This is a genomic window from Asticcacaulis sp. YBE204 (genome assembly GCF_000495855.1).
GTDB lineage: Bacteria > Pseudomonadota > Alphaproteobacteria > Caulobacterales > Caulobacteraceae > Asticcacaulis.
Window position 1 is genome coordinate 168,835 of the sequence record NZ_AWGF01000010.1, and the last position, 56,119, is coordinate 224,953.

The 56,119-nt window shown below is 60.4% G+C and carries 53 protein-coding genes (2 of these 53 running past the window's edge); 26 read left to right on the forward strand and 27 right to left on the reverse strand.

The genetic code is table 11. From position 1 onward, the window contains the following. The 4 genes from queA to AEYBE204_RS32790 form a co-directional block, all read right to left on the reverse strand. A protein-coding gene (gene queA / locus AEYBE204_RS32780; RefSeq protein ID WP_023462808.1) for a tRNA preQ1(34) S-adenosylmethionine ribosyltransferase-isomerase QueA crosses the window boundary here: on the reverse strand, positions 1-436 show its beginning. Its footprint begins 608 nt before the window's first position; only the first 436 of its 1,044 coding nucleotides appear in the window; it begins with the start codon at positions 434-436; its stop codon lies off the left edge, out of view. 31 nt (positions 437-467) lie between these two features. Beyond that, on the reverse strand, positions 468-875 hold the full coding sequence (locus tag AEYBE204_RS0120465) for an STAS/SEC14 domain-containing protein (RefSeq protein WP_023462809.1): 408 nt from the start codon (positions 873-875) through the stop codon (positions 468-470). 131 nt (positions 876-1,006) lie between these two features. Further along, positions 1,007-1,471, reverse strand: a complete 465-nt coding sequence (locus AEYBE204_RS32785; protein WP_023462810.1) for a peptidylprolyl isomerase — start codon at positions 1,469-1,471, stop codon at positions 1,007-1,009. 72 nt (positions 1,472-1,543) lie between these two features. Further along, positions 1,544-1,909: a hypothetical protein gene (locus AEYBE204_RS32790; protein WP_155908404.1), complete on the reverse strand. Its 366-nt coding sequence runs from the start codon at positions 1,907-1,909 to the stop codon at positions 1,544-1,546. A gap of 153 nt (positions 1,910-2,062) precedes the next feature. On the opposite strand from AEYBE204_RS32790, the gene AEYBE204_RS32795 reads away from it, so the two are divergent. Then, complete coding sequence (locus AEYBE204_RS32795) at positions 2,063-2,776, forward strand: RlmE family RNA methyltransferase (protein ID WP_023462812.1); 714 nt, start codon at positions 2,063-2,065, stop codon at positions 2,774-2,776. A gap of 3 nt (positions 2,777-2,779) precedes the next feature. On the opposite strand, the gene AEYBE204_RS32800 is transcribed toward AEYBE204_RS32795, so the two are convergent. Further along, the gene (locus AEYBE204_RS32800) at positions 2,780-3,217 is read right to left on the reverse strand and encodes a hypothetical protein (protein WP_023462813.1); all 438 of its coding nucleotides are present in this window, start codon (positions 3,215-3,217) and stop codon (positions 2,780-2,782) included. Positions 3,218-3,324: 107 nt separating this feature from the next. Here AEYBE204_RS32800 and AEYBE204_RS32805 point away from each other — a divergent pair, with 107 nt between their 5' ends. Next, entirely contained in the window at positions 3,325-3,660 is a 336-nt protein-coding gene (locus AEYBE204_RS32805; RefSeq protein WP_023462814.1) for a DUF1523 family protein, read from the forward strand. A gap of 49 nt (positions 3,661-3,709) precedes the next feature. Further along, positions 3,710-4,192: a polyhydroxyalkanoate granule-associated phasin gene (locus tag AEYBE204_RS39570; protein WP_023462815.1), complete on the forward strand. Its 483-nt coding sequence runs from the start codon at positions 3,710-3,712 to the stop codon at positions 4,190-4,192. A gap of 6 nt (positions 4,193-4,198) precedes the next feature. Here AEYBE204_RS39570 and AEYBE204_RS32810 read toward each other — a convergent pair whose 3' ends face one another. Continuing rightward, entirely contained in the window at positions 4,199-5,278 is a 1,080-nt protein-coding gene (locus tag AEYBE204_RS32810; RefSeq protein WP_023462816.1) for a metallophosphoesterase, read from the reverse strand. A 95-nt stretch (positions 5,279-5,373) separates the two neighbouring features. Continuing rightward, a complete protein-coding gene (locus tag AEYBE204_RS40375) occupies positions 5,374-5,517 on the reverse strand; it encodes a hypothetical protein (RefSeq protein ID WP_023462817.1) in 144 nt (47 codons plus the stop codon). A 207-nt stretch (positions 5,518-5,724) separates the two neighbouring features. Between AEYBE204_RS40375 and guaB the strand changes: the two genes are divergently transcribed. From guaB to AEYBE204_RS32835, 6 genes are all read left to right on the forward strand, one after another. Further along, positions 5,725-7,182 carry an IMP dehydrogenase gene (gene guaB / locus AEYBE204_RS32815; RefSeq protein ID WP_023462818.1) on the forward strand — a complete coding sequence of 486 codons (1,458 nt, stop codon included), beginning with the start codon at positions 5,725-5,727 and terminating at the stop codon, positions 7,180-7,182. 15 nt (positions 7,183-7,197) lie between these two features. Next, the gene (locus tag AEYBE204_RS32820; protein WP_023462819.1) at positions 7,198-7,587 is read left to right on the forward strand and encodes an MAPEG family protein; all 390 of its coding nucleotides are present in this window, start codon (positions 7,198-7,200) and stop codon (positions 7,585-7,587) included. A 9-nt stretch (positions 7,588-7,596) separates the two neighbouring features. Next, the gene (locus AEYBE204_RS32825) at positions 7,597-8,886 is read left to right on the forward strand and encodes an RsmB/NOP family class I SAM-dependent RNA methyltransferase (RefSeq protein ID WP_023462820.1); all 1,290 of its coding nucleotides are present in this window, start codon (positions 7,597-7,599) and stop codon (positions 8,884-8,886) included. A 138-nt stretch (positions 8,887-9,024) separates the two neighbouring features. Then, the gene (guaA, locus tag AEYBE204_RS32830) at positions 9,025-10,575 is read left to right on the forward strand and encodes a glutamine-hydrolyzing GMP synthase (protein ID WP_023462821.1); all 1,551 of its coding nucleotides are present in this window, start codon (positions 9,025-9,027) and stop codon (positions 10,573-10,575) included. Positions 10,576-10,655: 80 nt separating this feature from the next. After that, entirely contained in the window at positions 10,656-11,375 is a 720-nt protein-coding gene (locus AEYBE204_RS40380; RefSeq protein ID WP_155908406.1) for a DUF5343 domain-containing protein, read from the forward strand. Beyond that, positions 11,372-11,965 (forward strand): Swt1 family HEPN domain-containing protein, encoded by a 594-nt coding sequence (locus tag AEYBE204_RS32835; protein WP_023462822.1) that lies wholly within the window; start codon positions 11,372-11,374, stop codon positions 11,963-11,965. Before AEYBE204_RS40380 ends, AEYBE204_RS32835 begins: the two co-directional genes overlap by 4 nt. A gap of 177 nt (positions 11,966-12,142) precedes the next feature. Here the strand turns inward: AEYBE204_RS32835 and AEYBE204_RS32840 are convergent, their stop codons facing one another. Then, positions 12,143-12,673, reverse strand: coding sequence for a GNAT family N-acetyltransferase (locus AEYBE204_RS32840; RefSeq protein WP_023462824.1), 531 nt, complete (start codon positions 12,671-12,673; stop codon positions 12,143-12,145). Between the two features lie 191 nt (positions 12,674-12,864). Then, complete coding sequence (locus tag AEYBE204_RS32845; protein ID WP_023462825.1) at positions 12,865-15,111, reverse strand: S9 family peptidase; 2,247 nt, start codon at positions 15,109-15,111, stop codon at positions 12,865-12,867. Between the two features lie 155 nt (positions 15,112-15,266). On the opposite strand from AEYBE204_RS32845, the gene AEYBE204_RS32850 reads away from it, so the two are divergent. After that, a complete protein-coding gene (locus AEYBE204_RS32850) occupies positions 15,267-16,181 on the forward strand; it encodes a serine protease (RefSeq protein WP_023462826.1) in 915 nt (304 codons plus the stop codon). Here AEYBE204_RS32850 and AEYBE204_RS32855 read toward each other — a convergent pair whose 3' ends face one another. Next, entirely contained in the window at positions 16,182-17,942 is a 1,761-nt protein-coding gene (locus tag AEYBE204_RS32855; protein WP_023462827.1) for an acyl-CoA dehydrogenase, read from the reverse strand. Positions 17,943-18,157: 215 nt separating this feature from the next. On the opposite strand from AEYBE204_RS32855, the gene AEYBE204_RS32860 reads away from it, so the two are divergent. Both AEYBE204_RS32860 and AEYBE204_RS32865 read left to right on the forward strand, forming a co-directional pair. Next, the gene (locus AEYBE204_RS32860; protein ID WP_023462828.1) at positions 18,158-19,441 is read left to right on the forward strand and encodes a YceI family protein; all 1,284 of its coding nucleotides are present in this window, start codon (positions 18,158-18,160) and stop codon (positions 19,439-19,441) included. 261 nt (positions 19,442-19,702) lie between these two features. After that, positions 19,703-20,623 carry an L-threonylcarbamoyladenylate synthase gene (locus AEYBE204_RS32865; RefSeq protein WP_023462829.1) on the forward strand — a complete coding sequence of 307 codons (921 nt, stop codon included), beginning with the start codon at positions 19,703-19,705 and terminating at the stop codon, positions 20,621-20,623. Between the two features lie 107 nt (positions 20,624-20,730). Here AEYBE204_RS32865 and yaaA read toward each other — a convergent pair whose 3' ends face one another. Continuing rightward, positions 20,731-21,492, reverse strand: coding sequence for a peroxide stress protein YaaA (gene yaaA, locus AEYBE204_RS32870; protein ID WP_023462830.1), 762 nt, complete (start codon positions 21,490-21,492; stop codon positions 20,731-20,733). 169 nt (positions 21,493-21,661) lie between these two features. On the opposite strand from yaaA, the gene AEYBE204_RS32875 reads away from it, so the two are divergent. Both AEYBE204_RS32875 and AEYBE204_RS32880 read left to right on the forward strand, forming a co-directional pair. Then, the gene (locus tag AEYBE204_RS32875; RefSeq protein ID WP_023462831.1) at positions 21,662-22,447 is read left to right on the forward strand and encodes a response regulator; all 786 of its coding nucleotides are present in this window, start codon (positions 21,662-21,664) and stop codon (positions 22,445-22,447) included. A 202-nt stretch (positions 22,448-22,649) separates the two neighbouring features. After that, entirely contained in the window at positions 22,650-23,483 is an 834-nt protein-coding gene (locus tag AEYBE204_RS32880) for a response regulator (RefSeq protein ID WP_023462832.1), read from the forward strand. Here the strand turns inward: AEYBE204_RS32880 and AEYBE204_RS32885 are convergent, their stop codons facing one another. Both AEYBE204_RS32885 and AEYBE204_RS32890 read right to left on the reverse strand, forming a co-directional pair. Continuing rightward, a complete protein-coding gene (locus AEYBE204_RS32885) occupies positions 23,484-23,864 on the reverse strand; it encodes a hypothetical protein (RefSeq protein ID WP_023462833.1) in 381 nt (126 codons plus the stop codon). A 624-nt stretch (positions 23,865-24,488) separates the two neighbouring features. Then, on the reverse strand, positions 24,489-25,913 hold the full coding sequence (locus AEYBE204_RS32890) for an FAD-binding oxidoreductase (protein WP_023462834.1): 1,425 nt from the start codon (positions 25,911-25,913) through the stop codon (positions 24,489-24,491). Positions 25,914-25,982: 69 nt separating this feature from the next. Here AEYBE204_RS32890 and AEYBE204_RS32895 point away from each other — a divergent pair, with 69 nt between their 5' ends. The 5 genes from AEYBE204_RS32895 (at position 25,983) to AEYBE204_RS32915 (ending at position 29,544) form a co-directional block, all read left to right on the forward strand. After that, positions 25,983-26,408: an NUDIX hydrolase gene (locus tag AEYBE204_RS32895; RefSeq protein WP_035442108.1), complete on the forward strand. Its 426-nt coding sequence runs from the start codon at positions 25,983-25,985 to the stop codon at positions 26,406-26,408. 77 nt (positions 26,409-26,485) lie between these two features. After that, on the forward strand, positions 26,486-27,436 hold the full coding sequence (locus AEYBE204_RS32900) for an SPFH domain-containing protein (protein WP_023462836.1): 951 nt from the start codon (positions 26,486-26,488) through the stop codon (positions 27,434-27,436). A 2-nt stretch (positions 27,437-27,438) separates the two neighbouring features. Beyond that, the gene (locus AEYBE204_RS32905) at positions 27,439-27,924 is read left to right on the forward strand and encodes an NfeD family protein (protein ID WP_023462837.1); all 486 of its coding nucleotides are present in this window, start codon (positions 27,439-27,441) and stop codon (positions 27,922-27,924) included. Positions 27,925-27,983: 59 nt separating this feature from the next. Further along, positions 27,984-28,757, forward strand: coding sequence for a class II aldolase/adducin family protein (locus AEYBE204_RS32910; RefSeq protein WP_023462838.1), 774 nt, complete (start codon positions 27,984-27,986; stop codon positions 28,755-28,757). Positions 28,758-28,761: 4 nt separating this feature from the next. Continuing rightward, a complete protein-coding gene (locus AEYBE204_RS32915; protein ID WP_155908408.1) occupies positions 28,762-29,544 on the forward strand; it encodes a hypothetical protein in 783 nt (260 codons plus the stop codon). Positions 29,545-29,559: 15 nt separating this feature from the next. Here the strand turns inward: AEYBE204_RS32915 and rsmA are convergent, their stop codons facing one another. The 6 genes from rsmA to AEYBE204_RS32945 form a co-directional block, all read right to left on the reverse strand. Then, positions 29,560-30,462, reverse strand: a complete 903-nt coding sequence (gene rsmA / locus AEYBE204_RS32920) for a 16S rRNA (adenine(1518)-N(6)/adenine(1519)-N(6))-dimethyltransferase RsmA (protein ID WP_023462840.1) — start codon at positions 30,460-30,462, stop codon at positions 29,560-29,562. Next, entirely contained in the window at positions 30,459-31,445 is a 987-nt protein-coding gene (gene pdxA, locus AEYBE204_RS40390; protein WP_023462841.1) for a 4-hydroxythreonine-4-phosphate dehydrogenase PdxA, read from the reverse strand. Before pdxA ends, rsmA begins: the two co-directional genes overlap by 4 nt. Continuing rightward, positions 31,446-32,705 carry a peptidylprolyl isomerase gene (locus AEYBE204_RS40395; protein WP_031230920.1) on the reverse strand — a complete coding sequence of 420 codons (1,260 nt, stop codon included), beginning with the start codon at positions 32,703-32,705 and terminating at the stop codon, positions 31,446-31,448. Positions 32,706-32,780: 75 nt separating this feature from the next. Further along, positions 32,781-35,705, reverse strand: coding sequence for an LPS-assembly protein LptD (gene lptD, locus AEYBE204_RS32935; RefSeq protein WP_023462843.1), 2,925 nt, complete (start codon positions 35,703-35,705; stop codon positions 32,781-32,783). Between the two features lie 105 nt (positions 35,706-35,810). Then, complete coding sequence (locus AEYBE204_RS32940; RefSeq protein WP_023462844.1) at positions 35,811-36,950, reverse strand: LptF/LptG family permease; 1,140 nt, start codon at positions 36,948-36,950, stop codon at positions 35,811-35,813. Continuing rightward, positions 36,947-38,098, reverse strand: a complete 1,152-nt coding sequence (locus AEYBE204_RS32945) for an LptF/LptG family permease (protein ID WP_023462845.1) — start codon at positions 38,096-38,098, stop codon at positions 36,947-36,949. Before AEYBE204_RS32945 ends, AEYBE204_RS32940 begins: the two co-directional genes overlap by 4 nt. 312 nt (positions 38,099-38,410) lie before the next feature. Here AEYBE204_RS32945 and AEYBE204_RS32950 point away from each other — a divergent pair, with 312 nt between their 5' ends. The 4 genes from AEYBE204_RS32950 to AEYBE204_RS32965 all read left to right on the forward strand — a co-directional run bounded on the left by AEYBE204_RS32950 (position 38,411) and on the right by AEYBE204_RS32965 (position 41,550). After that, positions 38,411-39,880 (forward strand): leucyl aminopeptidase, encoded by a 1,470-nt coding sequence (locus AEYBE204_RS32950; protein WP_023462846.1) that lies wholly within the window; start codon positions 38,411-38,413, stop codon positions 39,878-39,880. Positions 39,881-40,005: 125 nt separating this feature from the next. Next, on the forward strand, positions 40,006-40,452 hold the full coding sequence (locus AEYBE204_RS32955; protein ID WP_023462847.1) for a DNA polymerase III subunit chi: 447 nt from the start codon (positions 40,006-40,008) through the stop codon (positions 40,450-40,452). Next, the gene (locus AEYBE204_RS32960; protein WP_052019463.1) at positions 40,449-40,784 is read left to right on the forward strand and encodes a proteinase inhibitor i78; all 336 of its coding nucleotides are present in this window, start codon (positions 40,449-40,451) and stop codon (positions 40,782-40,784) included. Before AEYBE204_RS32955 ends, AEYBE204_RS32960 begins: the two co-directional genes overlap by 4 nt. Positions 40,785-41,040: 256 nt before the next feature. Continuing rightward, a complete protein-coding gene (locus AEYBE204_RS32965; RefSeq protein ID WP_023462849.1) occupies positions 41,041-41,550 on the forward strand; it encodes a hypothetical protein in 510 nt (169 codons plus the stop codon). Between the two features lie 144 nt (positions 41,551-41,694). On the opposite strand, the gene AEYBE204_RS32970 is transcribed toward AEYBE204_RS32965, so the two are convergent. After that, the gene (locus AEYBE204_RS32970) at positions 41,695-43,596 is read right to left on the reverse strand and encodes an ABC-F family ATP-binding cassette domain-containing protein (protein ID WP_023462850.1); all 1,902 of its coding nucleotides are present in this window, start codon (positions 43,594-43,596) and stop codon (positions 41,695-41,697) included. A gap of 128 nt (positions 43,597-43,724) precedes the next feature. Between AEYBE204_RS32970 and ndk the strand changes: the two genes are divergently transcribed. After that, entirely contained in the window at positions 43,725-44,141 is a 417-nt protein-coding gene (ndk, locus tag AEYBE204_RS32975) for a nucleoside-diphosphate kinase (RefSeq protein WP_023462851.1), read from the forward strand. A 133-nt stretch (positions 44,142-44,274) separates the two neighbouring features. Here the strand turns inward: ndk and AEYBE204_RS32980 are convergent, their stop codons facing one another. From AEYBE204_RS32980 to purM, 3 genes are all read right to left on the reverse strand, one after another. Further along, positions 44,275-46,350: a S46 family peptidase gene (locus AEYBE204_RS32980; protein ID WP_023462852.1), complete on the reverse strand. Its 2,076-nt coding sequence runs from the start codon at positions 46,348-46,350 to the stop codon at positions 44,275-44,277. An 85-nt stretch (positions 46,351-46,435) separates the two neighbouring features. Next, on the reverse strand, positions 46,436-47,017 hold the full coding sequence (gene purN / locus AEYBE204_RS32985; RefSeq protein ID WP_023462853.1) for a phosphoribosylglycinamide formyltransferase: 582 nt from the start codon (positions 47,015-47,017) through the stop codon (positions 46,436-46,438). A 135-nt stretch (positions 47,018-47,152) separates the two neighbouring features. Then, entirely contained in the window at positions 47,153-48,181 is a 1,029-nt protein-coding gene (purM, locus tag AEYBE204_RS32990; protein ID WP_023462854.1) for a phosphoribosylformylglycinamidine cyclo-ligase, read from the reverse strand. Between the two features lie 187 nt (positions 48,182-48,368). Here purM and rnd point away from each other — a divergent pair, with 187 nt between their 5' ends. Then, on the forward strand, positions 48,369-49,517 hold the full coding sequence (rnd, locus tag AEYBE204_RS33000) for a ribonuclease D (protein ID WP_023462856.1): 1,149 nt from the start codon (positions 48,369-48,371) through the stop codon (positions 49,515-49,517). A gap of 148 nt (positions 49,518-49,665) precedes the next feature. Here the strand turns inward: rnd and AEYBE204_RS33005 are convergent, their stop codons facing one another. The 4 genes from AEYBE204_RS33005 to AEYBE204_RS39575 all read right to left on the reverse strand — a co-directional run bounded on the left by AEYBE204_RS33005 (position 49,666) and on the right by AEYBE204_RS39575 (position 54,792). Further along, positions 49,666-51,201 (reverse strand): Ppx/GppA family phosphatase, encoded by a 1,536-nt coding sequence (locus tag AEYBE204_RS33005; protein WP_023462857.1) that lies wholly within the window; start codon positions 51,199-51,201, stop codon positions 49,666-49,668. Beyond that, positions 51,182-53,413, reverse strand: a complete 2,232-nt coding sequence (locus tag AEYBE204_RS33010; protein WP_023462858.1) for an RNA degradosome polyphosphate kinase — start codon at positions 53,411-53,413, stop codon at positions 51,182-51,184. The genes AEYBE204_RS33005 and AEYBE204_RS33010 overlap by 20 nt, the downstream gene beginning before the upstream one ends. 43 nt (positions 53,414-53,456) lie before the next feature. Further along, positions 53,457-54,128: a DnaA/Hda family protein gene (locus tag AEYBE204_RS33015; RefSeq protein ID WP_155908410.1), complete on the reverse strand. Its 672-nt coding sequence runs from the start codon at positions 54,126-54,128 to the stop codon at positions 53,457-53,459. Positions 54,129-54,210: 82 nt separating this feature from the next. After that, positions 54,211-54,792, reverse strand: a complete 582-nt coding sequence (locus AEYBE204_RS39575; protein WP_023462860.1) for a hypothetical protein — start codon at positions 54,790-54,792, stop codon at positions 54,211-54,213. A gap of 132 nt (positions 54,793-54,924) precedes the next feature. On the opposite strand from AEYBE204_RS39575, the gene aspS reads away from it, so the two are divergent. Further along, on the forward strand, positions 54,925-56,119 hold the 5' portion of the coding sequence (aspS, locus tag AEYBE204_RS33020) for an aspartate--tRNA ligase (protein ID WP_023462861.1). It continues 602 nt past the right edge of the window; the window shows 1,195 of its 1,797 coding nt (coding positions 1-1,195); it begins with the start codon at positions 54,925-54,927; the stop codon falls past the right edge of the window.

The following is a 56,119-nucleotide window of genomic DNA, read 5'->3' on the forward strand; positions in this document are numbered from 1 at the left end:
TGCCGCCCAGCCGATGCAGACCGTTGATGACCTCGGACGGCGATTGTGTGAAACGCAGGACGTAAACGCCGTCCTCGTTCTTGCTGAGGATGTCGGCGGTCAAATCCCCAAACGCCACGCGGTCGCCTTCGCGGATGCGTTTGCCGGGTTTCAGGAACGCCTGCCAGCTTTGCCCGTCGAGCGACTTGATCAGGGTCGCTTCGAAGCTCGCGGTCTGGCCGCCGCGATCGCGCGTGCCCTTAAGTTGCGTGGGTAAGACCTTGGTATTGTTGAGGATCAGCAGATCGCCTGCCCGCAGCAGCGACGGCAGGTCGGCAACATGACGATCGTTAAGGGTGTCGGCGACCTCCAGCAGGCGCGCGGCTTCGCGCGGGGCCATCGGCCGGAGCGCGATGCGGTCTTCGGGGAGGTGGAAATCGAAATCGGAAACCTTCATCCGCGTCTAAAACGGGATCAGGCGACAAAAATCAAGAGACGAGTTTGGCGGCGCTCTCAGTCAGTTCGCCGTCGAGCCACAGATCGGCGTCGGCCATATCCTGAAAAATGCGGAAGCTGCGCGTCGGAAACTCAATGCTGTAGGCATTGGCGCGTGCCAGAACCAGCGGATCGTTGCTGACGATGGCGACCTTGCGGCCCACATCGCGGCCCTGCGCGATCGTTGCCCAGTGCTTGGCCAGACGCGCCAGTTCCTCGAACGGCACGAAGCCTTCGAAGCGGCGCATGTCGAAGGTCATGTCGTAGAGCCACACGTCGCCGACGGATTCCAAGTGCTTGGTCAGTTCGGTGACGATCTCGTTGCCGGAAATATCGCCGATATAGCGCACGGTGATGCGCTTTTGCTCTTCGTCGATGGAGAAGATCAGGCGGGATCGCATAGGTCGGGCTCTTTGGCGGGGCTTCTTGGAAACGTATTATGTCAGGAGGGGGTTAATTTTTGCCTTAAAATAAAAAAGCCGGACGAGCAAAGCGCCCGACCGGCTTTCAATTTTCGTTCTGAGGTAACGGGTTACGCGTCCGCAGCGACCTTGAAGCTGACGATCTTGCCCGGCGCGCGCGGCGGCTCACCCTTCGGCAGGGCGTCGACGTGGTCCATGCCTTCGGTCACTTCACCCCAGACGGTATATTGACCGTCGAGGAAGCGCGCATCGGCGAAGCAGATGAAGAACTGGCTGTCGGCCGAGTCAGGGTTTTGCGAGCGGGCCATCGAACAGACGCCGCGCACATGCGGCTCTTTCGAGAACTCGGCCTTGATCTTCTTGCCCGACCCGCCGTAGCCCTGGCCTTCCGGGTCGCCGCCCTGAGCCATGAAGCCCGGGATGACGCGGTGGAAGACGATGCCGTCATAGAAGCCTTCGCGCACCAGTTCCTTGATCCGCGCGACATGGTTGGGGGCGAGGTCAGGACGCAGCTTGATGCGCACGTCGCCGCTTTCCAGCGTCAGGATGAGCGTGTTTTCCAGATCTTCGGACATGGTGTCTCCTTGGTGACATAGAGAATTTTCCCCGACATAGGGTATTCGGGGCAAGAATACAAAACGAAAGTTTTAGCCATTACACTGTGAGGGCTTTTTCTCGTCCGGGCCATACATGGCGCAGGCGCGGTCTATCTCGCCCTGAATCAGGCAGGCATTGTTGATATGGCAGGGCGGGTGCGTGGCCGGACTGACCTGACGGCAGCGGTCGGCCAGTTTCTGCGCCTCCAGTTCGCCTTTTTCCTCACGGCACGTGGCGGTGGAGGCGCTGGTCGGGTTGAGCGTCGGCGCGGCGGTGGCCAGCGGCGCTTCGGAGGTATCGACGGCGGCGACCGACGCACCCGTGGCGTAGGATTCGTCCTCTTGTGTCACCGGTGCGGGTTTGCAGCCGGACAGCAGAGCCAGCGCGGTCATAAGGCATAATGTGGTGCGGATCATATGGGGCTCCTTTGCCGCGCAACCTAGCCAACTCCGCGTAAAGGCAAAATGATTTTCGCTAAATTTCTGTTTTGTCGCGATATTTTTGCGAAAAACCGCTGTACACTTTTTCGCATATCGCTCTTGCCGACAAAAGCGGTTATAGAGCGCCTCATGAGTAACGAACCAGAAGAACCGCGCCGCAAGATGGTCAAGCCGCCGACGGGCGGCAACCTGTCGGGGCGCGCCAAGGGCCACACGGCGGTCAAGACAGCCAAGCAGCGTACGCAGTCCTCGGCCAAGTGGCTTGAGCGGCAACTGAACGACCCCTTCGTGCAGCGCGCCAAGGCCGAGGGCTGGCGCTCGCGCGCGGCCTTCAAACTGGAAGAGATCGACGACCGCTTTCATATTCTGAAGCGTGGTGTGCGCGTGATCGACCTCGGCTGCGCACCCGGTGGCTGGGTGCAGATGGCCAAGAGCCGCGGTGCCGCGCACGTGGTGGGCGTCGACCTGCTGCCGGTCGATCCGATCCCCGGCGCCGAGATGATCGAGGCCGATTTCACCGATCCTGAGGTTGGGCCGCGTCTGATGGAGATGATGGGTGGCAAGCCCGACGTCGTCCTGTCCGATCTGGCGCACAATACGGTCGGCCACCGTCAGACCGACCACCTCAAGATCATGGGGCTGCTGGAGCTGGCGGGTGACTTTGCCTGCGACAATCTAAAGCCCGGCGGCACCTTTATCGCCAAGGCCTTTCAGGGCGGCGAGACCGAGCATCTGCTGCTCAAGCTGAAGCTGGCGTTTAGCGACGTGAAGCACTTCAAGCCCAAGTCGAGCCGTGCCGATTCATCGGAAATCTATATCGTGGCGCAAGGGTTCAAGGGGTAAGACCTAGCGAAGCACAGAAACGTTTTTCAGATTAATTTTCTCGCTTCGCCGCCATACGGATTCGGCAATGACGCCACTGAGAATACCGGCGGCGGTGAACAGGACGGCCATCCCAATCTCGAAAAGCTCTGCGTTACCGTTCGCAAAAATTAGCCCTAAGGCTAATCCAAGCATACCGCCAATAATGGAAAGCGTCAGGCGGTTTAAAATCCGCAGTTTTTTGCACACAAGCGCAAGGGGAAACCCGAAGCACAAGGCCAAAAATGTGCCATAGAGACCCATAAACGGACTCAAAAAAAGAGTGTTCGTAAAGTCGTGCCGGTAATAGATCCCGTTTTGCGCGAAAAAGATAATGGACATAAAACCAGCAAAAAAACTTACCGCCGTGATAGCGGTAATCGCGATAAGCGTAATGGCTAACCGGCTGACGAGTTTTTCCATTGTTCCAACCTATTTAAGATCATAATAGCGTATTTTTATTCACGACCCAATCCACATCGCCTTTTTAGTTTTGTGCGCCCGAAATGCGCGCTCGAAAGGGGCACATCATGAGCAAGTTTAAAACCGTAACCTTCACCATTCTGGGTGTCATAGCCTTTGGCGTGGTCGCGTGGGCAACCATTCCCTACTGGTCGCAGGGATCGGCGGTGGTCGAGGTCACCGGCACCACGACCAAGCGTCAGGGCGGCAAGGACCAGTATCTGGTCTTCACGACCACGGGGACGTACAAAAATACCGATAGTCTGCACTATCTGAAGTTTGATTCCTCGGACCTTCAGGGCAAGCTGAACCGGCCGGGACGTTACCGGATAAATTATTACGGGTTTCGCGTTCCGGTGCTTTCGATGTACAAGAACATCACCAAGGCCGAAACGATTGCATAGGTTTTTCGGCGATACTATCGCTTGTCGTGCGCGTACCCCAAGGAACCTAATGACCAAACTGCCGCTGAATCCGTTTTTCGCCTGGACCGCGCTGGCCCTCAAAAGTTCGGAAATGATGACCGCCTCGGCGGAAGTGATTACCCACCGCATGACGCGCATGGCCAATGCCGACCTGATCCCCAGCGCCGAGGATCAGAAGGAATTCACCCTGATGGGGCAGGAAAAGATGGAGGCGGGGACCGAATCGATGATGGCGATGGGGGCCTACTGGCTGACCCTCAATCATCAGATCGGCGCGCAGGCGCTTAAAAACATGATGACCATTGGCAACGATATGACGTCGCTGGCGTCATCGACCACACCCGCGCAAATGATGACGCGTCAGGCCAAGCTGGCCGACAGCCTCACCAAGGGGGTGATGCAGGCGGCGGATATGTCGTCTCAGGCGGCGACCATGACCGACCACGGCATGAAGCCGATGCACAGCCGCGCGGTGGCCAATGCCAAGCGCCTAGGCAAACGGGGTAAGTAATCAGGTTTAGTCCAGTTCCGGTCCCGGCGTCTCGCGGCCCGGAATTTCGCCGGTCAGAACGCCGCGCGCCGAGATCGGCTGTGCCTTGCCGAGGTCGATCGAGACGGCGGTCACATCGCGCACACCCCAGCTTTTGTCCTTGTCTGTACCGGCATCACCCGCCGTATTCAGACGCCACAGATTGGCGGCCTTGTCAGCCGCACTCCCGCCCGGCAGGTCGCCCTGCGTCAGGGTGAAGGGCGCGGTGTCGCCGTGGATCAGGAAGACCGGCTTGCCGAAGGTACGGCTTTCGGCGATCAGAACCGTGCGCACGGACAAAAAGCCGTCGCAAAGGCGCTTATTGTCGGCGGCGGCGTCCGTGCAGGGGACGAACAAAGCGTCGGGCTTCATTTCGGTCAGCATATCGGCCTGAGTGGCCACGATCACGGCTGCCGCGCCACGTTTATGCGCATAAGCAAAGGCAGCTTTCAGCCACTCGATATTGCGGGTATCGCGTTCATCGGCGGCCTTCGCGGCGGCGCTCAGATCGTCGCCCATGACCGAATCCCGCGCATTATTGGTCGCCGTCAGGTTCAGGGTGACGACAACGAAGCGGCCATGGTCGAAGCGGGCGTTTTCCGGCATACCGGGCTGCTGAACATAATGCCACTTGGTGTCCGTCACCGCCGGAGCGGCAAAGAAGCGCTTGCGCAGGATGTCCAGTCGCGCCAACTCGGAAAATTTCCGGCCCGTCGCCGGGTCGTCCTTGCGGTCGCAGTCGGTCCATTCGTTGTCGCCGGGTGTGTAAAAGACCGGGATAGGCTTGAGATCGGCCATCAGCTTGGCGAAGGCGTCGTCAGGCGCGCCGCAGACCTCGCTGCCCGCCTGAATGTCACCGACGTGCAAAATAAAGGGCGGGTTGCGATCTTTGACCGCCGGAATGGCCTTGGTTAGCATGGCGCGATCGGTATCGTCGTAGGGCGTGTCGTTGATGACAACGAAATCGACATGAGCCGGTTGCGGTTTCGGCAGGACGGCGCAGCCGCTTACCCCCAAAGTCAGAACAAGGGCGACGAACAGAACAGGGGCTGCCAACAGACGCGTCATCGCTTTACCTCCAGAGTCGTTCCAGAGGCTTAGGCCGCAATTGCGACAGTTTCAATATGGTGGGACACGATCGCCGGTTATGATCGCGGCAGAATTCAGCCGACCAGCTTCAGCTTCAGGCGGTGCGCGTTCATCATGGCGCGGAAGCGCGCCTGACGGAACAGCGCGGTCAGGCTGTAGGACATCTCGATCAGGGCGCAGGCGATGGAATATTCCGCGCGGATTTTCAACTGGGTCATGATCGGTACTCGCTACTCGAAGAGGGGTGTCGGGTTTACTCTAAACCTGACGCCTTAAGGTCTGGCCAACAAAGACGGTTAAAATAAGGTTGCGCGCTGTGAAATCCATCCACGGTCTGAAACAATAATTTCCCGAAAAGCCGGTTGCACCTCTTTACGCGGCGCACCAATTCCCATAGGAACAACCCGCAAAATGGAGAGTCCCTTATGGAGATACGCGAAGGCTTAACCTTCGACGACGTTTTGCTGGAGCCCGGCCCCTCTGAGGTCGTGCCCACTCAGGTCGACACGAAAACCAAATTCACCCGCTCTATTCATCTGAACATCCCGCTGGTTTCGTCCGCAATGGATACGGTGACCGAGGCACGTCTGGCGGTGGCCATGGCGCAGGCCGGGGGTCTGGGGATCATCCACCGCAATCTGAGCAACGAGCGTCAGGCCGACGAGATCCGCGAAGTGAAGCGTTACGAGTCGGGCATGGTGATCAATCCGGTCACCATCCACCCGGACACGACGCTGAATCAGGTGCGCGCCATCATCGCCCAGCGTCATATCTCCGGTTTTCCGGTCGTCGAGCGCGAAACCAATAAGCTGGTCGGCATCCTGACCAACCGCGACATCCGCTTCGAAGGCGAAGGCTCCAAGACCGCCGCCGAGCTGATGACGACGCAGGGTTTGATCACCGTCACCGACGGCGTCGATCAGAACCGCGCCCGCGACCTGATGGCGAAGCACCGTATCGAGCGCATTATCGTCGTCGACGAGGCCTATCGCGCGGTCGGTCTGATCACCGTCAAGGACATGGAAAAGGCGCAGGCCTATCCGCTGGCCGCGAAGGATGAAAAGGGCCGCCTGCTGGTCGGCGCGGCGTCTACCGTCGGCGATGCCGGGTTCGAGCGGTCTGAGTTCCTGATCGACGCGGGCGTTGACGTGGTGGTCATCGACACCGCCCACGGCCACTCGTCGCTGGTGGGCCAGGCCGTCGAGCGTCTGAAGAAAGCCTATAACCACGTCCAGATCGTCGCCGGCAACGTCGCGACCTACGACGCCACGCGGTCGCTGATCGACGCTGGGGCCGATGCGGTTAAGGTCGGCATCGGGCCGGGCTCGATCTGCACCACGCGCATGGTCGCCGGGGTCGGCGTGCCGCAACTCACTGCCGTCGCCGACTGCGTCCGCGCGGCGCTGGGCACCGGTGTGCCGATCATCGCTGACGGCGGTATCAAGCTGTCGGGCGATCTGGCCAAGGCGATCGCCGCCGGAGCCTCGACCGCCATGCTGGGCTCGATGTTCGCGGGCACCGAAGAAGCGCCGGGCGAGGTCATTCTCTATCAGGGCCGTTCGTACAAATCCTACCGCGGCATGGGCTCCGTCGGTGCCATGGCGCGCGGCTCGGCCGACCGCTACTTCCAGAAGGACGTCCAGGATTCGATGAAGCTGGTGCCGGAAGGCATCGAGGGTCAGGTGCCGTACAAGGGCCCCATCGCGCCGGTCGTCCATCAGCTCGTCGGCGGGCTTCGCGCCTCGATGGGCTATGTCGGCGCGCCGACCATCGAAGAGTTCCAGAAGCGGGCGAAGTTCGTGCGCATCACCAATGCGGGCCTGCGCGAAAGCCATGTCCACGACGTGATGATCACGCGCGAAGCCCCGAACTATCGCCAATAAAAGGGAGCGGGTGCGATGACGGTCGAATTGCAGGTACTGGTGTTTGCGGCGCTTTGGGGCCTCATACAAATCCTGATCGCCGCCGTCGCCCCCGCCGCCCGTCCGGGCTATTTCCAATGGAACGCCAGCCCGCGCGATACCGAGTTCGATTTCGGGCCGGTGTTCGGCCGGATGAACCGGGCCTATAAGAACTTCCTTGAGACGTTTCCGATCTTCGCGGTGATCGTTCTGGCACTGGTCTTTTCAGGCCGTGCGGACGATATCTCGAAATGGGGTGTCCACGTCTATCTGTTCGCCCGCATCGCCTATTTCCCGGCCTATGCTCTGGGCTCCAAGCTGCGCAGCGCGTTTTATGTCGTGTCGCTGATCGGTATGGCCATGTGCGTCTGGTCGTTATTCTTTTAAGGTTACATATTGACCCCTGCTGCCCGCCTTCAGTCCGCTGCCGAGATCCTCGATCTCCTCAAGAAATCGCGCCGTCCGGCCGAAGAGGTGCTCAAGGACTGGGGCCGCAATCACCGCTACGCCGGGTCGAAGGACCGCCGCGCCATCGCCGACAAGGTCTATCAGTGCATCCGCGCGCGCGAACGTCTGTCCTTTGTCATGGACTCCGACGCGGGCCGGTCGCTGGTGCTGGGGGCGCTGCATTTCCTCGACGGCGTGACCATTGCCGATATCGACGCCCTCTATACGGGCGAAGGTTACGCACCGCCGAAGCTGTCGGTTGCGGAACGCAATCGACTTGAGGCGAGGGACGGCGAAGCCCCGGAATGGCTGGAATCCGGCCTGCCGGAATTCGTCGTCGAGCGATTGAAAAGCGTCTATGGCGACGACTGGCTGAAAGAGGCCGAGGCCCTGATGCTGCCGCGCGCGCCGATCGACTTGCGCGTCAATGGCGACCGTGCGCCGCTGATCGCCGGGCTTGAGATGCTGGGCTACAAGCCGCAGCCGACGCCGTTTTCGGCATTTGGCGTGCGTCTGCCTGCCGATCCGCCGCCCAATGTCCGCGCCTTGCCAGCGTTTCGTCAGGGCACGATCGAGATTCAGGACGAAGGCTCGCAACTGGCCGGGTTCCTCGCGGGTGCCAAGCCCGGCATGACCGTGGTCGATTACTGCGCCGGGGGCGGCGGCAAGACGCTGGCCCTGCTGCAAGCGATGAACGGCGAGGGGCGTCTGATCGCGTCCGACGTTGAAAAGACGCGCCTCAACAATATCAAGCCGCGTTTGACCCGCGCCGGTCTGGAAGCGGACCTGCGTCAGCTCGGGCCGGACGGCGAGGGGATGGAAGACCTCGAAGGTCAGGCCGATCTGGTGCTGGTCGATGCGCCCTGTTCGGGGTCGGGTGTCTGGCGTCGTCGTCCGGAAACCGCGCATAAGCTGGAAGAAACCGAGGTCGCGCGTCTGCATGAGCTGCAAACGGCGATCCTGCACCGCGCCTCGCGTCTGGTGAAGCCGGGCGGTCTGCTGGCCTATGCGACCTGCTCGATTCTGCCGGACGAGAACGAACTGACCGCCGACCGCTTCGAAGCCGACCACCCGTGGTTCACGCCACGCGCCGTTGCCGAAGTCGTCAATACGCCATCGATTACGCCCGAGGGGGCGGAAACCCTCAAATCCATTGCGCAGGGCCACCGCCTGCGCCTGAGCCCCGGAACCAGCCACACGGACGGGTTCTTCGTTTCGTTATACCGGCGCGAGCCGTAAGAAAGGTCGGTAACCACAGATTACACAGATTGCACAGATTTGGCGCTTCGCGCCGTTAAGGTGGAAACAACTCGCCTGACTCTTAATCTGTGTAATCTGTGTAATCTGTGGTTCCAAAACCCATAGAAAGACCGACACATGTCGCACCACGAAAAAGTCCTGATCATCGATTTCGGTTCGCAAGTGACCCAGTTGATCGCCCGCCGCGTGCGCGAATGCGGCGTCTATTGCGAAATCCACCCCTTCACCAAGGCCGACGAAGCGCTGAAAAGCGTTCAGCCCAACGCCGTCATCCTGTCGGGTTCGCCGCACAGCGTCGTCGATGCCGGTCCGACCGTCGACAAGGCTCTGTTCGAGAGCGGCCTGCCGGTCTTCGGCATCTGCTACGGCGAGCAACTGATGTGCGACCTGCTCGGTGGCAAGGTCGAAAGCGGTCACCATCGCGAATTCGGTCGCGCCGAAATCGAGATCACCGCCGACACGCCGCTGTTCCGCGGTCTGGGTCACATCGGCGACAAGGAAATCGTCTGGATGAGCCACGGCGATCGCGTCACGGCTATCCCCGACGGCTTCAAGGTCATCGCCGTGTCCGAAGGCGCGCCGTTCGCGGCTATCGCCAATGAAGACAAGCGCTTCTACGCCGTGCAGTTCCACCCGGAAGTCGTCCACACGGTGCGTGGCACCCAGATGCTGAAGAACTTCCTGTTCGAGGTCGCCGGCCTCAAGGGCGACTGGACCATGGCGGCCTTCCGTCAGGAAATGATCGAGAAAATCCGCGCTCAGGTGGGTACGGGTAAGGTCATCTGCGGCCTGTCGGGCGGGGTCGATTCCTCGGTCGCCGCCGTGCTGATTCACGAAGCCATAGGCGAGCAACTGACCTGCGTGTTCGTCGACACTGGTCTTCTGCGCAAGAACGAGGGCGAGCAGGTCGTGTCGCTGTTCCGCGACCACTACAATATCCCGCTGATCCACGTGCAGGCGCAGGACAAGTTCCTCGGCGAACTGAAGGGCGAATTCGACCCGGAAAAGAAGCGCAAGACCATCGGGCGCCTGTTTATCGAGGTCTTCGACGAAGAAGCCGCGAAAATCGACGGCGCGGAGTTCCTGGCCCAGGGCACGCTCTATCCCGACGTGGTCGAAAGCGTCTCGCCGCACGGCGGGCCGTCGACCGTCATCAAGTCGCACCACAATGTCGGCGGTCTGCCCGACTATATGAAGCTGAAACTGGTCGAGCCCCTGCGCGAACTGTTCAAGGACGAGGTCCGGGCGCTGGGTCGCGAACTGGGGCTGTCCGAAGCCTTCGTCGGCCGCCACCCGTTCCCCGGCCCGGGTCTGGCCATCCGCATCCCGGGTGAGGTGACGGCGGAGAAGGTGAAAACCTTGCAGGACGCCGACGCCATCTATCTCGATGAGATCCGCAAGGCGGGGCTGTATAATGAAATCTGGCAGGCCTTCGCCGTGCTGCTGCCGGTCAAGACCGTCGGCGTGATGGGCGATGCGCGGACCTATGAGGACGTGCTGGCGCTTCGCGCCGTGACCTCGTCGGACGGCATGACGGCGGACTTCTATGAGTTCCCGTGGGCCGTGCTGGGCCGCTGTGCCACGCGCATCGTCAACGAGGTTCGCGGCGTCAACCGCGTCGTCTATGACGTGACCTCGAAACCCCCCGGCACGATCGAGTGGGAATAGGTAATGCTTCCTGTTTTTTTGTAATATTTTCTTGCCCGCCCTAAATTTAAACCATAAGTTTTATTGAGGGAGGTGTACCAATGGTCAAAATGGATAAAAGTAATGCAGGTTCTGCTGATGAGAATGCTGCTGGAGCTGGAGGGGCGCAATCTGTAAAAGAGAAAGCTGAGAAAAGAGAAATTAAAGGTGGCATACCGTATGTTATGGCCCCGGGAGTTTTGAAGAAGGCGCTAGAATTAATCATCCCGGCAGAGCGTCCGGATAAATTTAGTGCAAATTATATGGAGACTATACTAAAGCTTACTGGAGGCGCTGCTAGAGCGGTCCCCCCTATATTTAAAAAGATGCAATTTATTGGCTCCGATGGTGCCCCAACTATTTTGTATTCTAAATTTAAAACCGATGGAGGTCGTTCGCAAGCTGCATATGACGGATTGAAAAATGCGTTTTCTGAATTGTTTCGACGTAATGAATATATATACAAAGCTGATGAGAATGCAGTTAAGGATGTTATTGTAGAAATTACAGGTTTGAAGAAAACTGATCCTATTGTTCGATTAATGTATGGATCTTTTGATGCTGTTCGCGGCTTTATAAATGGAGAAATAAGCTCCAGTGGTGAATTAGGAAAATTGGATGCTGATACGGCAAGTGATGAAGAGAAGGCTGTATCAATTCGATCTACAAATTCTGTAGAGGTTGGTCTTTCATATCAAATAAATATTATATTGCCTGAGACTGAAAATATTTCTGTATTTAATGCTATATTTAAAAGCTTGAGGGATAATTTACTTAGATGAGTAGGGAGCGTGAGATAGAGTTATTTGTCCTGAAAAATGCGGCAATAACACAAAGCCTTCGTTCCGTTTTTTCGGCCCAGAGAATCGGTAGTAATAGAGGTGCGCTAGAAGCGCAGGCCGACTCATTGGTAACAGAGTACTTGCGTCAGGTTGACTTTGAAACCTTGGCGGATGCAGAACGCATGAGCGAGTTTTACAAACTTTTTTATGCGCTTGAAAACGATATGCGTGATCTTATTGAGGCTACGATGATGGAGAGTGTCGGGCAGAAATGGTGGGAGGAATCTGTCCCACAAGTGGTTCGGGATAACGCGCAAAAAAATTACGACAGGGAAGCTTCGGAAGGGCTTCCGCCAAGGTCAGACAGGCTTATCGACTACACAACGTTTGGAGAACTTGGAGAAATCGTTAGGGAGAATTGGGACGTATTTTCAGGAATGTTTTCTAACGCTACTCGCAACAGAGTTCTTCGAGTGATTAACAGGTTAAATTTAGTGCGAGGGCCGATTGCACATTGTAACTTCCTTCCCGAAGAAGAAGCTATCCGTCTTAAATTAGCGATTCGTGACTGGTACAAGTTAATGGAATAGTTTTGTTTAAGCTAATATTTATGTTAATTGATATATTATCTTTATTTGGGGTGGGTAACTGGTGAATAAAGCAGATGTCTTTCAGGCCTTGCAGGTCAAGCGGCAATTGGCCATTCAGTCGCTGGCCATCGCCAATCAGGCACCGTCCTATCTGCTGAAACTGTTCGGCCGGTAGGATCAGGCCCAGCCGTCGCCTTCGGCAGGGCTGGTCATCGGGCGTAATGCCCGGGTCATGAAGACGACATCGATCCAGCGGCCGAACTTGTAGCCCGCGTTCGGCAGCTTGCCCGTATGTTTGAAGCCCTGTGTCTCGTGCAGACGGATCGAGCCGGTATTGGCCGAGTCGCCGATGACGGCGTACATGGCATAAAACCCGCCATCGGTGCAGGCCGCGATCAGGGCCGAGAGCAGGGCGGACCCCACACCCTTGCCCTTGTGGTCGGGGTGAACATAGATGCTGTCCTCGACGCCGTAGCGATAGGCGACGCGCTGACGGAACGGCGAGGCATAGGCAAAGCCGATGATGTCATCGCCGTCAACGGCCACCAGATAGGGCAGGTTCATCGCCGTGATCTCGCCCCAGCGCGTGTGCAGGGCTTCGGCGGAGGGCGGCACCTCGTCGAAGGTGCCGGTGCCGTGCAGCACGCCGTCGCGATAGATGTCGGCAATGGCCGGAAAATCAGCCGGTTCGGCGATACGGATAAGCATGAAATCTCCTCCCTACGCAGTGGGGAGGTGGCGCGCCTGAGCGTAAGCGAAGGCGCGACGGAGGGGGGTGACTCGAAATTTCAACAGCTCAGACCTTGATTAGATTTGTGTTATCCCCCTCCGTCATTTGCCAGCAAAGCTGGCAAATGCCACCTCCCCATCGCTGCGCGACAGGGAGGAGGGAGATTGAATTACGCCGGTTTCGTCCAGCCCTTGTCGAGGGCCCAGATGGCGAACGCATAGTTCAGTGCGGTTTCCTTCAGGCGGTCGAAGCGGCCCGACGCGCCGCCGTGACCGGCTTCCATATTGATCTTGAGCAGGATCGGCGAACCCGAGGTCGTATATTCGCGCAGCTTCGATGCCCACTTCATCGGCTCCCAGTAGGTGACGCGCGGGTCACTCAGGCCGCCCGTCGCCAGCACCGGGGGATAGGCCTTCTTGGTGACGTTGTCGTACGGCGAATAGGACAGGATATATTCATAGGCTTCCTTGTCTTCGATCGGGTTGCCCCATTCCGGCCATTCCGGCGGGGTCAGCGGCAGGGAGGTGTCGCTCATGGTGTTGAGCACGTCGACGAACGGCACCTGACCGATGACGCCGCCCCACAGGTCCGGACGCAGATTGGTGATCGCCCCCATCAGCATGCCGCCGGCGGACCCGCCCTGCGCCACGATGCGGCCCTTCGAGCCGTAACCGTTCGCCACCAGATGCTCGGCCGAGGCGATGAAGTCGGTGAAGGTGTTCTTCTTCTTGAACTTGCGCCCGTCGAGGAACCAGTTGTAGCCCTTTTCCGTGCCGCCGCGGATGTGAGCGATGGCGTAGATGAAGCCGCGATTGACGAGGCTGAGGGTCGAGACCGAGAAGGTCGGGTCCATCGACATGCCATAGGAGCCGTATCCGTAGAGCAGCAGCGGCGCAGAGCCGTCGAGCTTGGTGGTCTTTTTCATCAGCACGGTCACCGGCACCTCGGCACCGTCCGGCGCCTTGGCGTAGAGGCGCTTGGCGACGTAGTCGGCGGGGTTGTGACCCGACGGGATGACCTGAGTCTTGCGCAGGACGCGTTCCTTGGTCGTCATGTCGTAGTCGTAGGTCTGGGCCGGGGTTGTCGGCGAAGTATAGGTGTAGCGCATCACGGTCGTGTCGTATTCCAGCGACCCGCCGAGGCCGAGCGCGTAGGCCTCTTCCTTGACGTCGATCTGATGCTCGCTGAGATCGGATTTCTGCGTGATGACGATGCGCGAATTGGCGTTTTCGCGTTCGTTGCGCACCATATGGCCCTTGAACAGGCCGAAACCGGTGACGTAAATACCCGGACGGTGCTTGATCCACTCTTTCCACGTGGCGCGCGACGGCACCTCGGCGGTCGAGGTCATGATCTTGAAGTCGATGGCGTCGTCGGCATTGGTCAGGATCACGAATTTGTCGTCCCAGCGATCGATCTCGTACTGTACGCCGGTCTTGCGTGCCTCGATGACCACCGGCGTTGCCGTCGGTGTCTTGACGGGGATAAAGCGCGCCTCGGTCGTTTCGTGGTCGTTGATGCTGATCAGGACGTGGCTCTCATCCGACGTCAGGCCGACGCCCATGAAGAAGCCGGGGTCTTTTTCCTCATAGACCAGCACATCGTCGCCGCCTTTGGCCGGACGACGGTAAAGCTTGCTTGGACGGCCATTGTCGTCGCGGAAGGTCCAGAAGATGTGCTGCGAATCCGGCGTGAAGATGAAATCGCCCGTGGCGCTTTCGACCGGCGTGCCCAGCGTCTTGCCGGTGGCGAGGTCCTTCACGTAAATCTTGTAAACTTCGGAGCCCTGCGTGTCCTCGGCCCAGGCGTAGAGCTTATGGTCCGGGCTGTGGGTCGTGGTGGCTGTGGAATAATATTCGTGGCCTTTCGACGCCGCATCCTCGTCGAGCAGGATCTGCTCGTCGGCGGGGATGGTGGCGAAGGGCACGGTCTCGGTGCTTATTTTACCGGCTGCCCGCTTCTTGCGGGCATTGATCGGGTGTTGGCCGCCGACATTGTAGCGGATATAATATTCCCACTCGCCATCGGGCGCGGGAACGGAGCTGTCGTCTTCCTTGATGCGGCCCTTGATCTCCTCGAAGATGGTTTTTTGCAGGTCTTCGGTCGGTTTGAGCAGGGCGGCCGTATAGGCGTTTTCCTTGATCAGTTGCGCCTTGACGTCCGGTTTGATGGCGTCGGGGTCGCGCAGCACGGACTGCCAGTTGTCGTCCTTCATCCAGAAATAGTCGTCGACGCGCTTGAAACCCAGTTGTTCGGTGGTGTGCGGGATCTTGGCGGGAACGGGCGCGGGGGTCTTCGACATCAGGGTCTCTTTGGCAAAAGCGGAAAAAGGTGTGGCCGCCAAACCCATGTTGAGCGCAATCGACGCACCCAGGCTATAATTCAGGAAATTTCGGCGGTTGAGGCGGCTTTTCATAGGGACGACACCTTTGACAAATTGCGTTCGTGACGCAAGGATGAAGATGATTGACACTGATACGATCCTTGTTCCATCGTCAATCACAGAAAGTTTCATGCGCGACGCATTTATGTGGGCATAGTTTGGGCCACTTTCGCAGGTAAAGGATGACGATGGACGCAGACCTGACCCTGACCCTGATCGATGCCACCGTGCAGATCGATCAGCCGGTAAACGACCAGAAGCGCATGGTGGGCACGGGTTTCCTCGTGTCCGTACCGCGCGAAGGCGCCGCGCCCGAAGTGGTGCTGGTCACTGCCGCCCACGTCTTCGAGCGGATGCCCGCCAACGAGGTGCGCATCGGCTGGCGCGTCAAGGCGCCCAATGGCGGCTGGCAATATAGCCCCTCGCGCATCGCCATCCGCAACGACAAGGGGCCTTTGTGGACCCAGAATCCGAAACAGGACGTGGCGGTCATCCCGGTTACCGTGCCGCCGTCCTATAAGGACAAGGCCATTCCGCTGGAGTGGCTGGCCAATGAAAAAACCTTCGAACAGATGCACGTCGGGCCGGGCGATGAGATGATGACGCTCGGTTATCCGCACGGCTATTCGGCCAATACGATCGGCTTTCCGATCCTGCGCGCCGGGCGGCTGGCGTCTTATCCGCTGGGGCCGGCGACGAGCTTTCCGACCTTTCTGATCGACCTGACGGCGATCCCCGGCAATTCCGGCGGCCCGGTCTTCATGACCGAAAAGGCCAGCCGCGCACCGGATACCGAAATGCCGTCGGTGACGCTCGTTTCCGGTATTCTGACCAAGCAGGTCGAGGTGGATGGGCAACGGCTGGAACTGGCGCTGGTGACCCACGCCATCTTCGTGCGCCAAACGATCGAGCAACTCTATGCGACGCGGGGCCAAGGCACGGGCGTCAAGGTCGGGATCACCCTGACCACGCCGCCGCCCGCGCCGGTCAAGCCGCCGGAGCCGACGCCGAAACCACCCGCCAAGGAGGCTTCGGCCGAGAAGAAAAAGCGTTCGCCGGTGGTGACCGGGCGCTTTGCCAAAGCGAATAACCCGGCGCAGTAATCAGAGACTGTCAGGCGTCAGGCTTTCCAGAACGGTAACGCCCGAACGAATACTGGTCAGCAGGGCGTCGGCGTGCGGCAGGACATGCGCCGCGTAAAGCTGCCACAGATTGATCCGGCCTTGCAGCCACGCCGCGTCACCGTCACCAGAGTCGATGCGCGTCTGCGCCACCATCGCGCCTTTCAGCAGAACGTAACCGCCGATCACGTCGCCGGCCAGTTTGAGATAGGCCGTGGCGCCCGCTGATACGTCGCCGGGCGCGATCGGTTTTTGCTTTATCAACCATTGAGTCGCGTCCTCAAATGCGCTTAAACCCGCCGCAAGGGCGCGCAGCGACGTGTAAAAATCTTCCGGAAAATGGTTGTTTTTAATAAAGCTTTCCACATCGCGGATCAACTCGAACGCCGCTGTACCGTCGTCGCCCAGTTTGCGGCCCACAAGGTCACCCGCCTGAATGCCGTTGGTGCCCTCATAAATCGGTGCGATACGAGCATCGCGATAATGTTGAGCCGCACCTGTCTCCTCGATAAAGCCCATGCCGCCGTGAACCTGAACCCCCGCCGAGGCGACCTCGACCCCGACATCGGTAGACCACGCCTTGGCGATGGGGACCAGAAAATCCTCGCGGCGTTTGAGTTTGCCGTCGTCGTCAGCGATGCGCTGTTCGTCGGATGCAATCGCGGTCAGGAGACAAATCCCGCGCGCCGCCTCGATCTTGGCCTTCGAAAGCGCCAGCATCAACCGCACATCGGGGTGGTCGAAGATCGGCGCTTTCGCCTCACCGGTCAGGATCGACTTGCCCTGTTTGCGGTCGAGCGCGTAGCTGAGCGCCTGTTGATAGGCGCGCTCGGCGATGCCGACGCCCTGCACACCGACGGCGAGGCGGGCAGCGTTCATCATGGTGAACATCGCCATCAGGCCCTGATGTGGCTTACCGATCAGTTCGGCCTGAGCGCTCTCGAACGCCATGACGCAGGTGGGCGAGGCGTGGATACCGAGTTTATGTTCCAGTCCGACCGCATGGGCGCTGTTGCGCACGCCTAATGCACCGTCTTCACCGACCATATATTTCGGACATAAAAACAAGGAGATACCGCGCGTCCCTGCGGGAGCGTCGGGCAGACGCGCCAGCACCAGATGCAGGATATTGTCGCGCGTTTCATGATCGCCCCAGGTGATGAAGATCTTCTGGCCGGTAATGCGATAGCCGTCGCCGTCCGGCACGGCCTGTGTCGTCAAAAGCGCCAGATCCGACCCGGCCTGCGGCTCGGTCAGGTTCATGGTGCCCGACCATTCGCCCGACACCAGTTTCGGCAGATACAGCGCTTTTTGCCGCTCGGTGCCGTGGTGATGCAGGGCTTCGATGGCCGCTTGCGACAGGGTCGGATAAAGCGCGAACGCCATATTGGCGGCGTGGAACATCTCATAGGCGGCCATTTCCAGTGCCTTGGGCAGGCCCTGACCGCCGTGCGCCGGATCGGCCCCCAGACCCGACCAGCCGCCGTCGGCAAAGGCCGCGACCGCCTCCGTGAAACCACTGGCGACGATGACCTGACCGTTTTCCAGTCGTGCGCCCTCAGAATCGCCGATGCGGTTCAGCGGCGCGAGGATATCGGTGGCCAGATCGCCCGCCGCATCGAGGACAGCATCTAAGATATCGGCGTCGAAATCGGGGAAGGCGGGGCTCTGGTACAGCCGCTCTATGCCCGTCACCGCCGAAAGGCTGAAGGTGAGGTCTTTGAGCGGGGCGCGGAAGGTCATCGAAGCGGTTCCTGAATCGTGTTTTGATTTTGTGATGACGCATGACGTGGCGGCAGGGAAACTCACAGTTCCGTGAACTTACCTTGCGTCATAAGGGTTTGCCCGACAAAGTAATGATGAAATCTAAAATGTAATAAATAAAGTTACATATTGGCGTTGATTTTACGCCGCCGCCTTATCATAGTTTATGGCACCTCTAAGATGTGAGTCGACCCATGACGCCCACCACCTATCACCGCGCCTCGCGCTACCTCCACTGGGCCATGGCCGCCCTGATCTTTTATATGGTCTTCCTCGGCTGGACGCTGGAGGACAAGGACGGCGGCCTGTTCTCGCGCTATCAGATGCACAAGTCGGTGGGGTTCCTCATTCTGGCCTTTACGGTGGTGCGCATTGGGCTGCGGCTGGCCTACAAAGCGCCGCCGGAGATCGAAGGGCCGAAATGGCAGATGGCGGCGGCGCGCGCCGTCCATATCGGCTTTTATGTCCTAATGATCGGTTTGCCTCTGACGGGGTGGGCGCTGGTGTCGACGGCCAAGGTGCCGGTACCGACCCTGTGGTTCGGTGTGGTGCCGATCCCGCACCTGCCGTTGAGCCATGATCTTAATGCCCTGTTCCATAATCTGCATGGGGTATTCGCCAAACTGATCTTCTACGTCCTGATCCCACTGCACGTCGGCGCAGCACTTATGCACCATTTCATCCACAAGGACGATACGGTGACGCGTATGCTGCCGGGGCTGGAGCCGAAGCCGACGATCCTCAAAAGCGCGCTGAACTATCGCTGGCTGCTGCCGGCGGTGATTGTCGTCGGGGCCTTTGTAGGCGCAACTTTCCTGATGCGCGGGAATGCACCGGTCGAAGCGCCCGTGGTAGCCGAAGCTCAACAATCCACAGACACTTCAACTGACGCGTCCGCAAACTTATCCCCGGAGACGGCGGCGGTTACCGACAGCGCGTCCACAAGTGTTTCACAGGCCGTGAGCGAAGAGTCCACAGCCTTGCGCACATGGGTGGTGAATAAAGCCGCGTCGCATGTCCGTTTCACGACGACGTTTAACGGCGAGGCCATCAAAGGTGGATTCAGCACCTATACCGCCGATATCGTCTTTGACTCGGCGCAACTCGATAAGTCTTCGGCGACGGTGGTCATCGATCTGGCCTCGGTCAACAGCGGTGATTCCATGCGCGACGACAGCCTGACCGGCAGCGATTTCTTCGGCGTGGCCCAACATCCGAAGGCGACCTTCAAAAGCACGGGTTTCGCCAAAACCGGCACGGATAAATATGTCGCTAAGGGCAAGTTGACCCTGCACGGTCAGACCAAGCCCTTCGACTTACCGTTCACGCTGAAAATCACCGGTGATACGGCTTTGATGACGGCGACGACCAAGCTCAACCGGCTCGATTTCGGTGTCGGATCGGGTGAATGGGCGGCGACGGACGCGGTTCCGGCAGACGTGTCGCTCGATCTCAAGGTGTCGGCTAAAGCGAAATAGGGTTGCCGTCATCGCGCAATTTGCCTACAGCGCTCCCTCTTTTCTCCTCCCTGTCGTGCAGCGATGGGGAGGGGGACCATCAAGCGCAGCGATGATGGCGGAGGGGGATAGCGCCTATGTTTCAAAGGTCTTTGGCCTTGGCCGAGTTCTGAGCCATCCCCCTCCGTCAGCTTCGCTGCGCTCGCTGCCCAACGCTTGTGAAAGCTATACTTTCACTGGCGCTATACCCCATCGCTGCGCGACAGGGAGGAGAGATACCATATGACCGCCACCGTAAATGATGCCATCGCCGCCCTTGAGCGGGGTGACCTGATCCATCTGCCGACCGAGACCGTCTATGGCTTGGGCGCGCGGGCTGACGATCCGTCGGCGGTCGCCAAGGTGTTCGAAGCCAAGGGCCGTCCGAAATTCAATCCGCTGATCGTCCATGTGGCCTCGTTTGAAGCCGCCGAGGCGATCGGGGTGTTCGACGACCGGGCGCGGACCTTGGCGCAGGCCTTCTGGCCGGGGCCGCTGACGTTGGTCGTGCCGATAAAGGACACGACAAAGGTCTGCGATCTGGCGCGGGCAGGGCTCGACAGTGTGGCGATCCGCGTGCCGTCGCATCCGATGGCTCTGGCGATTTTGCAAGGGTTTGGCGGTGGCGTGGTCGCGCCATCGGCTAATCGCTCGGGTCGCCCCAGCCCGACCCGGTTTGAGGACGCTATGTTGGAAACCGGTGTGTCGGTCGCGGCGTCGGTCGATGGCGGCGATTGTCAGGTGGGTCTGGAATCGACGGTCGTCAGCGCTCTCAGCGATGTCCGTTACCTCAGACCGGGAGCGATCACGCGCGCGCAGATCGAAGCCGTGGTAGGCGATCTGGCCCAAGACGCCAGCGAGGGTCACCGCTCGCCGGGAAGGTTATCGCTGCACTATGCGCCGGACGCACCGGTTGAAATCAATATTGATAATCCACCGATGGATTGCGTCTATCTGGCCTTTGGCGAGACCGGTTTCAGGGGCCCCGTGCTGAACCTGAGCCCGACGCGGAACTTAAGCGAAGCGGCGGCCAGTCTGTTCACCTACTTGCGCAAGGCCGATGCGCTGAATCCCACACGCATCTGCGTCGCGCCGATCCCGACGGACGGTCTGGGCGAAGCCATCAACGACCGTCTGAAACGCGCCGCAGGCTTTGTAGGATAGGGAACCAAAGATTACACAGATTTCACAGATTGGCGCTGCGCGCCGGAGGAGCGGATTCACTTCCGCCCCTTAATCTGTGAAATCTGTGTAATCTTTGGTTCCAAGCCTTAAGGATGCTTCCGCGAGAACGTCCATTCGACATCCGACGACGCCTCAGGCACGAAGCGATAGCCTTCGTAATCAAAGGCTTTGACGGCTTCGGGTTCCGTAATCCGGTGATCGATCACATAGCGTGCCATCAGGCCGCGCGCCTTCTTGGCGAAGAAGGAAATCATCGAGGTCTTTCCGTCCTTGATTTCAAGGAACTTCACATTGATGACCTTGGGTTTCAGGGCCTTGGTCAGGGCCGCGCGGGCATATTCCTGACTGGCCAGATTGAGCACCGTTTTCGTCTCAGCGGTCTTTGCGTCAGCGTTGATTTCCTTCGCGATCTTATCGCCCCAGAACGCGTATAAGGTGCCGCCCTTGGTCGTTTCCAGCGACGTGCCCATTTCCAGTCGGTAGGGACGGATCAGATCCAGCGGTCGCAGCAGACCATAGAGACCCGACAAAATACGTACATGGTCCTGCGCAAACACCAGCCCCTCGGCATCCAGCTCCCGCGCGCGCAAGCCCGTATAGACGTCGCCGTCAAACAACATGGCGGCGGGTAGGGCGGCTTGATCGGTAAAGCCCTTATACCGCGCGCGGTTCATCTCGGCCAGTTTGTCCGAAATGTCCATCAGTCGTTTCAGGTCGGCGGGCTTCTGCTTTTTCATGACCTTGAGCAGGCTTTGGGTGTCGCGCGTAAAGCGGGGCTCAGTCACGTCTCGTGCGGGCGTGAACGGGGTTTCGTCGAGGGATTTGGCGGGGGACAGCAGGATGATCATGGCCTCGTTCTAAATCCGAAAGCCTGAGTCGTCACGCGCCAAATACTTGCCGCGCATGGTTGCAAACGTTATGAAACGTTTGCCGTCTTTATGTCTTTTTTATTAAATAAATTTACCTGTACGTAACCTATAAAGCCTAGCCTTTCGACCTTGCATGCAGGGGAGGCACATGACCTTAGGTACCGTTCTGGTTCTCGAAGACAGCCGCGTTCAGGCCCAGCTGATCTCGAAGATGCTGGAGCGCCTGAACTGGTCCACCGTCATCTGTTTCGATTACAAATCGGCCTATGCCGCCCTGCGCACGCACAAGGTCGATCTCCTGCTGCTCGACGTCTATGTCGAAGGCGGCAACACCATTCTGCATCTGCCGGAAATCCGCGAAATGGCGAAGGGCGTGCCCATCGCCATCATGTCGGCGGGCGGTCAGGGCGGCGGCGGCCTGGCCAAGACCCTCAACATGGCGCGTCAGGCTCAGGCCGATTTCGTCGTGCCCAAGCCTTTCGCGCCGCAGGATATTTCGACCATTCTCGATGCGGCGTGGGCCATGCGGCGCTCACCGGTGCAGGCCAAACATATCCTCGTGGTCGACGATTGCCGAGTCGTGCGCACGCTCGCCTGTCGGGCGCTGGTCGAAAAGGGCTACCGCATTTCCGAAGCGCGCTCGATGGAAGAGGCCTTCGATCGCGTCGATATCGCCCACGTCGATGTGGTGGTCACCGATATCTTCATGCCGGGCATGGGCGGCATCGAAGGCATCCAGATCATTCGCGCCACCTGGCCTCAGGTGGCGGTCATCGCCATGTCGGCGGGCACCGAACGTGGCGCCGATTTCAATCAGGTCCTGTCGGCGGCCAAATATATGGGCGCGACGGCGCAATTGCCGAAGCCGTTTACCGCCGGCGATCTGACGCTTCTGGTTGAAGCCGTTCTCAGCGAGCAATATATCGCGGCCTGATCATCCAGGGTGGTCATTGTTTCCCCTAAGTCATTGGTAGTATAGTACGTTTTTGACTCGTTAAACAATTTTGACATATTATCCAACCTGTATCGCACTTCCGTAAACTGACCATGAGTGTCGGGATCAAAGACGATATCAGGACTAAAAAGTAGAAGGCGTAAGGCTAACAGGGACGGCGTAACGGTATCAGGGAGCCGCAATGAGCGGGGGCGACAACAATCTGGGGAGCGTGCTGGTCCTCGACAGCGACCGCGAACAGGCGCGTCAGGTGGCTCGTCTGCTAGGGCAGCAGAAGTGGACCTCGGTCCTCAGCTTCACCCAGGACATGGCGCTCCGTAGTCTTAAGCACAATCGATTCCATCTGCTGCTGGTCGATGCCTATGCCGACAACCAGAACATGGTCGCTCAGATCGATTTCCTCAAATCGCAGATGAAGGACACGCCGCTGGCGGTGATGGGCCACGTCTGGGGCGGCAAGAAGGGCACGACCGTCCTCGATCAGGCCAAAGCCGCGGGAGCGGACTTCCTGCTGGCCAAGCCGATTCATCCCGATCGACTGAAAACCATGCTGGCGGAAACGCACCGCTATCACCGCGAACGCCGGACCGAGGTCCATGTGATGGTGGTCGATCCGGACGTGCAACTGCGCACCTTTATCGGCATGACCCTGCAACAGGTCGGCTACAAGGTGTCAGTCGCCGACAATATGGAAGACGTCTTCTTCGACCATAATCTGGGGATGATCGATATCGTCCTGACGGCGATCCTGATCCCCGGCATCGGCGGGGTGGAAGGCATCGCGCAGATACGCAAAGACCACCCGCATGTGCGGCTGGCGGCTATGTCGGAAGGCATCAACGACAAGATCGGGGCCATGCACGTTCTGGCGGCGGCGCGCGAAGCGGGGGCAGAAGAACTTTTGCCCAAGCCCTTCGTCATGCCGGAATTGCTCAGTCTGATTGGACGCCTGTCGCGTGACAAGATTCAGGCCCGCGCTGCCGAAGCCGCGGCCACGCCGCAGCCTGCCAAATAGCTATCGGGCTTTTTCGCAGAATGACGCTTCGGCGCCGCTGGTGCCGATAAAGCTGAGGGTCGGTTTGTTGTTGGTGTCGCGATAGACCGTCTTGAAGCCGTCGGGCATGACGTTTTTCAGATAACCGGTCAGGGTCACGGCTTTTGTCTTCGGATCGACGCTGAACGTGCCCATGCTGCCGTCCGAGGCGCGGTACTTGCCCGGTGCGGTGACGGTGAAGTTGAGCAGCATCCGCGGCGAACTGTAGGCCCAGCATTCGTAATCGCCCTTCGGCATGGTCGCGGTGGCAGGCACGGGTTTGGGCTTCGGCTTGGTCGTCTGGGCGGCGGCTGGCAGGGCCAGACAGGCGGTAATGGCAGTGAGGATGAGGATACGGTGCATGTTATATCTCCCTGAATGAAGGTAGATTACACCGTTATTTATGCACGGCAACTTACATTCCTGGATAGGGACGTCGTCGCTGGTTGGCGGGGATTAAGGTTTTCCACCGATGGCCACAGATGCACACAGATGGTGCCTGTGACACCTGATGCGGATAAGCGGTTGCAGTGAGCGCGCGCAGCGCCAGAAAAGGGATTGGCCACGGATAAGGCACGGATGCCGGTGCTACGCACCCGGCTGACACGGATATGTCGAGTTAGCGCAAACAGCCGACGCCGCAATAAGGACATCCGTGTTCGCCGCGCTTGCGCGGCATCCGTGCCCTATCCGGGGCTAAAAACCTTTGGTAACGACAGCAGGCAAGAAGAAGGAGAAACCACAGATTACACAGATTTCACAGATTAGGTTCGTTGCGGCTTGAGGATAAGCCTCAAACACGATGTGTACGGTGTCTCACAAATGACGCGCAAAGCGCGTCCAATCTGTGAAATCTGTGTAATCTGTGGTTTCAAATCTTGCGGATGCGGCCACTTGGCACCAACCTGACCGCTCGCAAAGAACATCTGTGTGCATCTGTGGCCATCTGTGGAGAACCTTGCATACGACACCACAAACGCCACAAACCTAAAACAAAACGTGCGGGTTCATGATGCGCTTCGGATCGAGCGACAGGCGAATGGCGCGCATGGCCGCCACCGCCACCGGGTCCTTGTAAAGCAAGGCTTCCTGCGTCTTCATGCGGCCCAGACCGTGCTCGGCGGAAATCGAACCCTCGTACTCATGCACCAGATCGTGGACGACCTTGGCCCCTTCGTCGCGTAAGGCGTTGAACGCCGCCGGGTCCATGCCTTCGGGCAGGATGACGTTGAAGTGGACATTGCCGTCGCCGACGTGGCCGAAGGTGACCACGCGCGCGCCGGGCAGGAAAGCCAGCACGGCCTCGGTACCCTTGAGGATGTAATCCGCCATCTGCGACAGCGGCACCGACACGTCGTGCTTCCACGCCGCGCCCTCGACCTTTTCGGCGGCGGAATGTTCTTCGCGCAGACGCCAGAAGGCCTCGGCCTGAGTCTCGTTTTGCGCAATCGCCGCGTCGAGGATCAGTTCCTCTTCGAAGGCCGCCCCCAGAAGCCGCTCCATCGACGTTTCCGCGCCGTCCGGATCGCCCGACGCGACCTCGATCAGGGCGTACCACGGATACTCGGTCTCCAACGGTTCACGCGTATCAGGGATGTTTTTCAGCACCAACGACAGGCCGTAGCGCCCCATCAACTCGAACGCCTCGACCTGACCGCCGGTTTCCTGTTTGGCGCGGGCCAGAAGATCGATGGCGTGCTGCGCCGTCTCGAACGCCACGATAGCGACGCTGCGCGAATTCATCACCGGGAACAGCTTGAGCGACGCTGCGGTGATGATGCCCAGCGTGCCCTCGGCGCCGATGAACATCTGCTTGAGGTCATAGCCGGTATTGTCCTTGCGCAGGCGCTTGAGGCCGTTGAAAATCTCACCGGTCGGTAAAACCACCTCAAGGCCCGAAACCAGATCGCGCGTCACGCCGTAGCGCAGGACCGCGGTGCCGCCGGCATTGGTCGAGATGACGCCACCGACCGTCGCCGTGCCTTCGGCAGCCAGAGACAGCGGGAAGTGGCGGTTGGCCTTTTCGGCGATCTGCTGGGCTTCGAGGAGCGTAATCCCGGCCTCAAGCACCATGGTGTCGTCGGTCGGGGCGACGTCGCGGATCTGGCGCATACGTTCCAGCGAGACGAGGATTTCGCCGAACGGGATCTGCCCGCCGACAAGGCCGGTATTGCCGCCCTGGGGCGTGATGGCGACGCCGTTGTCGTAGCAAAGCTTGACCACCTGAGACAGTTCTTCGGTCGTTTTCGGCAGGACGAGGAGGGGCGTGTGCCCCTTCCACTTGCCGCGCCACTCGGTCAGCTTGGCCGTCACGCGGATATCGTCGTCAGACCACCCGGCCTCGCCGACGATAGCCTTGATCTGCGCGACGATCTCAGGCGCGACGGGCGGGCATTCGGCGAAAGCGGTCATGGTCAGTATCCGTTGGGTAAACCGTGGTGTAATAAACTCGCGGTTTAACCGGAGAATCCATAAGTGCAAGTGCAAACTCACCGCCCGATCCCTGCCATTGGCGTTGTTTGCTGGCGCGACGATGCAGTTTTGCTAATCCGCCGCGGACGCGAACCGCGCAAGGGTCATTGGTCGATCCCCGGCGGCAAGGTCGACCGCTTCGAACCGATGGAAGCGACGGCCCTACGCGAACTGCGCGAGGAGACGGGGATCGAGGCGGCGCTTGGGCCGCTGATCGGGGTCTATGAGATCATCGAACCGCCCACCGAAGCCTATCCAGACGGCTTTCATTTGGTACTGATCGACTATCTGGCCGAATGGCGCTCAGGCGAACCTGTCGCGGGAGACGATGCGGACGAGGCGGTCTTCGTGCCGTATGCGCAGGCTTTGGAGCGTTTACTGGAGCCGGACCTGAAGGACGTCCTGATCCGGGCTTACAAATTGCGTTATACATAAATTCTTCGTCCGGTTTCAGTGGCCAAACGTCAGGATTAAGATAAGCTGCTCTCAGTTAAAAACTTGAGGGGAACGATATGTTTTTCGGTATATTCACGGTCATCGGCGTCGTACTTCTGTTTCTGGTGGTGTCGTCGATCGTCAAGATCGTGCCGCAGGGCCGGGAGTTCACGGTCGAGAATTTCGGCCGTTATACGCGCACGCTGAAACCGGGTATTTCGTTCCTGACGCCGTTCATCGAGTCGGTCGGCAAGCGCGTCAACATGATGGAGCAGGTGTTCGATGTCCCGCAGCAGGACGTCATCACCAAGGACAACGTTAATGTCCGCGTCGATGGCATTGTCTTCATTCAGGTTATTGACGCTTCGGCAGCCGCCTATCGCGTCGACAATCTCAACGGCGCTATTACCCAACTGGCCATGACCAATCTGCGCACTGTGGTCGGTTCGATGGAACTGGACGAGGTGCTGTCGCAGCGTGATTCGATCAATACGCGCCTGTTGACGGTCATCGATCACGCGACCTCGCCGTGGGGCGTCAAGGTGACGCGCATCGAGATCAAGGACCTCAAGCCGCCGCATGACATCACCGACGCCATGGCGCGTCAGATGAAGGCCGAACGCGAACGCCGCGCCCTGATCATCGAGGCCGACGGCGAGCGTCAGGCGGCGATTGCCCGCGCCGAAGGCCAGAAGCAGGCGACCATGCTGGAGGCCGAGGGCCGCCGCGAGGCCGCCTTCCGCGATGCCGAAGCGCGCGAACGCGCTGCCGAAGCCGAAGCCAAGGCGACGGAACTGGTGTCGAATGCCATCGCGTCCGGCGACACCAAGGCCATCAACTACTTCGTGGCGCAAAAATACGTCGAGGCCTTCGGCAAGTTCGCTTCGTCGAACAATACCAAGACCCTTATCCTGCCGGCTGATCTGGCGTCGCTGGCCGGCACCGTCGGCGGCGTGGCCGAACTGATCAAGTCGGTCAGCGTCAACGACGTCGCGGCACCTGTGGCGCGGAGCAAGAAGGAGGGCTGATCATGATGGATCTGCTGTTTGCCAACCCCGTCGGGTTTCAGGCCTTCTGGGTCTGGCTGACCATCGGCGGCGTCATTTTAGGGATCGAAGCGCTGATCGGGACGCAGTGGCTGCTGTGGCCCGCCACCGGCGCGGGGGTCGTTGCTGTGCTGACGCTCACGGGACTGCCGATGAACCCGCTGGTTCAGATCGTCGTCTTCTGCGTCCTGACGACCGCCATGACGCTGTTGTCGCGTAAGTTCATGAAGCCCGTCGAGGTCGCCGTCGATATCAACGACCCCAACGGACGGCTGATCGGCAAGGAGGCCGTGGTCATCGAGGCCTTCGACGACCGCGACGGCAGCCAAAGTACCGGCCGCGTCATCTATGAAGGTGTCGAATGGCCGGCCGTCTATGAACGCACGGCGAAGACCAAAACGATTCTGCCCGCCGAGAAGGTCGAAATCCTGAGCATCAGCGAAGGCAAGCTGATCGTCAAACCGGCGTGAATTGACTTACGCTGGGTCAATTGACGTTTCCTCTTGGAAAATAACCAAGAGGAAACGTCATGCCTGACACGTCGATCAGTCCCGCCGAATGGCAAATCCGCAAAGATCTTGCCGCCTTGTACCGGCTGGTGGCGCTGTTCGGCTGGGACGACACCATCTTCACCCATATCTCGGCCCGCGTAGCGGCCAAGGACTCGCTGATCGACGGCGCGGTGTCCGAAGTCGATCATTTCCTGATCAATCCCTATGGCGTGTTTTTCGAGGAGATGACGGCCTCGGCCCTGATCAAGATCGATCTCGACGGAAACATGGTGGGACAGGCCGACGGCTTCGTGAATCCGGCAGGCTTCACGATCCACAGCGCGCTCCATGCCGCCTGTCGCGATGCGCATTTCGTCATCCATTTGCATACGGACGCCATGACCGGCGTGTCGGCGCAAAAGGAAGGCTTGCTGCCTCTGACGCAAAACGCCCTGCTGCTCGGGCCGCATCTGGCCTATCACGATTACGAAGGCGTGGCCGTGGAGCACAGTGAGCGGCAGCGCATCGTGGCCGACCTTGGTGACAAGAAGATCATGCTCCTGCGTAATCACGGGGCGCTGGCCTACGGATCGAGTGCGGGCGAAGCGTTTACCATGATCTATTTCCTCGAACAGGCCTGTCGTCAGCAGATCGCCGCGCTTAGCGCCGGACGCGACGGTGTGCTGTTCGCCACGCCCGACGTCCAGGACAAGGTCGCGCAGCTGAGCGGCGGCGTCGGTTTCGTCTCTGGCCTTCTGTGGCCGGGTTTGCTACGAAGGTTGCAACGTCAATGGCCGGGCTGGGATAGCTGAGCGAATGAAGCTGTGGGGGCGGGGATTAATTTTAGCGTTCTGGGCGATGCCCGTGATGGCCTCGGCCAGCGCGTGGCTGCCTGATCCGGGCGCGACGGAGCTGATCGTCAAGGCCGAAACCGTCAGCGCCGATCGCGGCTTCAACGCGGCGGGCGACAAGGCGATCTATCTGGGCAATTGGGAAGAAAAACGCGTGACGGTCTATGCCGATCACGGAATCAATGACCTGTTCAGTGTTTTCGGTAAGCTCAATATTCAGGATATTCAAACCTCTACCGACGACTTCTCAGGTCTGGGCTCGGTCGAGATCGGCGTCAAGACCGCGCTCTATCGCGACGATCACAGCGTGGTCAGCGCCAGCGTCTCGGTCGATGGGTTCGGTCAGGGCCGCCGTGCCGACTTCGACGAAACGGGCAATGACGATCCGGATATCGAGGCGCGACTCTATGGCGGGCATGGCTTCACCGTCGGCGGCAAACCGGCCTTTATCGATGCGCAGATCGCCCGACGCGCGCGCGGTGGCATGGATGCCGATCAATGGCGCGTCGATGTGACGGCGGGCCTGACGCCGTCGCCGAAGTGGCTGGTACTGGGGCAGGTCTATGTCGGCCAGACCGATAAGCGGCAGGGGTTTCAGGCCAAATGGACGCATGGCGAAATCAGCGCGGTACGCTTTTTCGACGAAAAGCAGACACTGGGTGTACAGGTCGGCTATCGGCAGACTCTGTCGGGTGAGAATGTGCCGGAAACGAAGACGTTCACCGTAGGGCTCTGGAAAAGGTTTTGAAGGGCCGCAGGCCCTTCACCCGTCACTTGGAGAACGTGGCACCGGCGGAGTCATCTGCTCCCGGTTATGGGGTTTGGGGCCCGCGGCCCCAAGACCGTAAAGCGCTTCGGCTAATTTGAGGAAATCCGCCGGGCTGATGTTTTCCGCCCGAAGCGTCGGCTCGATCCCGACCCTGGCCAGCAGCGTCTCACCGCCCAGACCTTTCAGCGAGGCCCGCAGCATCTTGCGGCGCTGACCGAAGGCGGCGGCGGTCAGGATTTCGAGGTTCTTGATGATCTTGCGGTCCGGGCGTTCGGCCTTCGGCACCAGACGCACCACGGCGCTGTCGACCTTGGGCGGCGGCGTAAAGGCGCGCGCGGGCAGGTCCATGATCTTGTCGCAGTCGCACAGGACCTGAGAAATGACGCTCAAACGGCCATAGTCGTCGTCACCGACCAGCGCCACGACGCGCAGGGCGACCTCCAACTGGAACATCAGGGTCAGGGACTTCGGCTGCCACGGCCCGGTCAGCCATTTGATCAGCAAGGGGGTGCCGACATTGTAGGGCAGGTTCGACACGAGATGCGCTTGCGGCGGCAAACCGTATTCGGAGAGCAGGGCCGTCTCATCGACCTTGAGCGCGTCGTTTTCGACCACGCCGAACCGCCCCGGATAGGCGGCATCGAGTTCGGCCAGAAGCTCGATAAACCGGGCGTCTTTTTCGATGGCCAGCACGTATTTCGCTTCGGATTCGAGCAGGGCGCGCGTCAGACCGCCGGGACCGGGACCGACCTCGATCACCGTGTCGCCATCGAACGGACCGCCGAGGCGCACGATCTTGCGCGTCACGTTCAGGTCGAGCAGGAAGTGCTGCCCGAAGCTTTTCTTCGCCATCAGGCCGTGGGCTTCAAGGCTTTCACGCAGGGTGGGGAGCGTCATGACCGGTTCTGGCTTATCAAATAGGCGGCCTCGATGGCGTTGATCAGGCTGTCGGCGCGGGCGATGCCTTGGCCGGCTATGCCAAAACCCGTGCCGTGATCGGGCGAGGTGCGCACGATGGGGAGGCCCAGCGTTATATTGACGCCGCCCCAGAAGTCCAGTGTCTTGAGCGGGATCAGGCCCTGATCGTGATAGAGGCACAAGGCCGCGTCGTAGGTGGCGCGCGCCTCGTCGTGGAACAGGGTGTCGGCGGGGAAGGGGCCTTTGATATCGATGCCTTCGGCTTGTAGTTGCGCGACCAGCGGTTGCAGCAGGTCTATTTCTTCGCGACCGATGGTGCCGTCTTCGCCCGCGTGGGGGTTGAGACCGGCCATGACCAGACGCGGTCGTCGGATACCGAAATCACGGATCAACGCTTCGTGCGTGACAAGGGCGAGGTCGCGGATCAACTGCACCGACAGGTGTGATTTAACCTCGGACAAAGGCACGTGGATCGTCGCCAGCACCACGCGCAAATCTTTTGCCGCCAGCATCATGACCGGTCCGCGCGTACCCTCATAAGGCGTCGCGGCGGTCAGGTCGCCGAGATATTCCGTATGACCCGGAAAGCTGAACCCTGTCGCATACAAAACCGACTTGGCGATGGGCGCGGTGATCAATGCGCGCGCCCGACCCGACAGGCATAACTCCGTGCCGGTTTTGATCCAGTCAATGATATGGGGTGCGTGTCGGGGATCGGGTTGGCCGACGGCCACGAGTGCGGTCAAGGGGCGATCCAGAACCGGCAGGGCGTCGGTGAAGGCCTGAGCGGTATCGGGGAGGTCACCTATACGAGTAACCGGCCCCAGCTCACTCAGAAGTGCGGCATCGCCAATCACGCCAAACGCCAGTTCCGGACGATGACGCAGGGCCTGCCACGCCTTGTGGACCAGTTCGGGACCGGTGCCGCACGGATCGCCCAGACTTATGACCAGAGGTGCCAATTACCGCGTTTCGATCGTCGCAGCGGCGCGGATGTCGCGAAGATAGCGGCGGCCCAGCATGGAAACCTTTTCCTGCGTCAGGCGGTTTTCGATCTGGTCGCGCGATGGCGCGTTGTCGCCAGCCAGGGTCTTGTCGCAGACATAGAGGACATTGGTGTTCTGGGCGTTCGACATCGGCGCGGTCGTCTGACCGGCCTTGAGCGGCTTGAGCGCCGCCGCATATTCCGGCGTCAGGTCGCTGAGCGGTGTGATGCCCAGATCGGTCACGGTCACCGGGCCATTGCCCTTTTCGGTCCCCAAGGCTTCGCAGGTCGGGTACTTGGCGCGGAAATCGGCCAGCGCACGCGTTGCGCTGTCACCGGCGCCCAGAGGGATCGCGGCCTGCTTGATGCGGACCTGCATATCGGAATTACCTGCGGTTTTTTCGCGCAGATAATAGATATAGACGCCGCTTTCGGTCACGATCGGGCGGGTCATCTGACCCGACTCCATGGTCTGCAACGTGGCTTCGATTTTCGGGTCAATGGTGCCCGATACCAGCCAGCCCGCGTCGCCGCCATTGGCTGCCGAAGGGGCATTGGAAAACTGACGGGCAACCGACTGGAACGGCGCGACGCCCTGAGAAATCTGATCGAACAGTTGCTGCGCCCCGGCCTCGGCTTCCTTCTGACCGCCAGCGACCTGCGGGTCAATCATGATCTCGGCGACCAGATATTGCGGCTTCTGGCTGTCCTCGGTCAATTTACCCATATAGGAATCGACCTGCTCCTTGCCGACGCGGGCCTTCTGACGGAAGCGGCCGTTGACAAGGTTACCCCAGGCGATTTCAGCCTTGATCTGGTTGCGCAGCGTCTGGGGTTCGACCCCGGCGCGCTTCAATTCGGCCAGAAGCTGGTCCTTGGTCAGACCCGACTGCTGCGCCATCGAATTGATTTCCTCGTCGATTTCCTCGTCGCTGATTTTCAGTTCGAAGTGATCGGCCTCAAGCAGTTGCAGATTTTCGTCGATCAGGGCGCGCAGGGCCTGCTGCTGGAAGGCGGCATAGTTCTGCTGGGTCACCTGAACCCCCGACGTGATGATCAGGAGCAGCATGCGTTGCTTGAGATCATAGGACGAGATCAGCTTGTCGTTGACGGTCGCCACGACGCCTTCACCGAGCGGTTTGGTTTGCGCAAAAGATTGCACCGGCAGGGCCAGACAAAGGCACGCGCCCAGCATGAGGGCTGAGCGACGAAGGGAAGCGGAGGTCGTGACGGTCATTTCTGTGCTTATTGGTCTTTTGGTATGGTGAATGGCGGCCGCGCCGGAGTCGGACATCTATAGCCCATACGAGCCTTAGCGTATATTAACAAAATCATCGTCCGATGGCGCTAATGTGGCAAGGCTTATCCGGATTGAAATGGATTCGCTGGCCTTACCGTTCAGGCTTTGGAGCGAGGTTTCATCGCGTTGATATACCAGGTCGAAGCGGGCGCAGTCGTCTTTGTAAATGACGGCGAGTTCAGAGCGAGTCCAGATATTTTCTTTGAGATTCCGGCTGAGCTGTGCCGAAACGCCCCAACGCTGATTGAAGAAGTGCTGACCGAAAAACTGAAGATCTTCGTAGCCCTTGCCGTCATCGTAAAATACCGGTCCCGTTGTCGTTTGGGTTACGCCCGGGCGCGTCTTGTCCAGCTGATAGCGCAGGGTGGCCTGGCTTGAGCCCATCATGACACTGACGCCGGTTTCGCCACGCCGTACGCTACCGTCTTCGCTGTCGAGACGCTGACGCGTATAACCGCGGAACCCCTTACCCGTATCGAATTCGGCCTGTACGACCCAGTCAGACTTCTTACCGGCCAGGCCGGTTGGGTCGTAGGTGTAATAGGTTACGTTGTTGGGCGTATACAGACGATAATAGGACAGTTCGGGCTCGTTACGGAACGAACGCCCCACCAGGCCTGATATCTTGAGACCGCTATCGAAATTGAGTTGTCCCTTGAGGCCGAGATTTAAACGTTTGCCGCCTTCGTAAAGATCGAAGCCGGGAGATTTGTTGGCCTTGAAGAGGGTCGAAGCGTCGAATTCGAAGGCGGTAGAATCTTCATTGGTCAGGTAATAATCGGTTTCCGAACGCGGAGAGACCGCCAGTTGAGCGATGGGCTCGATGATCGCCGTAACCCCCGCGAACTTGCGCAGGAGCGGATAGCTGAGGTCTATCCCGGCGGTGCTGAGATTACGTGAGACGCCATGCGAATCATCCGTGGCCTGATTGCTGTCGAAATCCTTGATGCGGTACTGATCATGGCGAGCCTCGACAAACGGTGCGACTCTAAGGCCGATCGGCGTGATGATTTCGCGCTTCCACGACAGGCCCAGACTGGCACGGGCAGAATCGACGGGGCCGGTGGCGTTGATGGCGATTTCTTTGGCCGGATTGCTTTTGCGGATGATCGATACCCCCGCAGCCGTCAGGGTCAGGCGACCTCCCAGAATGTTCTGATCCGGCGACCAGTAGGCCTCAACCAAAGGGGCTACGGCTGGCAGGGTCGAATCGCGAACGGCAAGATATTGCGTGGTGGAATCGGCCACTTCCCAAGGCGCTTTACAGCTTCCGTCCGGGTTCAGGGTCGTGGGCAGGGCGCATTGGCCGCCGATTTCCAGACTTTGGAAGGCCAGTAAGGAGACGTTCAGATAGACGGTATTGGTCTGACGGATCAGGTTGGCCTGACTGATCAGCTGGCGTGAGGCACCGTAATATTCGCCGATTTTCGGAAAGCCGTCATCGATCTTGTAACGCTCGAACAGGTTGGCATTGGTGTCGTCGGTATCCGTCTTGTCGAAGACGCGTTGCAAAGTGAAGTTCCAGCGCCAGTCGTCGTTGATAGCGAAGGCACCGTCGGCCAGCAGATAGCCGCGGCCCTTCTTGGTGCCCCATTTTTCCCCGTCGTTATCGAAGAAGGATTCGTAGGTGTAGCCCGCGCGCGCGTGGAAATCGCCGGAATAGAAGCGGCGGTTGACCTCGAAATTGAGGAGCGGATTGACCTTCGACGACAGCTTCGGGCTGACGATGATGTCGGTATAGGGCGATACCGCCCACAGGTACGGCGTTTCGATGGACAGGCCACGCCGTTGCGAATAACCGAACCGCGGCATCAGGAAGCCTGAGGCGCGCTTGGCGCTTGGGTCGGCGTGCCACAGGACGGGCAGGTAGAAGACGGGAATGCCGCGCGCCTTGAAAACGGCGTTGCGATAGATGACGACGCGGTGCGCCTTATCCTGAGTGATGCTGCTGGCCTCGATGTGCCAGGTCGGCGGCTGCGTCACGTCGTTTTTCACGCACAGTTCGCAGGGCGTGAAGATGACCTCGCTCAGGCGACTGGTATTCTCGTCCAGACGTTCGACCTTGTTGGCGAACAGCTTTGTGCCCTCGACATCGATCGAGGCGATGCGGTCGCCTGTACCGGCGGCTTCGCCGTTGTCGATCTCAAGCCGATCGGCGTACTGGATCGAGCCGTCGGGATTGATAGTGCGGGTATTGCCTGTGGCGATGGTCTTGCCGGTCGCCTGATCGTACCATATCTGATCGGCGCGGATCAGACGGCCTTCCCAGCGCATTTCGACATTGCCACGGGCGACGACGATATTACTTTCCGGCGAGGTCACTTCGTCGGCGGTGATATAGGCGCCGTCCTTGCCGAGACCGTCGTCTTCCAGGGGTGTTTCCGTCTTGACGTTCTGGGCATCGCGCGTCGGATTGACCTGAAGGCGCGTATCCGTGGCCGGGATTACACCCGTTGCCGTGTTCTGACCTGCGTTTTGGGCCAGGGTCAGGGCGGGGATGCCGAGAGAGTCGATGCTGAGGGCGCGCGGATTGAGCGACGCTATATCCACGCTATCGCCGGGCAGGTCGGCGGCCATGAGTTCAGGTTTCGGAGCGGACGTCCGGCGCCGGGATACGGGCGCGTCGTTGCCGGTCTCAATCGTCTGTGCCGCCGGAGCGTTCCGGGCCGTTATGACCGGCGCCGGGGCGGGTGCGACCTTGACGTCTACCTTGAGGGCGGGATCGGCGGCGGGCGTTTCGGCCGTATCGATGGAAGGCGCCACGACGGGCGCCAGAGGTTCGCCTTCGTCGAAGGCGCTGAAAAAGCGTGTGCCATCGATCCGGGCGTCCATCTCGGCTTGCAGGTCGGACGTATGCGCCAACGCTTCGCCGCTGACGGCGCCGGTCGCCACAAGGCTGAGGAAACCCACGCTGAGCTTGAGGGAATTTTTTCTCATCGTTGCGGACCTGTTGGTTGACACGCTGGAAACGGATGGCCGGAAGGCCGTAGAAAACGAACGCGGGTTACTTGTAAAGACGGCGGGACGAATCCCGCGCCGGGTTTAGCCGTCTTCGGTATAGACAAGCAAGGTCATGGCCGCCAGCAGCGAGATTGCCGGTGTGGCCCAACCCGCCAGGAAGATCGGAATCACCTCGGCCTTGCCCATCGAACCGCACAATTGGTTAAGAAAGAATATGATGAAGCCGAGCCCGACACCGGAAAGGGTCAGCCGCGCCAGCCCGCCGATGCGCATCAGGCGTAGTGAAAAGGCTGCCCCCAGGGCCGTCATGCCGGCGAACAGCAATGGCATGGACAGAAGCTGATGCAGGCGCAGAATGTAGGAAGCGGCGGAAAAGCCTGAGGTTTCGATCTGAATGATCGCACCGGGTAATTCCCAGAAATTGGTCGACTGCGGCGTCGCATATTGATCGAAGGCGCGGCGCGCATCGAGATTGGAATCGATGGACAGCTGGTTGAAATACTGTGGCGATTCGCCGGGCTTGGCCTCGCGGGCGTTTTTCAACAGCCACGTGCGGGTCTTGAGCGTCGCTTCCTTGGCGTCGATTCGCCCTTCGAAGGTCGGGGTGCCGTCCTTGGCCAGAGTATAGTTCCAGAAAGTGGCGTCGAGAAGCGTGCCGCGCCCGTCCTGCGTCCGGGCGTGAATGACCGTCTGCTTGTTTTGTTCACCCTGACGAAGGAAGACGTCGGAGCGCTTGACGCGGGTGTCGGATTGCTCCAGCGCGCTGTTGTACTGGTCGTAGCGATCGGCCAGCACCGTGGCGATGGGGTTGAGCACGGTGATGGTGAAGACGCCGATGATTGCGGCCATGCCCGTGGCGGGCAGGATGAAACGCCAGGCCGAGACGCCGGCGGCGCGCATGGCGATCAGTTCCGAACGGCGGTTCAGGCCGACGAAGGCCGACAGCGTCCCGAACAGGAAAGCGAACGGCACCAGCACCAGAATGATGTTCGGCGATTTCAGCAACAGGAGACCGATGATCTGAAAGCTGTTGAGATCCGCGCGCTGACCCAGCGATTTGGAGATTTCGACATAGTCGATCAGGAAGATGATGCTGGCCACGACCACCAGTGCGGTCAGGGTGCTCATCAGGCAACGCATCAGCACATAGGTTTCCAGTCGGCGCTGGCGCCACGGATTGAGGTAGCTCAGAAAGGTGAGGAGGGGTTGAAGATAGGTCACGCGGCAGCCCTCCCGCCGACCGGCGACAGACTTTGCAGTCGTTTGGTTTTACCGCGCACCGCCGATTTGTCGTTACGGACGATGGTGTGGACGCAGAAATAGATCAGGCCCAGCGGCACGGCATATTGCAGGATATTGGCTTCTGCGGCACCTGCGCACGCGGCCTCGACGGCAAAGCCGAGAATGCGGATACCCGCGGCGATAAAGGACACCGTGGTGATGCGGCGGGTATAGCCGTGGCGGCTGAACGCGCCGCCGAGTACCCCGACCACCGCCAGCAGGCAGAAGCCCAGATTATAGAGCGGCCCCGAAATGCGCGCGTGACCTTCGGCCAGCAGCTTTTTCCACGAATGGTTTTCCCAGGCCATGGCGCGGTTCGGGAAGAACAGTTCGTGCGGGAAGCGGTCGGAATCCTTGAAATGCAGATAGCCGTCAGAAACCACATACTGTGAAATGTCGAACGAATATTCGTTGAAGGTCAGGTGGTTGAGGACGCCCTGCGGCGACACCTGCTGGGTCGAGCCGTTGCGCAGGATCAGGACCTGACCACCGCTTTCGGGGTTGACCACCCGGCCTTCGCGTGCCGAGTAGGTGCGGTCCATGCCGTTCGGTCCCGGCGTGCGGATAAAGATCTGACGCAGCAGGCCGTTCTGATCGATGCGCTGCACATAGATGGTCATGCCGGACAGCGTGGTGGAGAAATCGCCTTCGCGCACGGCGGCAGCGATGATGTCGGTTTTGATCTTGAACAGTTCGGCGCGCATGATGCGCGAGGCGGCAGGCTGCACGAACAGGCTCATGACCAGCCCAAGCAGGGTGATATAGACGCCGAAGCGCACGATGGGCGAGGCGATGCGCCACAGGCTCATGCCGTTGGCGTAGCAGGCGACGATTTCATGATCGTTGTGCAGGCGGTTAAGGGCTACCAGGGTGCCGATGAAGATGGCCAGCGGAAAGATCAGGCCCGCCAGTTGCGGCAGGGCGAGAAAGGTGACCTTGAAAAAGGTTGCGGCACTCTGCCCCCGCTCGACGATGATGTCGAACTGCGTCAGGGATTGCGACAGGATGGCAATCGCCGTCAGAGCGAGGATCGCCCCGACGATCGGCGCGCGCATCTGTTTTGAAATGTACGATTCGATAGTGCGCATAAAATAATCAGGCCGGAGATATGGGCGAAGGGCATTAAAGCAAAAACGAGGACCGTCCGCCAAAACCTTGTCGGCGGGCGCAAGCAATTGTCCTTTTTTGACCTTATCCGCCCTCAATAGCAAGCCGCCAATGTGCGCAGGTGCAAAATAATCGCCCCCGGCGCGAACCTGTGTACCCTGCGCATCGGGCGTCGGATGCGCTTGCCACGGTCGTCGAAAAGGTGCTTAAAGGCGAACTTGGAATCTCAGGCCGCCCCATGATTTTCCGCGCCCGAAGCGGCACCGGCGGTCTTGAAACTTAGGAGTTGCGCCATGCTTATTCAATTTTCCGCCACGATCGCTCCGGACCACGCGCTGGCCGTGCTGGTCGGCGACGATCTCGCCTTGAGCGCGGGCGCAAAGGGCCTCGACGCGTCGAGCGGGGCTTATTTGACCGGCGCGCTGAAAAAAGCCGGGTTCACGGGCGCAAAAGGCAAAATTCAGGTGTTGTCGGCCCTGCCGTCGCAAAGCTATGCGTCGCTGATCGCAGTAGGGGCAGGGGCGCTTTCGGACCTGAACGGTCTGGTGCTTGAGTCAGTCGCCGGCAGCCTGTTCCACGCCATCAAGTCGGCGGGCATTGCCGATGTCACGCTCGATCTGACCGGCTTTTCGGCGGAGCAGGCGGCAAGCGTGCGTTTCGCCATCGCGCTGGCGTCTTTCCGTTTCGACAAATATTTCGGTCAGGCCAAGCGCGACAAGGGCCCGACGCTCAAATCGGTCACCATCGTTACCGGCGATGTCGCCGCCGCGGAAACGGCCTTCGTGCCCCTGAAAGGTATTGCCGACGGCGTGCTGCTGGCGCGCAACCTCGTGTCGGAACCGGCCAATGTGCTCTATCCGCAGTCCTATGCCGATATCCTCAAGGGTTACGAGTCGCTGGGTCTGAAGGTCGAGGTGCTGGGCGAAAAGGAAATGACCGATCTGGGGATGCACTCCCTGCTCGGCGTCGGTCTGGGATCGTCGAAAGAGTCGAAGCTGGTCATCCTGCAATGGAACGGCGCGGGCGACGCCCAGCCCGTCGCCTTTGTGGGTAAGGGCGTGACCTTCGATACCGGCGGCATCTCGATCAAACCCGCCGAGGGCATGGAAGACATGAAATGGGACATGGGCGGTTCGGCCGCCGTGTCGGGGACCATGGTCGCTCTGGCCAGCCGCAAGGCCAAGGTCAATGCGGTTGGCATTGTGGGGCTGGTCGAAAACATGCCGGACGGTAATGCCCAGCGTCCGGGCGACGTGGTCACCGCCATGTCCGGCACGACGATCGAGGTCATCAATACCGATGCCGAAGGCCGCCTCGTTCTGGCCGACGCGCTTTGGTATTGTCAGGACCGCTTCAAGCCGCAATTCATGATCGATCTGGCGACGCTGACGGGGGCCATGATCATCGCGCTCGGTACCGACTATGCGGGGGTGTTTTCAAACAACGACGATCTGGCCGGGAAACTGGCCGAGGCCTCGAAGTCGGTGGGGGAAAATACGTGGCGCATGCCGCTGCCGCCGCAGTACGAAAAGCAGATCGACTCGAAAATCGCCGACATCCGCAATATCGGTGGCCGTCCGGGCGGCTCGATCACGGCGGCCCTGTTCCTGCAACGCTTCGTCAACAATGTGCCGTGGGCGCATATCGACATCGCGCCGACCGCCTGGACCAACGAGCAGCGCGTCACGACCGTGCCCGAAGGCGGTACGGGCTTCGGGGTGCGTACGCTCGATGCGCTGGTGAAGGCGTATTACGAGAACTAACTCCCTCTCCCCAAGGGGAGAGGGCTGGGGTGAGGGGGCTGACGCGGAGTGTGTTGTTTCCCCCTCACCCGGCCTTTCGGCCACCCTCTCCCCGCAGGGGCGAGGGGGATTTGAGCGGGAGCCCCATGACCCAAGTCTGGTTTTACCATCTCGAACGCACGCCGCTCAAAGCCGCCTTGCCCGACCTGCTCGACAAGACGCTGCAAAAGGGCTGGCGCGCCTATGTGCTGGGGGAGGGCGAGGCGCTGGCCGACCTCGACCAGCACCTGTGGGCGTGGCGCGAGGAAGCCTTTCTGGCGCACGGACTGGAGACCGACCCCCACGCCGAGCGTCAGCCGGTGCTTCTGGGCGCGTCGGGCGATCGTGCCAATGCGGCCGATGTTCTATTCTCGGTCAGCGCCATGAATTTGCCTGATCTGTCGGTGTATCAACGGTGCCTGATCCTGTTCGAAGGTCAGGACGAGGCGCATTTAGGCTGGGCGCGGGCGCAATGGAAAACGCTTAAAGCCGCTGACGCTGACCTCGCCTACTGGAAGCAGAACGACAACGGCCGCTGGGAACGCATGCAATGATGAAAAAATCGCTCGCTTTACTGTCTTTGCTGGCCTTGGCGGCCTGTTCGACGACGCCACCGCCGCCACCGGCGCCGAACCCTCAGCCGGTCGCGCGTCCGACGCCGCAAAAGCCGCCGGAATTCAAACCGGTCGATGCCGACCGCTGCGAAGCCAAGGCCTTGCAGTATCTGGTGGGTAAACCGCGCACGGACATCCCCGTGCCGCTGGAGCCATCGAAGCGCCGGGTTCTTTGTTCGACCTGCGCGGCGACGATGGATTTCAATCCCGAACGCCAGACGATCGTTTTCGATACCGATACCGGGATCATCAAGTCGGTGAATTGCGGGTAAGTGTTGGCGCCTGGGGGCGTTGTGTTGCTAAGTTATACCCCTCCGTCAGCCCTCCGGGCTGCCACCTCCCCACTGCGTAGGGAGGAGGGCGCACTCCCTCCTCCCTATCGAGCGCTTGCGAAGATGGGGAGCGGGGCGGCCCGTGCCGTGCCGAAAGGCGAAGCCTTGAGGCGGAGGGGTACGACGCGGACGACAACGAACGCTTGAAAGCATCAAATTTATCCTCACTACTAAAACCTGCGCGCATCATAGGCGCATGTCACAGGCCGATCGCACCAAAGAGCAATTCACCCCCGAAGAGCGTCGGGCGCGGTTGCGCGCCTTCACCGACCGGATGCTGGCCTGTGCGGAAAAGTTGCCCGATCCGGAAGATTTACCGCAGATCGAACGCGCCATGCGCGTAGGGACGCAGATCGAGCGGCTCTATGCCCGCGCCGATGCGTCGGAAGCTTTGGCGGCCAAGGCGAAGCTTGAAATCTATCAGCACGCCGAAGCCTTGCAACGCGCCAAGGCCGACACGATGCGTCACGCCGAACACGCTGCCCTGTGCAAGCGTCGCGAGGCTATGCGCGATGACGAAATGCTGCGGACCGATCCGAAACTGGCGCGCAGGCTGATCGAACAGCGCACCGGGAGGCCGCTGGAGGATTATCTGGCGGCGCGGCAGGCGGAGGCAGACGTTAAGGTCGATCAAGCGCCGTCAATGCCGGAGAAACGGGCTGTTGATGCCGGGCCGCAGATCAGATCACTCTCCGACGGACCGTGAGTTCCTTCTCCCCGTAAAACGGCGATAGGGTGGCCTGAAAGGCCGGGTGAGGGGGTAAGTGGCAGGCACCAAGTGCGGTGCTAATAGTTTCCCCCTCACCCTGCGCTACGCGCCTCCCTCTCCCCGCAGGGGGGAGGGAAAGACTTAAAGACCAGCCTCGGTTTTGGCCGTCTCGTACACCTCGGCGGCGTCCATCCAGTCGGCTTCCATCTTTACCAGATCGGCCTCAAGCTTGGCCTTTTCCTTGCCCAGCACCACCGCGCCATTGGGGTCTTTGACGTAGAGATTGGCGTCGCCCAGCTTCAGGTCGAGCAGCTTGATCTTGTTGCCCAAGGCCTCGATCTGGCGTTCCAGATCGTCGGCTTTTTTCTTCAGCGGGGCGATGGCGTTACGCGCCGCCGCCGCAGCCTTGCGCGCGTCCTTGGAATTGACGCTGGCCGGTTTGTCCTTCGCCGCCGCCTGCGCTTCCTCGCGCGTGGCGGTCTTGGCGCGCTCGATTACCAGCTTCGCGTAGTCGTCCATCGTGCCGGTATAGGTTTTCACCGTTCCGTCATTGACCAGCCACAGCTTGTCCGCCACCAGTTCGACCAGCGAGCGATCGTGGGTGATGATCAGCGCCGCTCCCTCGAAGTCGTTCAACGCATCGAGCAGGGCGCGGCGCGAGTCGATGTCGAGGTGGTTGGTCGGCTCGTCGAGGATGAGCAGGTGCGGGCCGTCCATCGCCACCATGTTGAGCAGCAGGCGCGCGCGTTCGCCGCCGGACAGATCCTTGACCTTGGTTTCGACTTTTTCGACCGTCATGCCGAACGAGCCCAGACGCGCGCGGCGTTTGGATTCGGTGTCATCGGGCCGGGCGCGACGCATCATCTCCAGCGGCGTGTCTTCCGGGTCCATCGCCTCGATCTGATGCTGATGGAACCAGGCGACCTGCATCCGGCGGTCGCGCCATTGGGTGCCGTGGCTTTCGGTCAGGGCCCCGGCGAGCAGCTTGGCGAAGGTCGATTTGCCGGCGCCGTTGACGCCCAAAACCCCAATCCGATCATCGGGATCGAGGCGAATATTGATGTGCCGGAGGATGACCGTGTCGCCATAACCGACGCTGGCGTCGTCCAGGCGAAGGATCGGCGGAGCCAGTTCCTTTTCCGGCGACGGCAGCCGGAACGGCGAGACGCGGTCCTGAATATTGGCGGCGATCGGCGGCAGCTTTTCCAGCTTCTTCATGCGCGACTGGGCCTGCGACGCCTTCGACGCCTTGGCGCGAAAGCGATCCACGAAGGCTTGCAGGTGGGCGCGTTCGGCCTCCTGCTTGGCGGCGTTGGCGGAGTTAAGACGGGCCTTTTCGGCGCGCATCCGCTCGAAATTGTCGTAGTTGCCGGTATAGAGGTCGAGCTTCTGGCCGACGACGTGGACGATGGCGTCGACCGACTCGTTGAGCAGGTCGCGGTCGTGCGAGATCATCAGGGCGGCATTGGGGTAGCGCTTGAGTTTCGACTCCAGCCACAGCGCGCCTTCGAGATCGAGATAGTTGGTCGGCTCATCGAGCAGCAGCAGGTCGGGCTCGGCGAGCAGAGCCCCGGCCAGCGCTGCGCGCATCCGCCAGCCGCCGGAGAAGTCGGAAATGGGTCGCGTCAGGTCGGCGGTCGAAAAGCCGAGGCCGCTCAGGATTTCGGCGGCGCGCGACGGGGCGCGGTCAGCGCCGATGGCGTAGAGGTCGTTGTGGATTTCCGCCTGCTGCATGGGGTCGGCGCTCTCTAAGGCTTTCAGCAGATTGGCGCGGCGGGTGTCGATTTCCAGCACCGCGTCGATCAAGTGCTGCGGCGAGGCGGCGATTTCCTGATCGACGGAGGCGACGCGCCACGATTTCGGCGTGGTGATTTCACCGCCACCGGGCTGCGACTTGCCGAGGATCAGGCCGAAGAGGGTGGACTTGCCGACGCCGTTGAGCCCGACCAGACCGGCCTTGGTCCCCGGCGGCAGGCTGAGGGTCGCACCATCGAAAAAGCGGCGGCCATAGGCGTCATAGGTCAGGTTGGTAATCTGCAACATGGGAGGCTTATTTTTGGAGGTGACGCCGGTATTCCGCGCATTGCAGCGCAAAAAAACAGGTTGGCGAACGAGTTGGGCCTCGCTATAAGCCAGCTGAACTTAAACGCAAAGACAAATCAGGAAATCCTATGTCACGCACCTTCTCGATCATTAAGCCCGACGCGACCCGCCGCAACCTGACCGGCGCGGTCAATGCCGTTATCGAAGCCGCTGGCCTGCGCATCGTCGCCCAGAAGCGCGTGAAGCTGTCGACGGCTCAGGCCGAAGCCTTCTACGGCGTCCACAAGGAACGCCCCTTCTTCGGCGAATTGGTCAAGCAAATGACCGCCGAGCCGGTCGTGGTTCAGGTTCTGGAAGCCGACGACGCCGTGCCGAAGTACCGCGCCGTGATGGGGGCCACCAACCCGGAACAGGCCGACGAAGGCACGATCCGCAAGTTGTTCGCGCTGTCGATCGGTGAGAACTCGGTCCACGGTTCGGACTCGGACGAGAACGCCGCGATCGAAATCGCGCAGTTCTTCACGGAAGAAGAAATTGTTGGCTAATAGGTTATGGGGTTTGGGGCCTCTGGCCCCAAGTCTTCTACCTGCCAAATAAAAAGACCTCCCGGAAATCCGGGAGGTCTTTTTATTTGGGAAGATAAAGGATGTGGGGTCCAAGGATCCTACGCCCCATAACCTATTTGCCCGTCAATTCCTTCACCAGCGCCGTCCGGCCATAGACCTTATCCAGCGCCTCAAGGATCGCCACGCTCGACACCGTCACCGTGCGGTTCAGCGTTCCGTCGTAGTAATAGCTGCCGCCGAGGCTGTGGATATTGCCGTCGAACGCCGCGCCGACCACTTCACCCTTTGCATTGATCACTGGCGAACCGGAATTGCCGCCGATGATATCGTTGGTCGACGAGAAGTTATACACCACCTTCGGATCGATCTTGGACTGAGCCGCAGCGAACTTGGGCGACAGCTCGAACGGATCATTGCCTGTCGCACGGTCGTACAGCCCGGCAAAGGTCGTGAACGGCGCCACCTTGACGCCGCGATAGTCCCAGCCGGTCACCTTGCCGTAAGACAGGCGCAGCGAGAAGGTCGCGTCCGGATAGGTCGAGGTGCCATAGGCCTTGAAGCGGATTTTCGCGATCTTTTCCGCCGCGATGCGCGTCGGGCCGGTGACCTTGGTCTCGTATTCCTTGCGCAGCTTGAGCGCCTCGTCGTCCAGCTTCAAAGCATACTGGATCATCGGGTCGTCCGACGCCTGAATGGCCGCCCAGCCGCCGTCCCACAGGGCCTTGCGCACCTTCGGATCGGCCAGCTTGGTGCCGTCGACCAGACGCTTCGACAGGCCTTCGGGCGACTCCTTGCCGAGCATCAGTTTGGTGATGGGGGAATCGGCGGTCAGATACTCCCGCGTCTTGAGCATATAGAATTCCAGACGGAGTTGCTCGTGCGCCGGATGGATCTGCGATCCGTCGATCAGGCGTTTTTCCATCAGCGACAAACGCGAGTCGGCAAATTCCGGCAGGCGTTCCGCCGACGACTTGCTGCGTTCCTTGCCGGCGCGGACCAGCGTGCGGGCATAGGAGAACAGGTTCGACGAGGTCAGCGATGTCTCAAGGAAATAGTTCGGCAGGTAAAGCTCGCGCGTCGTTGTCTGGATGGCGGCGATATCGGCCCACGGATCGCCGTAAGCGGCCTTATCCTCGGCCGACATACCGGCCTTAAGCTTGGTCTCTTCGTCGCGCTTGGCGTTCATGACCTTAGGGTCTTGCAGGGCCAGTTGCTGGCCGTAGCCGACCTTGAAGCCGTTCTCCAGGCTGTTGAGCGGATTGGTGGTGATGCGCTTGTTGTCGGCGGACTGTTCGCTGAACTGGATCAGGCGCCCGCGCAGTTCCGAACGCATCAGTTGCTGGGTCGGAGTCGATACGTCGCGCAGGGTCTCCAGTTGCGACACCGTCAGGAGACGATTGGTCGTGCCGGGGTTGCCGGCGACGAAGACCAGTTCATTTTCCTTCGGGGCCTGAGTCGCGAACTTCATATAGGTCGGGGTCTTGACCGGCTGACCGTTCTCATAGAGGCGCAGGAAGCCGGAATCGAGGTTGAAGCGCGGGAAGTTGAAATTGTCCGGGTCGCCGCCGAAGAAACCTGCCTTGAACTCCGGATAGAAGACCAGACGCACGTCGCTGTAGCGACGGTATTTATAGAGCTTGTACTGGCCGCCCTGATAGAAGCCGATGACCTGACAGCGGATCGTCTTGTCGTCGCCGCAGCCGGCCTTTTCCAGTTCGCCGGATTTCGCTTCCTGCGCCTTGACGAAATCGGCGCCGGTCAGGCCCTTGGTCGCCGCATTGATGTCGGCGGTGACGTCGGTGATGGTCAGCAGGATTTCGGCGGTCTGACCGGGGCAGGTCTTTTCCTCTTCGCGCGTCGTGGTGAAGAAGCCGTCATTGACGTAGTCGTTCTGTGCCGAGGCCAGGTTCTGGGCGCAGGAAATGACGCAGTGGGCGTTGGTCAGGACGAGGCCGTCGGGCGACACGACCGAGGCCGAGCAACCGGAAAGGCGCACGGCGGCCATCTGCACCTTGTCGAACCACGCCTTGTTCAGATCGACGCCGTAGGTCTCCTTGACCTTGGCGGTCGGGAAGTTGTCGAAGGTCCACATGCCTTCGTCGGCATTAGCCGTACCGGGGGCAGCGGGGACCAGAACGGCGGACAGCGCAAAGGCGGCGCCACAGGCGAGGAACGATTTCAAGGACATGAGGAACCCTGTGTGTAAAACTGTAACAGGGGGCGGACCTTACACGGGATGTGTCGTTACGCAAGAAACGTTCCGTGTGACCGCGCTATTTTTTCGTCAAAATCTGCCGGACCGTGGCAGCGTAAAGCTTATGCTCTTCTTTCAATACGCGGGCGGCGAGGGCGTCGGGCGTATCATTATCGAGGATCGGGACGCGCGCCTGCGCAATCACATCGCCGTCGTCCACGCCGGGGCTGACCCAGTGAATGCTGCACCCGCCCTCGGCATCACCGGCCTCGATGGCGCGTTCGTGGGTGTGCAGGCCCTTGTATTTCGGCAGCAGGGAAGGGTGGATATTGATCATCTTGCCCGACCACTGCTCGACCAGCCATGGTGTCAGGATGCGCATATAACCGGCGAGGCAGATGAACTCTATGCCGCGCGCGCGCAGTTCCGCGTCGATGGCGCGTTCGTGGGCCTCGCGGTCCTTGCCATAGAGCTTGTGATCGACGGCGAGGGTGTCGATGCCCTGCGCCGCCGCCCATTCGAGGCCCGCAGCCGTCGGATCGTTGGACACGACCAGCGCGAAGTCGGCGGGGAAGTCGGCGGCTTTTGACGCTTCGACGAGGGCCACCATGTTGGAGCCGCGCCCGGAAATGAAGATGGCGGTTTTGGTTTTGGGGGTCATTTTTGCCTTTAACCCCCTCTCCCTGTGGGGAGAGGGTTGGGGTGAGGGGGCAGGCCACACAAAGAAATCCCCCTCACCCGGCTTCGCTTCGCTCAGCCACCCTCTCCCCGCAGGGGCGAGGGGGGAATATAATGACTAGACTGCGACCAGTTGGCCGCAGATAAAGGCGTCTTCGCCCGCATTGAGCAAGGCCGCCAGCACCGCGTCGGCATTGTCCGGCTTCACATACAGCACGAAGCCGACGCCGCAATTGAAGGTACGCAGCATCTCATGCTTTTCGATATTGCCGGTCTCCATCAGCCACTGGAACACGGGCGGGAAGGCCCAGCCGTCGAAATCGAATTCGGCCTTGAGTCCTTCGGCAATGGCGCGACCCGGATTTTCGATCAGGCCGCCGCCGGTGATGTGGGCGCCGCCGGTAACCAGGCCCGCCTTCATCAGCGGCAGGACGGTCTTGATATAGATGCGCGTCGGCTCCAGCAGGGCCTGAGCCAGCGACTTTTCAGGCGCGAACGGCGCGTCGTCGGCCCAGTTGAGACCCGAACGTTCGACCACCTTGCGGATCAGCGAATAGCCGTTGGAGTGCGGCCCCGACGAGCCGAGCGCGATGATCACGTCGCCCGCGGCCTGCGCGTCCAGCACCGGCAGAACCTTGTCGCGGTTGACGGCCCCGACGCTGAACCCGGCCAGATCGTAGTCGTCTTTCTCGTACATGCCCGGCATTTCCGCCGTTTCGCCGCCGACCAGCGCGCAGCCCGCGCGCTTGCAGCCTTCGGCGATCCCGGCGACCACGCGGCGCGCGGTGTCGATATCGAGCCTGGACGTCGCGTAATAGTCGAGGAACATCAGCGGTTCCGCGCCCTGCGCCAGCAGGTCGTTGACGCACATAGCGACGAGGTCGATGCCGACCGTGTCGTGGCGGTTGGTGTCGATGGCGATGCGCAGTTTGGTGCCGACGCCATCGGTCGTCGTGACGATCAGCGGGTCGTCATAGCCCGCGGCTTTCAGGTCGAACAGCGCGCCGAATCCACCGAGGCTGGGGTCTGCGCCCGGACGGCGGGTCGCCTTGGCCAGCGGCTTGATCGCGTCGACAAGGGCTTCGCCGGCATCGATATCCACGCCCGATTGGGCATAGGTGAGGCCAGCGGCTTTGGATTCGGTCATAAAAACTAACCTTTAGTGTTCGGTGAGGGCTGATTTGCGCGCTCTATAACGCCCTTGACGCTTTTCGTCCCGCAAAAACTTGCTATAGCTAGGGATGAAGCGTGAAAAAGCGGATTCTATTTGCTTTTTTATGTTGTCCTCGCCCGGCCCGAACCGGACCTCAATCGTTTTCCACAAAGTATTTTTGATGCCGACCATCACCACGACCGCCGCCCTTGTTGCGTTTTGCGAAAAAGTCGCCTCCGCGCCCTTTATCACCGTCGACACGGAGTTCATGCGCGAAACGACCTACTGGCCCAAGCTGTGCCTGATTCAGGCAGCCAGCGAGGAGCACGCGGCGATCATCGATCCGCTGGCGCCGGAACTGGATATGAAGCCGTTCCTCGATCTGCTGGCGGACGAAAACATCCTCAAGGTGTTCCACGCCTGCCGTCAGGACATCGAAATCTTCAACAATCTCGGTACCATGCCGGTGCCGGTCTTTGATACGCAGGTCGCGGCCATGGCGGCGGGCTTCGGCGATCAGGTCGCCTACGATTCGCTGGTCCGTCAGGTGATCAAGGTCGATATCGACAAGGGGTCGCGCTTCACCGACTGGTCGCGCCGTCCGCTTTCGGATCAGCAATTACAATATGCGCTGGGCGACGTGACCTATCTGGCCAAGGTCTATCCGAAACTGGTTGAAAAGCTCAAGGCGCAGAATCGCTACGAATGGGTCGCCGCAGAAATGGCCGACCTGACTGATCCGAAGCTCTACAACACCAATCCGGACGATTCGTGGCGTCGGCTGCGCCCGCGCAAGCACTCGGCCAAATATATGGCGGTGTTCAAGGAGGTCGCGGCGTGGCGTGAGCGCGTCGCGCAGGAGCGCGATCAGCCGCGCGGCCGTATCCTGAAGGATGAGGGCGTGGACGAGATCGCCACGCAACTGCCGACCGATCCGGCGGCGTTTGACCGTCTGCGTTCGACGCCCAAGGGTTTCGGCGCGTCGAAGTTCGGTCTGGAACTGTGCGAAGTGATCAAGACGGCGATTGCCGATCCGGAGAAGTACGCACCTAAGGTCGAGAAATCCGCTCCGCCGGTGCAGGTGCCTGCGTCGGTTGTGGAACTGCTCAAGGTGCTGCTGCGCGTCAAGTGCGAGGACGAGGGCGTCGCCCCTAAGCTAATTGCCTCGGTCGCCGATCTGGAAAAGATCGCGCTCGATGACGCCGCAGATGTCCCCGCGCTCGAAGGCTGGCGCAGAAAGGTCTTTGGCGAGGACGCGCTGAAACTGAAGAAGGGCGAACTGGCGCTGGTGCTCAACGGCACCAAGGTCGAGGTGGTGGAACTGGATTAAAATTTTTGGCCACGGATAAGGCACGGATGATGTCCGCCGTGCGAACATCGGACACGGATGCTCTTGATGTGGCTGAATTGACGGTGAAACACGGATATCCGTGTTGCCGCGCAAAGCGCGGCATCCGTGCCTTATCCGTGGCTAAACCTTAATAGCTACCCATTTTCAGATTGAGTTTCATCGCACCGGCCAGCGCCTTGGCGCGTTTTTTGGTTTGTTCGCCCAGCAGAAGATCTTCCCAGCCGGTTTTGGCTTCAAGAATAAGGTTGCGCTCACTCTGGAACAGGTGCGCATTCTCCAGCAGCACCGCCGACTTGGCCGACAGGTCGCAGCCCAGCCGCAAGGCCAGACCCAGTTGCGTGGCCCGGCTCAGCCCTTCGTCGCCGAGGATGCGGCTGATCAGGACAGGCTCCTTGGTATAGGCGTCGCCCGAATAGCGGGTGAACATCGTGCAGGCGAGGAAGACGCGCTCCTGATGGTTCTGACCGGGGATCGGGGCGCGTAGCACTTGATCGCAGACCAGATCGGCGCGGTGGTCCGGGTGCAGCACGGCCCCCATGTCGGACAGTTTCGACGCGGCGCGTACCAGACGCGGATCGGGCCGGTCGTAGGTCGCGTCGAGCGAGTTGTAAAATTCGTGAATCCACTTCGACAGGGCCGGGCCGATATCCTGACTGATCCCCTGTCGGCACCCCAGCGCCGCGCAGCCTTCTATCAAAGGATCGCGTTTCTGGATGTCCTTCGGCAAATGGTCATAGAGCAGACCTTCGCGCAGACCGTTTGCCGAGAAGTTGATCGTCTCGAAGCCGAAGGTCTCGATCAGGGCCTGTAAGACCAGTGCCGCGTAGGACAGGTTCTCCATCCGCCGCTTGGTGACGCCGCGGATGCGTTCCAGCGACGTGGGCGACTGGCTGGCGATCAGGCGGGCGATATTAACGGCTTCGCGGGCGGGCAGTTCGAACTGCTGGACGATCTGGAGCGGGTAGTTGGCCTTCTGCATCCAGATGATAGCGAGGTTGCGCCACGCGCCACCGACGGCGTGAAAGGTTTTGAAATGAAAGCGATCCTTGTGCGGCGCCAGCACCTCGCGGATCTGCTGCATGGTGCGCTCGACATTGATCGGCGCAGGGGCGCCCAGCGCAAACGGCCCGAGCGGCAGGGTGATGCCCTTGAAGGCGTCCTCGCCCTGAAGGTCGATCAGCTCAAGGCTCGACCCGCCGAGGTCGCCGACCACACCGGTCGCGTCGTCATGGCCGCACAGCACGCCCAGAGCCGAGAAATAGGCTTCTTCGGCCCCGCTGAGGACGCGGACGGTAAAGCCCGTCTGCTCACGGATCATGTCGGTGAGGGCCGGACCGTCGGCGGCTTCGCGGGCGGCGGCGGTGGCGACGACGTGGATTTCGCTCAGGGTATAGGAATCGACGATGGCCCGGAACCGCTTGAGGGCAATCAGGGTGTCGCGGCACCCGGCCGGGTTCAGGCGGCCCGTCACGAACAGATCCTTACCGAGACCGGCCAGCACCTTTTCGTTATAGACCGGCCAGATCGAGCGGCCCTCGATGCGGTAGATGACCAGACGCACCGAGTTCGAGCCGATATCGATCACCGCCGTATAGTAGCTGGACGGCAGGGGCGAGGCGGCGGGAGTTGTATGAGGCAAGAGGTTACTTTCGGGCACCGACATGATCGAACGCTTGGGGCAGATCCTTGACGCCGCGACCTCTACCCGACAGCGACGGGTTTGTCATGAAATATTGGTGGGCCGAGAACGGTTTGTCGAGGCCAGACACATCGACGCGCTGATAGGTGCCGTCGGCGGCCAGATGCCAGGACTGCGCCTCGTCATTGAGGTTGGCGACCATGATCTGATCCAGCACCTGACGGTGGGTGGTCGGGTTGTCGACGGGGATCAGGACTTCGACGCGGCGGTCGAGATTGCGGTTCATCCAGTCGGCCGACGAGACGAAGACGCGGGCGTTATCCGACGGTAACGGATGGCCGTTGGCGAAACAGACGATGCGGGTGTGCTCAAGGAAACGCCCCACGATCGACTTGACGCGGATATTGTCGGAGAAGCCGGGCACGCCGGGGCGCAGGCAGCAGATGCCGCGGATGACCATATCGATCTTCACCCCGGCCTGCGACGCCTGATAGAGCTTGCGGATGATGACCGGATCGACCAGCGAGTTCATCTTGGCCCATATCTGCGCGGGCTTGCCGGCGCGGGCATTGCTGATCTCCTGATCGATCAGGTAGAGCAGGCCTTGCTTCAGGGTGACCGGCGAAAAGTACAGCTTTTCCATCACGTCCGGACGGGCATAGCCGGTGATGAAATTGAACACGCGCATGGCGTCGCGGCCCAAGGCCGGGTCCGACGAGAACAGGCTGAGGTCGGTATAGACCTTGGCGGTGACCGGGTGGTAGTTGCCGGTGCCGAAGTGGCAATAGGTGCGCAGGGTGTCGCCTTCCTTGCGCGCCACGACCGACAACTTGGCGTGGGTCTTGTACTCGACGAAGCCATAGACGACGTGGACCCCGGCGCGTTCCATGGCGCGGGCCCAGCGGAGGTTGGCCTCTTCGTCGAAGCGGGCCTTGATCTCGACCAGGGCCGTGACGTTCTTGCCCTGCTCGGCGGCCTCGATCAGGGCCGCGACGATGGGGGAGTCCTTCGAGGTACGGTAAAGGGTCTGCTTGATGGCGATGACGTTGGGGTCGCGCGCCGCCTGACGCAGGAACTGCACGACCGCGTCGAAGCTCTCAAAGGGATGGTGGACAAGGATATCCTTTTCGCGGATGGCCGAGAAGATGTCTCCGGCATTGTCGCGGATACGTTCGGGGAAGCGCGGCTCGTAGGGCTTGAACTTGAGGTCGTTGCGGTCGGGCGGGATGAGCTGCGACAGCTCGGACATCCCTAGAATGCCGTTGACCACGGTGACGTCCTGCGGCTTGGCGTGGAGCTGTTCGGTGATGAACTGACGCAGGTCTTCGGGCATTGAGGCACCGAACTTGACGCGGACGACCGAGCCGAGGCGGCGTTGTTTCAGCAGGGCCTCGAATTCGCGGACGAGGTCTTCGGCCTCTTCTTCCATCTCGATGTCGGAGTCGCGGATGATGCGGAAGACGCCCTTACCCAATATGTCGAAGCCGGGGAAGATCTGCTCGATGAACAGGACGACCATGCCTTCGAGGGTGACGTATTTGCGTTTGGCGTTCTGACCGCGCGAGGCCGTGCCGATCTCCCAGAAGCGGCGCACACCGGTCGGGATCGGGACCAGCGCGTACATGACCTTGGAATCCGACCGCCGCTGAAGCTTGAGCGCAATCGAGAAACCAAGGTTGGGGATGAACGGGAAAGGGTGGGCCGGATCGACCGCCAGCGGCGTCAGAACGGGGAAAAGCTGCTCGTTGAAGCGCTTTTCCAGCCACGCCTTGTCGGTCTTGGTGACCTCTTTGTGGTCGAGCAGGACGAGGCCCTTGTCGGCCAGCTCTTCCTTGAGCCGCGACCAGATATTCTGCTGCTTGCCCATCAGCGACGAGGCAACCTTGTTGACGGCCTCAAGCTGCTCGGCGGGGGTGTGACCATCTTCGGACAGGACGCGGACGCCTTCGCGCACCTGACCTTGCAGACCGGCGACGCGGACCATATAGAATTCGTCGAGATTGTTGGCCGAGATCGACAGAAAGCGCAGGCGCTCCAGCAGCGGATGGCGCGGATTTTCGGCCTCTTCGATGACTCGCTTGTTGAATGCAAGCCACGACAGTTCGCGGTTGATATAGAGCGCGTCGCCTAAGGGCTCGTCGGAATCGAGATCAATGCCCTGGCTCTCACCGTCAGCGGCCTCCGGTAGCGTGTCCAGAGGGCGGATGATTTCGTTGACGGTCTCGGAGGCGGGCATTGCGGGTCAGAATCCTTTCTCGGCCAAGTATTTGAACGAGAAATTAAATCCCATCCTCATCGCTTAACCAAGACAAATTTTCGTATTTGTCTATAAATTCACGGGCCAGAACGCGGGTGAAGGCACGGCCATTGGCATAGTCCTCGATTCCCGTGACAATTTTTTGCGCATGGGCAAAAGAACGCTCCATCCGGCGGCTGAGATATTCCAGTACGTCGTCGGACGGGGTGATCAGGCGGGTCGCGAACAGCTTTTTCAGCACCTGTTTGAGGAGGGCGTCGTCGGGTTCGGGCATGTCGACGACGCGCATGGCTTTCAGCCGCGACTCGAAATCCGGGACGGTGATGCGCCATTGGGCGGGGTGCAGACGCGACAGCAACAACAGGCGGCCATTCCCCGCGCTGGTCAGGTTGAACAGGTGAAACAGGGATTCCTGATCAACGGCATCGGCGTCATCGATCACCATGAACGTACCGGACGGTGGTAGCGACTGACCCGGTTCCAGCCATACGGCGTCGTGGGTTTCGGCGAACAGGTGCCCCGCATGGGTCTTGCCGGAACCTTCGGGACCGGTCAGGACGAGATGCGGATTGAGCCACGCTTGCGGCGTCATTAGCAGACTGTGCAGGTCGTCATTGGCCTCCGACACGACAAAGTCCTTCGCGGCAAAGCGATCGGGCAGGGTCAGGTCGAGGTGAAGCTGATGCGACATCATCCTTAATCTAAGGGGCGCCGCGTGCGATATCAATGCGTTGTGCGCAAATGCTTTGGGGTGCTTCGGGGGATGGTTTTGGGGATTAAAGCTTCAACCCGAACTCCGCGACGATCCAGTCGTAGAGATCGGGCTGCTTTTCACGAACATTGGCGCGCAGGAACGGCGGGCGCGCCGCCTTGCCCCACAGGACGACACTGGCCGTCATGGCGAAGAACTCGCTGGGGTTGGTCATGAGGTACGCCTTCGGCGGATAGAGGTTCTGCGCCTTGGCCGCGTCATAAAAGCGTTTAACCTTAGCGTTTTCCTTGCCGTTCTTCAGGCGCGTGAAATGATAGACGTGAAGCAGTTCGTGCAACAGGACCGGGTTTTCCGCAGGCATGACTTCCGGCTTGAGGAACAGCTTGCGCGGTCCGGCGCGACCGGGTTGGTCTAGCGACGGATCGAGAATGAGGGCCTGATCGCGGAAGAAACTCCTGATCGAAGGCGTGATGTTCAGGCTTTCAACGAGGTCGATCTGGGCACGCAGGCTGATCAGGATATCCCCGCCGAGTGTGTCTTTCAATAAGCTGTCGTCGATGCGCCAGCCGCGATAGTCCGGTACGGCGGCGCGCGCCAGCGTCGGCAACAGCAGGGGCAGGGCGATCATCAGGCGGCGCGTCGGCATGAAAAAACTCCGGTCAGAACACCAGCTTAATCCCGTTTTCCCAGCGCGCAAGGCGTCTTAAATCTTGACATTCAGGACGGGTCATGCGCCCTACGGGCCAAACGTTTTTCGAGCCGGATTCAGAGACTCTTTATGCATATCTATCGTTCCCATACCTGTGGCGCTCTGCGTGCAACCGACGCCGGTTCCGAGGTCCGCCTGTCGGGCTGGATTCACCGCAAGCGCGACCACGGCGGCCTGTTGTTCATCGATCTGCGCGACCATTACGGCCTGACGCAGCTGGTGTTCAACCCGGACAGCGCGGGCTTTGCCAAGGTCGAGCGCCTGCGCGCCGAAAGCGTCATCTGCGTCGACGGCAAGGTCGTGGCGCGCGATGCGGCGACCGTCAACGCCAACCTGCCGACCGGTGATGTCGAAGTCGTCGTGGCCGATGTCGAGGTCCTGTCGGAAGCCGCCGAACTGCCGCTGCCGGTGTTCGGTGAGCCGGAATATCCGGAAGACATCCGCCTGAAGAACCGTTTCCTCGACCTGCGCCGCGAAACCCTGCACAAGAACATCGTGCTGCGATCGCGCGTCATTCAGTCGATCCGCAACCGCATGGTGGCTCAGGGCTTCCTTGAGTATCAGACGCCGATCCTGACGGCCTCGTCGCCGGAAGGCGCGCGCGACTTCCTCGTGCCGTCGCGGATGCACCCGGGTAAGTTCTATGCGCTGCCGCAGGCGCCGCAGCAGTTCAAGCAGTTGCTGATGGTGTCGGGCTTCGACCGCTATTTCCAGATCGCGCCGTGTTTCCGTGACGAAGACCTGCGCGCCGACCGCTCGCTCGAATTCTATCAGCTCGATATCGAGATGAGCTTCGTGACGCAGGAAGACGTGTTCGCGGCCATCGAGCCGGTCATGCACGGCCTGTTCACCGAGTTCGGCGAAGGCAAGCGCGTCTCGGCCTATCCGTTCCAGCGTATTCCGTACAAGGAATCGATCGCTAAGTACGGTTCCGACAAGCCGGACCTGCGCAACCCGATCGAGATGCAGGACGTGTCCACGCACTTCGCCGGTTCGGGCTTCAAGGTCTTCGCTTCGATCCTTGAGAACGACGGCACCGCCGTGTGGGCGATCCCGGCCAAGACCGGCGGTTCGCGCGCCTTCTGCGACAAGATGAATTCGTGGGCGCAGGGTGAGGGCCAAAAGGGCCTAGGCTATATCTTCTGGCGCACGCCGGAAGGGGCCGCGGAAGGCCTTGAGGCCGCGGGTCCTATCGCCAAGAACATCGGCGACGAGCGCACCGAAGCCCTGCGTCAGCAACTGGGTCTGGAAGCGGGCGATGCCG

Coding starts and splice junctions, on each gene's coding strand:
- AEYBE204_RS0120465 (WP_023462809.1), bottom strand. CDS start 875: ATGCGATCCCGCCTGATCTTCTCCATCGACGAAGAGCAAAAGCGCATC.
- AEYBE204_RS32785 (WP_023462810.1), bottom strand. CDS start 1,471: ATGTCCGAAGATCTGGAAAACACGCTCATCCTGACGCTGGAAAGCGGC.
- AEYBE204_RS32790 (WP_155908404.1), bottom strand. CDS start 1,909: ATGATCCGCACCACATTATGCCTTATGACCGCGCTGGCTCTGCTGTCC.
- AEYBE204_RS32795 (WP_023462812.1), top strand. CDS start 2,063: ATGAGTAACGAACCAGAAGAACCGCGCCGCAAGATGGTCAAGCCGCCG.
- AEYBE204_RS32800 (WP_023462813.1), bottom strand. CDS start 3,217: ATGGAAAAACTCGTCAGCCGGTTAGCCATTACGCTTATCGCGATTACC.
- AEYBE204_RS32805 (WP_023462814.1), top strand. CDS start 3,325: ATGAGCAAGTTTAAAACCGTAACCTTCACCATTCTGGGTGTCATAGCC.
- AEYBE204_RS39570 (WP_023462815.1), top strand. CDS start 3,710: ATGACCAAACTGCCGCTGAATCCGTTTTTCGCCTGGACCGCGCTGGCC.
- AEYBE204_RS32810 (WP_023462816.1), bottom strand. CDS start 5,278: ATGACGCGTCTGTTGGCAGCCCCTGTTCTGTTCGTCGCCCTTGTTCTG.
- AEYBE204_RS40375 (WP_023462817.1), bottom strand. CDS start 5,517: ATGACCCAGTTGAAAATCCGCGCGGAATATTCCATCGCCTGCGCCCTG.
- guaB (WP_023462818.1), top strand. CDS start 5,725: ATGGAGATACGCGAAGGCTTAACCTTCGACGACGTTTTGCTGGAGCCC.
- AEYBE204_RS32820 (WP_023462819.1), top strand. CDS start 7,198: ATGACGGTCGAATTGCAGGTACTGGTGTTTGCGGCGCTTTGGGGCCTC.
- guaA (WP_023462821.1), top strand. CDS start 9,025: ATGTCGCACCACGAAAAAGTCCTGATCATCGATTTCGGTTCGCAAGTG.
- AEYBE204_RS40380 (WP_155908406.1), top strand. CDS start 10,656: ATGGTCAAAATGGATAAAAGTAATGCAGGTTCTGCTGATGAGAATGCT.
- AEYBE204_RS32835 (WP_023462822.1), top strand. CDS start 11,372: ATGAGTAGGGAGCGTGAGATAGAGTTATTTGTCCTGAAAAATGCGGCA.
- AEYBE204_RS32840 (WP_023462824.1), bottom strand. CDS start 12,673: ATGCTTATCCGTATCGCCGAACCGGCTGATTTTCCGGCCATTGCCGAC.
- AEYBE204_RS32845 (WP_023462825.1), bottom strand. CDS start 15,111: ATGAAAAGCCGCCTCAACCGCCGAAATTTCCTGAATTATAGCCTGGGT.
- AEYBE204_RS32850 (WP_023462826.1), top strand. CDS start 15,267: ATGGACGCAGACCTGACCCTGACCCTGATCGATGCCACCGTGCAGATC.
- AEYBE204_RS32855 (WP_023462827.1), bottom strand. CDS start 17,942: ATGACCTTCCGCGCCCCGCTCAAAGACCTCACCTTCAGCCTTTCGGCG.
- AEYBE204_RS32860 (WP_023462828.1), top strand. CDS start 18,158: ATGACGCCCACCACCTATCACCGCGCCTCGCGCTACCTCCACTGGGCC.
- AEYBE204_RS32865 (WP_023462829.1), top strand. CDS start 19,703: ATGACCGCCACCGTAAATGATGCCATCGCCGCCCTTGAGCGGGGTGAC.
- yaaA (WP_023462830.1), bottom strand. CDS start 21,492: ATGATCATCCTGCTGTCCCCCGCCAAATCCCTCGACGAAACCCCGTTC.
- AEYBE204_RS32875 (WP_023462831.1), top strand. CDS start 21,662: ATGACCTTAGGTACCGTTCTGGTTCTCGAAGACAGCCGCGTTCAGGCC.
- AEYBE204_RS32880 (WP_023462832.1), top strand. CDS start 22,650: ATGAGCGGGGGCGACAACAATCTGGGGAGCGTGCTGGTCCTCGACAGC.
- AEYBE204_RS32885 (WP_023462833.1), bottom strand. CDS start 23,864: ATGCACCGTATCCTCATCCTCACTGCCATTACCGCCTGTCTGGCCCTG.
- AEYBE204_RS32890 (WP_023462834.1), bottom strand. CDS start 25,913: ATGACCGCTTTCGCCGAATGCCCGCCCGTCGCGCCTGAGATCGTCGCG.
- AEYBE204_RS32900 (WP_023462836.1), top strand. CDS start 26,486: ATGTTTTTCGGTATATTCACGGTCATCGGCGTCGTACTTCTGTTTCTG.
- AEYBE204_RS32905 (WP_023462837.1), top strand. CDS start 27,439: ATGATGGATCTGCTGTTTGCCAACCCCGTCGGGTTTCAGGCCTTCTGG.
- AEYBE204_RS32910 (WP_023462838.1), top strand. CDS start 27,984: ATGCCTGACACGTCGATCAGTCCCGCCGAATGGCAAATCCGCAAAGAT.
- AEYBE204_RS32915 (WP_155908408.1), top strand. CDS start 28,762: ATGAAGCTGTGGGGGCGGGGATTAATTTTAGCGTTCTGGGCGATGCCC.
- rsmA (WP_023462840.1), bottom strand. CDS start 30,462: ATGACGCTCCCCACCCTGCGTGAAAGCCTTGAAGCCCACGGCCTGATG.
- AEYBE204_RS40395 (WP_031230920.1), bottom strand. CDS start 32,705: ATGACCGTCACGACCTCCGCTTCCCTTCGTCGCTCAGCCCTCATGCTG.
- lptD (WP_023462843.1), bottom strand. CDS start 35,705: ATGAGAAAAAATTCCCTCAAGCTCAGCGTGGGTTTCCTCAGCCTTGTG.
- AEYBE204_RS32945 (WP_023462845.1), bottom strand. CDS start 38,098: ATGCGCACTATCGAATCGTACATTTCAAAACAGATGCGCGCGCCGATC.
- AEYBE204_RS32950 (WP_023462846.1), top strand. CDS start 38,411: ATGCTTATTCAATTTTCCGCCACGATCGCTCCGGACCACGCGCTGGCC.
- AEYBE204_RS32955 (WP_023462847.1), top strand. CDS start 40,006: ATGACCCAAGTCTGGTTTTACCATCTCGAACGCACGCCGCTCAAAGCC.
- AEYBE204_RS32960 (WP_052019463.1), top strand. CDS start 40,449: ATGATGAAAAAATCGCTCGCTTTACTGTCTTTGCTGGCCTTGGCGGCC.
- AEYBE204_RS32965 (WP_023462849.1), top strand. CDS start 41,041: ATGTCACAGGCCGATCGCACCAAAGAGCAATTCACCCCCGAAGAGCGT.
- AEYBE204_RS32970 (WP_023462850.1), bottom strand. CDS start 43,596: ATGTTGCAGATTACCAACCTGACCTATGACGCCTATGGCCGCCGCTTT.
- ndk (WP_023462851.1), top strand. CDS start 43,725: ATGTCACGCACCTTCTCGATCATTAAGCCCGACGCGACCCGCCGCAAC.
- AEYBE204_RS32980 (WP_023462852.1), bottom strand. CDS start 46,350: ATGTCCTTGAAATCGTTCCTCGCCTGTGGCGCCGCCTTTGCGCTGTCC.
- purN (WP_023462853.1), bottom strand. CDS start 47,017: ATGACCCCCAAAACCAAAACCGCCATCTTCATTTCCGGGCGCGGCTCC.
- purM (WP_023462854.1), bottom strand. CDS start 48,181: ATGACCGAATCCAAAGCCGCTGGCCTCACCTATGCCCAATCGGGCGTG.
- rnd (WP_023462856.1), top strand. CDS start 48,369: ATGCCGACCATCACCACGACCGCCGCCCTTGTTGCGTTTTGCGAAAAA.
- AEYBE204_RS33005 (WP_023462857.1), bottom strand. CDS start 51,201: ATGTCGGTGCCCGAAAGTAACCTCTTGCCTCATACAACTCCCGCCGCC.
- AEYBE204_RS33010 (WP_023462858.1), bottom strand. CDS start 53,413: ATGCCCGCCTCCGAGACCGTCAACGAAATCATCCGCCCTCTGGACACG.
- AEYBE204_RS33015 (WP_155908410.1), bottom strand. CDS start 54,128: ATGATGTCGCATCAGCTTCACCTCGACCTGACCCTGCCCGATCGCTTT.
- AEYBE204_RS39575 (WP_023462860.1), bottom strand. CDS start 54,792: ATGCCGACGCGCCGCCTGATGATCGCCCTGCCCCTGCTGTTGCCGACG.